Below are 57,143 nucleotides of genomic sequence, written 5' to 3'. Positions count from 1 at the left end.
AAGAGCTGGAAAAGTGCTGGATCTGGGTGGCTACACCCGGCCACGTGGCCAAGGCCGCGGCCGCCGGAGCGCGCAACTTCCAGTACTGCCTCTCGGCGTCGGACTCGCACAACAAGGCGAACATCGGCCGCACCACCGACGAGAGCCTCGCCGCGCTGCCCCAGGCAGTGGAGTACGCGCAGGGGGTCAACGGGCAGATCCAGCTGTGCATCGCGACGTCCTTCACCTGCCCGTTCGAAGGATATGTCCCCGAAGAGCGCATCCTGGCGATCGCCAACGACCCGCGCGCGGAGGGGACCACGGACATCGTCCTCTGCGACACCCTGGGCCAGGCCGTCCCCGCCCAGGTGTCCGGCCTCATTGAGCGCGTCCGGGCGGAGTCCCCGTCACGGCGGATCGTGTACCACGGCCACGACACCTGGGGCCTGGGGGTGGCCAACACCCTGGCCGCGATCCAGGCCGGTGCCGCCATGGTGGACGGTGCGCTCGGCGGCCTGGGCGGCTGCCCCTTCGCCCCGGGCGCCAGCGGCAACACCTCCAGCGAGGACATCCTGTTCGCCACCCGGCCCGGCTGGGTGACCCCGGAAACCTTCGCGGACATCGTTGTCCTCTCCGAGAAGCTGCTCGCCGAACTGGGCGAGCCCAACCGCTCCAAGGCGGCGCAGGGCGCCAGGTCCAAGGCGGAAGCGTTCGATTGGGTCATCCCCTCGGACAGTCCCGCGGCTGCCTGCACCCCTTTAGTCAGCACCCCCGCACCCGGCACTCCGGGAGGCAAGTAGCGATGGGCAGCAGATTCCTCGTCACCACCCCAATCCCGGATCCAGGGATGCAGCTGCTGTCCGACGCCGGCCACGTCACCGTGCTGCCGTCCCCTCCCGACTACGAAACGCTGGCGGCGCTCTGCGCATCGGGGGAGTACGACGTCGTCCTCACCCAGCTGCGCGACGTCGTCGACGCCCCGCTGCTCGCGAAGGCGCGCCTGAAAGGCGTGTCCAACTACGCCGTCGGGTACAACAACATCGACGTTGACGCCGCCACCCGGCACGGCATCATGGTGGGCAACACCCCCGGGGTGCTGACGGACGCGACGGCGGACATCGCCATGCTGCTCATCCTCGGCACCGCCCGCCGCGTGGTGGAAGCGGACCGGCTGGTCCGCGACGGCAACTTCCACGGCTGGGAACCCGAGCTGCTGCTGGGCCGGGACGTCTCCGGGGCGGTGCTGGGCCTGGCCGGGTTCGGCCGGATCGCCCGCGCCACCGCGCGCCGTGCCCTGGGCTTCGGGATGGAAATCCTTTTCGCGCCGCGGCCGCCGGGGCACCGGCACGTCAGCGACGGGGAGCTGGGTGAATTCGCGGGAAAGGTGCGGCAGGTCTCCTGGGGCGAACTCGTGGAACGCAGCGACTTCCTGTCCCTGCACGTGCCGCTCAATGGCCAGACCCGGCATTTGGTGGACCGGGAGGTGCTGGAGCGCATGAAGCCCGATGCCATCCTGATCAACACCGCCCGCGGACCGGTGGTGGACGAGGCCGCGCTGGTCGACGCGCTCCGGGACCGCGTCATCGCCGGCGCCGGGCTGGACGTGTTCGAGGACGAGCCGCGGCTCGCACCCGGGCTCGCCGAACTGCCAAACACGGTGCTGCTGCCGCACGTGGGCAGCGCCACCGTCCCGGTCCGCAGCGAGATGGCCCGCCTCAGCGCGCTGAACGCCGTCGCCATCGCCGAGGGACGCACCCCGCCGCACGCCGTCAACGCCCTGACCATGAGCACCCCGGCCGTCAACACCCTCACCGGCGCATGACCGTCCTGGTCGCTCCTGACAGCTTCAAGGGGACGTACGCGGCGGCCGAAGTGGCGGCCGCCATCGCCGCCGGCATCCGTGCCGCCGGCGGGACGGCGGCAGAACTGCCGGTCGCCGACGGCGGCGAGGGAACGTTCGATGCGCTGTGCCGCAGCCTGCAGGCCACGGCTGTTTCCGTCGCCGCGCAGAACCCCTGGGGTGAGCCGCTCGCGGCGGCCATCGGGCTGTCAGCGGACGGAACCGCCGTCGTCGAGCTTGCCCAGGCCAGCGGCCTGACCGTGCCGAGCAGCCGCCCGCGGGATGCGGTGTCGGCCAGCACGTACGGCACGGGCATGATGGTTGCTGCGGCGGTGGACGCCGGCGCCACCCACATCATGGTGGCGGCAGGCGGGTCCGCCACCACCGACGGGGGAGCCGGCGCCGTCCAGGCCATCATCGACGGCGGCGGCCTACGGGGTGCCCGGATCACCGTCCTGTCCGACGTCACCAGCACGTTCCTGGACGCGCCGCGGATTTTCGGGCCGCAAAAAGGTGCCGGTCCCGCCGAGATCGGGCTGCTGGAGCAGCGGCTGGCGCAACTGGCGGGTGCGTATCCCCGCAACCCGATCGATGTGCCGCGGACGGGGGCGGCCGGCGGCCTGTCCGGCGGATTGTGGGCCCACTTCGGCGCGGAGCTGGTCTCGGGGGCGGACGCCGTCCTGGACGCCGTGCAGTTCGACCGTCACCTGGAAGACGCCGACGCCGTGGTGGTCGGCGAGGGCAGGCTCGATTCGCAGACCGGGGAGGGAAAGATCATCTCGGCCATCCTGGCCAGGGTCCAGCGGTCGGGGCGGAACATTCCGGTGGTGGCCATTGTGGGGTCCGTTGCCGGGGACGTTGGTGCGTACGCCCGGAACTTCGGGGAGATCCTTGTGGCCTCCGACGCCGGCGCCATGTACGCGGCGGGCAAGTCGGTGGCCGGGTATTCCGGGTCCTGAAGTTTTCCGGGCGGGGTTTCCGGCGGGGCGCTGGCTTTCCGTGAGTGCTAGGCCTCGCCGGGGAACCGGCCGCCGATCAGCCGGGTCATGTGCTCGGCGGTTGCAAGCAGCGGCTCCACCCAGGCTTCGCAGGTCTCCAGGGGCATCCGCAGCGTCGGACCGCTGATGGTCACAGCGCCCACCAGCCCTGCCGCGGAGTCAAAGACGGGGGCGGAAAGCCCGGAGGCACCGTCCTCCCGCTCGCCCACCGTGATGGCGAACCCGTCCGTCCGGGTTTGCTTCACCACGCTTTCCAGGTCTTCGGAGCTGGTGATCGTGGACTCGGTGATCGGCTCCAAGGGATCCTTCAGGACCGCATCCATGAGCTCGGGATCCCACGCGAGCAGGACGCGGCCGGCCGAACCGGCGTAGAGCGGCAGCACCTTGCCGAGGTGCATCTCCCGGCGCAGCGCATGCCGGGTGTCCGCCATGGCCACGCACACGCGGTAATGCTGCTCCGCCTTGAAGAAGCAGGCTGTCTCACCGGTGGTGTCCCGCAGGGTCTTCAGGAGGGGGCTGAGAATGTCGATGACTTCCATGCCCCGCGTGGCCGGAGCTGCCCAGTACGCCATCCGCATCCCGATGCGGTACGCGTCCTCCTCCCGGTCCAGGAAGCCCTGGGAGGTGAGGTTGGTGACCAGCCGCTGAACCGTTGAAGTGGGCATTCCGGTGTACTCCCGGATGTCGCTCAGCGAGAGCACCGGCTGGGAAAGGGAGAAGGCATCCAGGATCGACGTGATTTTCCCCAGGACGAGCAGGGGATTGCTGCTGGACTTCGCTGAAGCATCGGCTGCCGACATAGGACTCACGCTAGACGGTGGGGTGACGCCGGTCCAATCCTGCGTGTGGCCGTCCCCGGGTAAATTGAACGGGTGACCTTGACGTTGAAAACCGCCGTCGCTCCTGACGGGGCCGAGCTTGCCTGGGCGGAGGAAGGCCAGGGCGAACCGCTGCTGCTGGCCACCTGACGTTTACGGGGCCCCCCCTCCCATCGATTGCTCCGCAGGTGCCGTTTTGGAGGGTGAAAAGGGCATCTGCGGAGCAGTCGATTGGGATCAGAGGAGCAGCTCCCGGACGGTCAGCTGAAGCCGGATCGTGTCTGACTGGACGTTGTCCGGCCCGCGGTTGCCCCTCCCCCGGCGGTCCGTTTCAGCAACTTCCGCTCCGCCCACTGGAGCGTCGCGGTCTTCGCCGCCCGGGGTGCCGCCCACGTGCCTAGACTTCCAGCCCGACGGCGGTGTCCCCGACAGTGTTCCTGGCGGCAGTGTCCTGCCGGGAGTCAGCCTGCCGGGCCGGGGTTGCCAGTCCGAGGTTTTCGCGCAGCGTGTTTCCGGCGTACTCCGTCGGATAGACACCGCGCTCCTGCAGTGCCGGGACGAGGTGGTTGACGATGTCGTCCAGGCCGGTGGGGATCAGCCACGGGGAGATGTTGAAGCCGTCCACCGCGCCGGTGCGCGCATACTCCGCCAGCCGGTCCGCCACCTCGGTGTAGGAGCCAGTGAAGCTGGAGTCGCCCCGGCTGGTCCGGGCGGACACGAACTGCCGGATGCTGAGGCCCTTGTCCTTGGCCTCGGCACGCCACTGGTCCGCCAGCTGCTTCGCCTTGGCGCCGTGGAAACCGCTGCCCCGGGTCTCGGAGGTCTCCTCCACCACGGGGTCGATGTCCGGCAGCGGGCCGTCCGGATCGAAGCCCTGGAGCTCGCGGCCCCAGAACTGTTCGAGGTAGGCGATGGCCTGCTCGGGCCCGATCTGCAGGCTCCGCACCCAGCGCTTCTTCTCGAGCGCCTCCTGCGGGGTGGCGGCGAGGATGAACTCGCTTGCGGGCATGATCTTGACGTCGTTCGCGCCGCGGCCGGCCTTGACCGTGCGCTCGACGATATTGCGGCGGAAGTCCAGCGCGTCGTCGAGCTTCGGGTGCGCGGAGAAGATGACGTCGGCCTGCCGGGCAGCGAAGTCGCGGCCCTCCGGCGAGTCGCCGGCCTGGAACAGCACCGGCCGGTACTGGGCGCTGCGCGGCAGCCGGGGCACGTAGTCCACCGTGTAGTGCTTGCCCTCGTGGTGCACGGGCCGGGCCGAACCGGGGGCGGCCCAGGCGGGGGCGGCAGGGGTTTCGGCGATGGCGCCGGCCTCCCAGGAGTCCCAGATCCGCTTGGCCGTGTTGACGAACGCTTCGGCGTGGACGTACCGGTCGGCGTGGTCCAGGTAACCGCCGCGGCGGAAGTTCGCGCCGGTCCAGGCGTTGTCCGTGGTGACCACGTTCCAGGCCGCACGGCCACCGGAGAGCAGGTCCAGGCTGGACAGGCGGTGCGCCAGATCAGCGGGGTCGTTGTACGTGGTGTTCTGCGTGGCCACCAGGCCGATGCGGGTGGTGACGGAAGCCAATGCGGCCAGCATGGTCTGCGCGTCCGGCCGGCCGACGACGTCCAGTGCGTGCGGGCGGCCGAGGTGCTCGCGGAGGCGCAGCCCCTCACCGAGGAAGAACGCGGCGAACAGGCCCCGTTCCGCGGTCTGGGCTATGCGGCGGAAGGACTCGAAGTCCGTCTGCGAACCGGATTCCGGCGACTTCCAGACCGTGCCCGAGTTCACGCCCTGGAAGAAGATGCCCAGCTGCAGCTGGCCGGAGGGCACGAAGCCGTTGCCGATGTTTGTGTCTGTCATGGGTCTCTCCCTAGTGATCGGCCGCGGAAGGCGCGGATACGGCGGCATACCGGCTGGACGGGCGCTGCAGGCCCAGCAGGTCCCGGAAGGTGCAACCCGGCTGCTGCGGTGCCAGCACGCCACGGCGCCGGAGGGCCGGAAGCACCAGCTGGGCCAGCTCCTCCAGGTCCACGTCCAGGACGGCGGGGTGGAGGCGTACGCCGTCGGCAGTCTCCAGAATGGAGGCCAGCAGTTCGGTGAGCTCCGCTGCGGTGCCGGCGAAACGGGCCCGGCCGCTCTGCCACGGCGTGTGTGCATCCAGTTCGGCGAGGCGCCCGGCGGCGCTTTGCCCACGGGCGTCAAGGACGACGTCGAGCTCGGCGATAACGGCAGCCGCGGGAGCGGCGGCGCGGGCCTCGGCGATCTCGCCGGCCAGCAGCTCAGGCGTGGGGGCAGAGACGAGTATGGCGTCCGCCGCCCCGGCGGACAGCTGGTCCGCGTCCAGCAGCCCGGCCGGTGCGAGGACCGGCAGCTGGCCCTGCAGCGGACGGGGAATGATGGAGGGCCCCTTGATGGAGTATCCGCTCCCGCCTTCAGAATCGGCGCTGCTTTCAAAATCGATGTAGTGCAGCTTGTCGACGTCGATGTACCGGCCGGTGGCGACGTCGCGGATCACGGCGTCGTCCTCCCAGGAGTCCCAGAGCCGGCGGCCGACCTCGATCGAATCGGCGGCTTCCCGGCCCAGATCGTCAGCCGGGACAACGGATCGTCCGACGGCGGCGGCATCCGCCACCCGGTTCGACGCCGCCACCAGCCACCCGGCGCGGCCGCCGGATACGTAGTCCAGGCTGGCCAGCTGCGTGGAGATGTGGAACGGCTCGGTGTACACCGTGTCCACCTCGGGGACGAGCACGATGGAGCCCGTGACGGGCCCGGCAAAGGCTGCGCGCTGCAGGGCGTTCAGCCGGCCCGGGACATCGCGGCCGTCCGCCGAGTCGGCCGCAGGGGTGAGGGCGCCGTCCGCGAACGTGGCCACGTGGAACCCGGCCGATTCGGCGGCCAGCACCGTGGCGCGGACGCGGGTGCCGTCGAGCAGCTCGGCGGGAGTGTGCCGGGCCTTGCGCCACGCGGCGGGGTGCGCTCCGTCGCCGTCCAGTTCGACGGCGAGAAAACCTTTGGCTGCAGTGCTCACTGTCCGGCCTGCCTTTCGTGGGGGTTCTGTTCGCCCGCTTCGATGGCGACGGCCAGGCGGTTTTCGGCCGGGGGCAGCGGGCAGGTGGCGAGGTCGGTGTAGGCGCACGGCAGGTTCACGGCGCGGTTGAAGTCCAGGACCACGCGGCCGTCCGCGTCCGGTGCGGCCACTGTGAGCGAACGGTTCGCCGCGTAGGTGGTCTTGCCGGACGTTGCATCCGTGAACAGTACGGACAGGGTGCCCGGCGTGTGGCCGTTGAAGGCGGTGAGCGTGAGGTCCTGGCCGTCCAGCGCGAACCGGATCTCGCCGGGTGCTTCGTACACGTGGACGATGCCCTCCACCGCGGCCCCCACGGTAGTGGGCCGGGGCGAATCGAACGGCACGTACACGCCCTCGACGGCGAAGCGCGGGTCCGGCGCGTAGGCCGGCGTTCCGCGGTACCCGTTGAGCAGCGGGTTCTCCGGGTGCCGGGGGCGCACGATGTATTCCCCGCCGCGCTTGGCGAGTTCGACGACGGCGGGACCCGCCGTGAGGTTGATACCCTCACGCTCTGCGATGGGATCGAAGACGACGGCGGCGTCAGTACCAGAGTTCAGCTCCCGGCCGTCCTGCTGCAGGCTTTCGCCGGCCTCCAGAACGACAGTGACGGCGTCGTCCTGCACGCTCCAGGTCCCCGGAACGCCGTCGAACCGGGAAGGTTCCGCACCCAGCCAGTGCAGGTGGGTGACGGCGAGGAAGCCGTGGGGATCGGCGCGGCGGCGCTCATGAGCGGAGTGCCACTGCTCCCATTCGGCGGCGAAGGCGGCGCTAGTCTCAGTGCGCGTAGACGTGGGCATGATCGCTCCTGTGGTTGTCGTGGTCGGTGGTGACGGCGGAGGCGGGGTCCGGTTCGGTGGCGCCGGCAAAACCGGGACGGCCGCCAAAGGGATCCGCGGACTCCCAGAGCGTGGTGGGGGCTGACGCGCGCACGGCCGGGATGACCTCGAGCGCGAACCTCTCCAGAATCTCCAGCTGCTGCTCGAAGGGGAGGGTGGTGGGCAGGGAGATGGACTGCAGATCGTGCCCGTACAGCTCGTGGTAGCTGAGGATCTTGTCGATCACCTGTTCCGGGCTGCCGACGAGCGCGGGGCCCTCCGCCACCGCGTGGTCGATGTCCCGGAACGGCGAGTTGTTGCCCGGGACGTTGCGCGCAGCCGTGAGGCCCTCGTACACCGGGCCGAAGTGGCGCTTGGCCTCCTGCGTGGTGTCCGCAATGAACACGCCGCCGGCGCCGCTGCCCGAGCCCAGGTAGCGGTGCCGCGGATCGTGGCCGTGCCGCTCGTACTCCGCCACATAGTGGTCGATGAGCACCTTGTAGTTTTCCCGGGGCTGGATGGCGTTCGCGGTGAACAGCGGATCGCCCCAGCGCGCAGCCAACGCCGCCGACGTCAGGGTTGTAGCAGACCCGTGCCAAATCCGTGGCGAGCCTGCGTAGGGACGCGGAGTGGTGGTGGTCGGCTCCGTGAGCTCCGGACGGAAGCGGCCGGACCACGTCACCTCCTCCTCGCGCCAGAGCCGGCGCAGCAGGGCGTACTTCTCCCCGAGAAGGTCCCACTGGTCCGCCAGGTCCAGCCCGAAGAGCGGGTACTGCAGCACCTCGTTGCCCTTGCCGATCACGAGCTCCAGGCGCCCGCGGCTGAGCTGGTCGATCGTGGCGTAGTCCTCGGCCACGCGCACCGGGTCCAGCACGGACAGGACGGTGACACCGCTCTGCAGCCGGATCCGGGAGGTGACCGCCGCGATGGCGGCGAGCACGGTGGTGGGGGAGGAGGAGATGAACTCGCCGGCGTGCCGCTCACCCACGGAGAAGCTGTCGTAGCCGAGCTCCTCGGCGCGCCGGGCGGTCTGCACCACCTGGTTGAGCCGGTCGGCCGTGGAGACGATTTCCCCGGTGACCGGGTTCTTCAGGTGCGGAATGATGTCCAGGACCTGGAACTTCACTTTGAGGCCCCCGTCTGCTTCGAATCAGTCTGGGTAGATGCGAAGTTGGCCTCGGTCACGGTCTTGGACTCCGGCAGGGCTTCCTCGGACAGTCCCCAGCGGTCCAGGACCTTGGTGTACGAGCCGTCCTTGATGGCGGAGTTCAGCGCCTCCGTGATCACCGGAGCCAGGCCGTTGCCCTTGAGCGTGGTGGCGGCCACCAGGGTCTCCGACGGCCAGCCTGCGTTGACCTTGCCGACGATCTTGAGGTCGTCGCGGGTGTTTTCCCGGTAGACCGTTGAGGGGTAGGGCGCGATGTTCAGGTCGGTCCGGCCGGAGGACAGCGCCAGGATGGTGTCGGCGTCGGAGGAGTAGTACTGGAGGCTGGCGGGTTCCTTGCCCTTGGCCTCGAGCTCCTTGTTCCAGGCCAGCAGGATCTTCTCCTGGTTGGTGCCCGAGCCCACGGAGATCGTCAGGCCGGAGATGTCGTCCGCACCTTTGATGTCGTAGGACGAGGACTTTTTCGACTCGAAGCCCATGAAGGCGGCGCGGTAGCTGGCGAAGTCGAACAGCTTCACCCGGTCCTTGTTGATGCCCACGTTGGAGAACACGGCCTCGAAGTCGCCGGACTGGGTTTTCAGGGGCCAGTTCTCCCAGGAGGTGACCTGGATGTCGAGCTCCAGGCCCAGCTTGTCCGCCACCAGCTGGGCGATATCAAGCTCGGAGCCGATGGGCGTCTTGTCGTCCGTGGCGTGGAAGGACAGCGGGATGGAGCCGGCTGTGGTGGCCACCGTCAGCTTGCCGTCCTTGCCGATCAGCGCCGGCACCTTGGCGGCCAGCGCGGCGTCCTTTTCGGCGCGGATCCGCTGCTGGTCCGGTGAGGTGTTGTAGACGACGCCGTTCCGGGCCGCCGTCGTCGCCGCACCTGATGCGGCGCCGGCTGAACCGCCGGAGGCGGCGGCGCCGGGATCGGAGCAGGCGGACAGGGCCGCGGAGCTGAGCAGCGTACCGAGAAGAACGACGGCGGGCAGCTGCCGCCGGGAGAAGCGAGACATGCGGTTTTCCTTAGATATTGAAGGCGGGCTCGATCACCTTGGAGAAGAAACTCCGGGTGCGTTCTTCCTGCGGGTTGGTGAAAATGTCCTGGGGTTTGCCTTGTTCGACGATCTGGCCCTGGTCCATGAACACCACGGTGTCCGCCACGTCGCGGGCGAAGCCCATCTCGTGGGTGACGATGATCAGGGTGGTGCCGGACTTGGCCAGTTCGCGGATGACGTCCAGTACCTCGTTGACCAGTTCGGGGTCAAGGGCCGAGGTGGGCTCGTCGAAGAGCAGGATCTTCGGGTCCAGTGCCAGCGCCCGGGCGATGGCGACGCGCTGCTGCTGGCCGCCGGAGAGCTGGCGGGGGTAGGCGCCGGCGCGGTCGCGCAGGCCCACCCGGTCCAGTAGTTCCAGGGCGCGAGCGCGGGCCTCCGCCGGTGACTTTCCCTGCGCGACGACGGGCGCCTCGGTCACGTTCTCCAGCGCCGTGAGGTGCGGGAACAGGTTGAAGTTCTGGAACACCATGCCGATTTCGGTGCGCTGCTTCAGGATGTCCTTCTCGGGCAGTTCGTGCAGCTTGTTGCCCTTGACCCGGTAGCCCACCAGCTGGCCGTCGATGGCGATGAAACCGGCATCCACTTTTTCCAGGTGGTTGATGGTCCGCAGCAGGGTGGACTTTCCGGAACCCGACGGGCCGACGATGACGGCCACGCCGCCGGGCTCCACCGTCAGGGAAACGCCCTTCAGGACTTCGGTGGGTCCAAAGGACTTCCGGACCTTGGTGATTTCCACCAGCCCGCGGGTGGCGGCGGGCGCCTCAAGAGTTGTGCTCATCGGAATCATTTCCTTCCGGTGGTGTTGACCGGGGCGTGGGTGGCGAAGAACTTCCGCGCCTTCTGCAGCGGCGTGAGGGGCAGGGTGCGCACGGCTCCCTTGGAGTAGTGGCGTTCGATGTAGTACTGGAACACGCTGAGCACGGAGGTGATCACCACGTACCAGAGCGTGGCCACGAGCAGCAGCGGCAGGACCTGCTGGGTGCGGTTGTAGATGACCTGGACGGTGTAGAAGAGCTCCGAGTAGGCCAGGACGTAGACGATCGAGGTGCCCTTGACCAGGCCGATGATCTCGTTGAAGGCCGTGGGCAGGATGGCGCGCATGGCCTGGGGCAGCACGATCCGGGTGGACCTGCGCCAGGCGGGAATGCCCAGGGCGGCCGCTGCCTCGAGCTGGCCCTGGTCCACGGACAGGATGCCGCCGCGGATGATCTCGGCGGAGTAGGCGGCCTGGTTCAGCGTCAGGCCCAGCACGGCGGCCGCGAACTGGCTGATCAGGGTGGTGGTCTGCGCCTCGAAGAAGCGGATGTCCGTGAACGGGAGCCCTAAGCTGATCTTTTCGTAGAGGTAGCCCAGGTTGTACCAGAGGAGCATCTGCACCAGCAGCGGCGTGGACCGGAAGATCCACGAGAACGTCCAGGACACGGAGACCAGCAGCGGTGAGGCGGACAGGCGCATGAGGGCGAGGACGAAGCCCAGGATGAAGCCGAGCGCCCCGGAGATGGCGGTGAGCTTGAGGGTCTCCACCAGGCCGTTCACCACGGATTTGGCGGTGAACCACTGGGCCACCACGCCCCATTCCCAGCGCGGGTTCGTGGCCAGGGACCACACGATGGCGGCCACGCCGAGTGCCACCAGCACGGTGCCCACCCAGCGCCACGGGCGGCGGGCGGGAACCAGGCGGTAGTCGGCGTAGTCGACGGCGGCACGCAGCTCGGCCGGGCCGGCTGGCACTGCCGCGGTCTGAATGTCAGCGGCAGCCGGGTTCTCCGGGGCGGCCTGCGTTTCCGGGGCCGGGTTCTCGGCCGGTGCCTCAGTGGGGGACTGGGACGTCCTGGTAGCTGCTGAACTCATGCGCCATCTCGCTTCTTCCGGTTGGTATTTCGGGGGTAGTTGGCTGCAAATCTAGGTGCGCCCGGAAGGTCCGGCAAAGCCGTCTGTTGCATTCGTTCACGCGGCTTAGCGGGGCGTCACAAGACGATTTCTTGCTCTCATTTACGCTCCGTTACGCGGGGTGAACGGCCGTGACAGGGCCCTCGACCGGCGGTTTGTCCAGACCCTAGATTGAGGGCTCCAAGCCCTTTTCAACCCGCCCTTTCTCACCAGGAGTATCCGATGCCAGCGCAGCACCCATCCGTGGTCTTCATCGGCGGTGGCCCGCGCACGGCCGGAATCCTCGAACGGCTCGCTGCCAACAGGCCCGGTCTCGCGGACGGCCCGGTGCACATCCACATCGTGGAGCCGTACGAACCCGGCTCCGGCAGGATCTGGCGCTTTGACCAGGAGCCGGGCCTCATGATGAATTCCACCGCGGCGGATGTCACGATGTTCACCGACGCCTCGGTGCTGTGCGAGGGGCCTCCCATCGACGGGCCGGGACTTGCCGCGTGGGCTGCCGGCGTCCGGGATGGTTCCATCACCGACGTGCCCGCCATCCCGCCGCACCTGCAGGAGCAGCTGCGCTCGCTGACGGGCAGTTCCTTTGCTACGCGGCAGCTCCAGAGTAAGTACCTCGAGTGGTTCTTCCGCCGCGCCGTCCGCGCCCTGGGCAGCGACGTCCGCGTCACCGTCCACCGCGACACCGCGGTCAGCGTCGAACCACTCAGCGTCGAACCACTCAGCGTCGAACCCCTAAGCGGCGAACAACAGGGCGACGACGGCGGGTACAGCGTGCGGCTGGCCGGCGGCGGCACGCTGCAGGCCGACGTCGTGATTACCGCCCTGGGGCACACTGACGCGGAGCCGGAGGCCCGCTCGGCCGCCTGGACCGGGTTCGCGGCGCGGAACGGCGGGTTCCACGCGGCACCCAGCTACACCACCGACGTCGACTATTCCCCTCTCGCCCCGGGCCAGGACGTCATTGTCTCCGGCATGGGCCTGGCCTTCGTTGACCTGCTGGTGCTGCTCACCGAAGGCCGCGGCGGCCGTTTTGAAGAGACGGCCGACGGCGGGCTGCGCTACCTCCCGTCCGGGGCCGAGCCCAGGCTCTGGGCCGGGTCACGCCGCGGCGTGCCGTTCCACTCCAAGATCTCCGTGGCCCTGCGCGGTGAGCCGGCGGGGGCACCCCTGTTCTTCACCGCGGATGCGGTGGGCGCGCTCCTGGCGGCGCACGCCGAACTCGATTTCCGCAGCCACCTCTGGCCCCTGATCGCCAAGGACGCCGGCTTCGGCTACTACCGGGAGCTGTTCACCGGCAGCCCGGAGCGGGTGGCGCTGGGCTGGGACGAGTTTGCAGGAAAGTTTGCCGCCCTGGACTGGTACAGCAGCGCCCGCCGCGAGCTCGTCGCCGCGGCCGTTCCGGATCCCGGGCTGCACCTGGACCTCGAACAGCTCGACAAGCCGTTCGGCGGCCAACTCTTTGAGGGTCATGCTGACGTCCAGGAAGCAGTGGCCGGCTACATCGAGCATGACCTCGAACTGCGGACGGGACCGGACCACCCGGAAACGCTGGCCCTGTTCATGGCCCTGCTGAAGGTGTACATGGAGCTGGGCAGGATCGTCCCGCCCGAACGCCTGAACGCGCGCTCGCAGGAGGAAGTGCACGGCTGGTGGCACGGGTTCTTCAGCTTCGTGGATTCCGGCCCGCCGCCGCGCCGGCTACGCGAAATGCTGGCCGTCCACCGCGCCGGGCTGCTCAACTTCCTGGGACCGGGACTTGCGGTTGCGGCCGACGACGCCACCGGCGAGTTCGTGGCGACGTCCGCGCATTCACCGGTGAGCCTGCGGACGAAGGCCTTGATCGAGGCCCGGCTCCCCGGCCCCGCCGTGGCCCGTTCCGCCAACCCGCTGCTCCGCTCGCTGCACGGCACGGGCCTGGGCGCTGAGCAGCACCTGCTGACGGCCGACGGCGGCCACTCCACCGGCCGGCTCCTGATCACCTCCGGCCACCGGATCGTGGGCCGCAGTGGCGGCACCCGGAGTCGCCTGTTCGGCATCGGCCCCGGGACCTCGGGCTGGGGAGCGGGCGCGTTTGCCCGGCCCGGAACCAACGCGGCGCCGTTCCGGGAGAACGACGCCCTGGCCCGGAAAATACTTGAAGCTGTGTCCGGCGCCGGCCGGCCCCGCACCGCTGCCGCCGTTGGAAAGGCCTGAAAGATGCAACTCGAAGCAACCCCCTCCACCCTCACCGTCCTCGAACTGCCCATGCACGACCCCCGGGTCCGGCCGCTCCTGGACGAGCTCGCCGTCGAGTACGACACCCGCTACGGCGACCTGTTCGGCCGGGGCGCGGCCGCGGAGGAACTGAACAGGTACCCGGCCGAGGAATTCGAGGCGCCGGGCGGCGCCCTGCTGATCATCCAGGTGAACGACGAGTCCGTGGCCGGCGGAGCCTACCGCCGCTACGACGCGGAAACCGCCGAGTTCAAGCGGATCTGGACGCACTCGGCGCACCGGCGGCGGGGGTTGGCCCGGCGGGTGCTCGAGGAATTGGAGCGGCTGGCCGCGGAGCGCGGGTACCGCAGCGTCTACCTCACCACGGGCCCCCGCCAGCCGGAGGCCAAGTACCTGTACCTGAACACCGGCTACACGGCTCAGTTCGACCTCGCCGCCGACCCCGAGACCATCGGGCCGCTGGCGTTCACGAAGGACCTGGCCGTCCTGGCAGGGGACCCGGCCTAGGACCTGGGGGAGGCGCCCAGGTTTACGGGGTCCTCGTCGGTCAGGTACGCGAACTCGGAGTGCGCGGCGATGTCGATGCCGCGCAGTTCGTCCTCCTCGTGGATGCGCAGGCCCATGGCCATGTCCACCACCTTGGCGATCACCCAGGTCAGGCCGAAGGAATAGGCCAGCACGGCCACGGTCGCGATGGACTGGATACCCAGTTGACGCAGCCCGCCGCCGTACAGCAGGCCGCTGACGCCGTTGGGCGCGCTGCTCGTGGCGAAGATGCCGATCAGGAGCGTGCCGATGATGCCGCCCACCAAGTGCACGCCCACCACGTCGAGGGAGTCGTCGAAGCCGAGGCGGAACTTCCATTCGATCGCCAGCGAGCAGACCGCACCGGCGATGGCGCCGATGGCCACGGCGCCCAGCGGGCTGACCGCACCGCAGGCGGGCGTGATGGCCACGAGCGCGGAGACCAGCCCCGAAGCCGCGCCCATGCTGGTGGTGGCCCCGTGCCGGATCCGTTCAACGACGGCCCACGCGAGCAGGCCGGCGGCTGCCGCCACGGCCGTGTTGAGGAACACCACCGACGCCGCGTGGCCGGCGGCCAGCGCGGATCCCGCGTTGAACCCGAACCAGCCCACCCACAAGAGGCCCGCGCCCACCAGCACCAGGGGGCGGCTGTGGGGCTTGGAATGTTCCATCTTCGGCCAGCCGGAGCTGCGGCCCAGGACCAGCGCCAGGGCGAGGGCGGCGGCACCGGCGTTCATGTGAACGGCTGTGCCGCCGGCGAAGTCGATTGCCTTGATGCCGTTGGCGATCCAGCCGCCCGTCACCGAGCCGTCCGCGGAGTTGAACGCGAAGACCCAGTGCGCGATGGGGAAGTAGACCAGCGTGGCCCACACGCCGGCGAACACCATCCAGGCGCCGAACTTCATCCGCCCGGCGGCCGCACCGGCAACCAGGGCGGTGGTGACGCAGGCGAAGAACAGCTGGAAGGACACGAACAGCGCCGCCGGCAGGGCGGCATCGGGATTATCCTTCAGCATCGGCTCGAGCCCTGCGTACTGTGTAACGTCCCCGATCAGGCCCAGGCCGTTCACGGAATTGCCAAAGGCCATCGAGTATCCAAACAATGCCCACAGCACGGCCACGAGGCTGGCCCCGCCGAAGCACATCATCATCATGTTCAGGATCCGCCGCGATCCCACCATGCCCCCGTAGAAGAGGGCCAGGGCGGGAATCATCATGCACACCAGTGCGGAACTTGCGAGGATCCAGGCAACATCTCCAGCGTTCATTTCGAACTCCACTCAAGAAATCGGTGGTGGCATTTTGAGACCCGGAAGAATGCCGTTTGTCCCCACAACATAGGACTCCGGAAACCGCCGTAGGTTTCGGGAATGTAAATTGCTTGTTACCGCAATTTCTCGTCACAACGGCGACGGCGGACCCCGTCAGGGGCCCGCCGTCGCCGGGTTTGCAGTGAACCGGAAAGCTCTCCTAATGCGTGGTGCCGTGGGTGGTGTTCCCTGAGGTATCCATGTCGCCGAGCAAGCCGGGCACGGCTCCGGCCACGCCGAGGGATCCGATGGCGATTGCCCCCACCACGGCCAGTGCACGGAGGTGGGCAGACGCCGTCGTCCGCCCTTCCGGTTCGCCGTCAGCCTTGCGCCGGGCGCGGAGCAGGACGACGGCGATTACCAGGGTGCCGAGCTCGAGGAGGGACGCGGCCACATCGGCCAGGCCAAAGGGCTCGGGCACGCCGGAGTTGGGGCCGAAGGGCAGCCCCGCCGTCCGGGACCACAGCCACAGGCCCAGCGGAACCACGGAGGCCGCGGCCACGGCAACCAGGACGCTCTGGCCGGGCCGCCCCAGCAGCAGGACGCCGCCGGCCACCTCCGCCATGGCCAGGGCGAGGAAGAACGCGCTGGCCACCACCCAGTGGTTGAGGTGGTCCGGTATGACTGCGAGGTGGATGGCGGCGCAGCCAAACAGTGCCACCGCCGCCAGCGTCAGCCTGAGGTCCGTGGCGCCGGCCAGGGAACGGCCGGACCGCGCACGGCGGGCAATGCGCCCGGGCGGCGCCTCCTTCGCCCGGCGGCTGACGTCCAGCCGCCCGCCCCGGATCGCCACCGTCCAGCCGGTCACCACGAGGTTCGTGATCAGCAGCAGGCCGGTGCCATAGCCAAAAGCGGCCAGCTGGAGTCCCAGCGAGGACTGGTCGAGCTGCTCCGCCGACTGTGCGGAGTTCGCATGGTGCAGCGCGCCCATCAGGTTGTGCTGGAGGGCGTAGTCCCAGGCTTCACTGGCGGCCAGCGTGAGGGCTCCGGCCAGGGTGCCGGCCGCGGCAACCAGCAGGGCCGTGGTGAAGAATGCCTTCCTGCCGGCCAGCACGGGCCCGAACCACCGCATCGACAGCGTCACGGCCGCGATGACAGCCAGCATGAACAGCGGAAGCAGCACGGTTGACTCCCGGAGCCAGCTTACAAACGGCTCCTGCGTGCGTTCGATGGCTCCCACGGCGCCCCTGAGCGACACCACCCAGAAGCCGTCGGCGTAGGCCATCATCGCCGCAAACGGGATGACCGTCAGCCAGGGGACCGCGGGGCGGGCCGGCGCCTGGGCGCCGGTCCCGCTGACCATTCCGGCCGGCACCGCTGTCATGGCGTGATTTCCCAGCCGAACATCATGGCGTGGTCCTCATGCGCCAGGTTGTGGCAGTGGGCCACGTACGGTCCCACGAAGTCACGGAAGCCGCGGTAGATGATGGTCGACTCGCCCGGATCCAGGGCCACCAGGTCCTCGCGGGACACATCATCGGGATGGCCCTTGTCGCCGCCGCGGGTGACGTCCCTGCCGTTGCGCATGACCACCCGGTGTTCCTCCATGTGCAGGTGGAACGGATGGACCCATCCGCCGCCGCCGTTGCGGATTTCCCACAGGTTGTAGCTGCCCTTCTTCTGCTGGGCGAGCGGCGAGCGGCCTGCGCGGTTCTTGAGGCTGGTGGCAACGGTGTTCGGGGTGAACGGCTTGCCGTTGATGAGCCACTCCGTTTCGCCGCCGCCTGAGCCGCGCTCCACCTCGAAGATCAGCCGGTTGTCCAGCATGGTCTGCCAGTTGCTCGGCAGCGGCGGGAGCTCCCGCATCATCCCGGTCGGGATGACGCTGTCATCGGGAGCGTCATCGCCGATCACGAACTTGAGCAGCGGAACTTTGTAGGCGGGGTCGGGCGAGAACCGGGACGAATTGCTCCACATCCGGCCGTTGGGCATCTTCATCACGTCGGTGAGGTAGATGACGTCGCCCTTGGTGGTGGGGGTGCCGTCCTGGTACCTGGTGAAGTCGATCACCACTTCGCGTCGCTTGGCCGGCCACAGCTCGAAGGAATCGCGCTTGATCGGGAACGGCAGCAGGCCGCCGTCGGACGCGATCTGGGTGAACTGCATGCACTGCTGGCCATCCGGGATGCGGTACTGCCCCTCGAGTTCGTCGCCCTGGTAGCCGAGCGAGACCGAGGTTTTCGGCCCCTTCGTGGAGCTCATCAGCTTGAACTCGTAGATCCGGGCGATGGACGCATCCAGGAACCGGAAGCGGTACTTGCGGCGCTTTACCTCCATGACCGGGTAGGCGGTGCCGTTCACGGTGAAGATATCGCCTACGAAACCGTGGTTGGGGAAGTGCTTGTAGAAGGTCTTGCCCCACCACTCGGGGTGCTTGGCCGGGTTCTTGGCAGCCGGGAACTCCTTTTGGACGTCGTGGATGTCCTTGTGCATGGTCACGCCGTCGTCGAGACGGGTGTCGTAGAAGGCCAGCGGGACGTCGTAGTCCACGTCGAAGGATCCGTCCGGGTTGTCCTTGCGTACACCGGGCAGCCGCAGTCCCTGGCGCTCGTCGCCCATGTCCATGCCGTTCTTCGGGTCATAGATCGGGTACAGGCCCACCATGCCCTTGTAGACGTTGGAGCCGGTGTGGTCCATCCGGTGGTCGTGGAACCAGAAGAAGCTCTGCTTCTCCCGGTCGTCGCCGCCGGCGGGCCAGTTCAGGTACAGGTTGTCGCAGAAGGTCTTTGGCAGGTACCCCTCGTACTTGGGCCCGCTGGTCATGGAGTAGTGCGGGTTGCCGTCGCTCTCCGGCGCCGTGTGGCCGTTGTGCAGGTGGGTCAGGAAGGACCAGTCGGGCGAACCGAAGTCCTGGCGGTCCAGGTTCAGCGGGTTCTCATCCAGGTGGTTCTCGAACCGCACCAGCGCCGGCTTGCCGTATTCGGCGTTGATCATCGGGCCGGGGAAGGTCCCGTTGAAACCGTAGATGGTGCTCATGGGGAGGGTCCGCTTGGTTCCGGCCGGGTAGGTCTTGCGGTTCGCATCGAAGGAAACCGTCGGGCGGCCCTTCGCGTCGATGGGCAGCACCTGCGAGGTGGTGAACGCGTGCTGCCGCAGCAGGATGTCGATCTTGTAGACGAGCGGGTCCGGATAGCCCAGCTTGGAGGGCCAGATCTGGTGCTGCTCATTCTTGAAGGAACTCTGCTGGCCCTGCCCCGGGCCGGGCGGGTCGCTCCACTCGGTGTAGCCCTTGGTGAAGGCGTCGCCCACGGCCGGCGTGGGCGCCAGGGCCTTGGGAATGGGCAACTGGTCCGTGAACGGCGACAGGATCAGCGGGCTCGTGGGAAAAGCCTCGATGTAGAACAACAGATCACCGAGGGCAGTGGACGAAGCGGCGAACGCGCCGTCGGGCGAAAGGAGCCCCTTCTGCGCGAGCAGCGGACCTGCCCAGCCCTGGGCGGCGACGACGGCGGCGCCTGCACCCCCGGCCGCGCTGAGCCGCAGGAGATTGCGGCGGGACACACCGTTCGTAGACACTGTGTTCGTCGACTCTGTGCCTGTCGACTCTGTGTTCGCCGACACTGTGCTCGTCAACACTTCGTTTGTGGTTGCGGTTTCTTCTGACATGGTTATGCGCCTCCTTCGGGGCAAGAAAGAATGGCCTGTTGGCCCCGGTATTCGAGCTTTATCAGGGTCTTTCCCCGGCGGTTTCTGCACCGGGAAATCCTGGCCTTGCGGAAGCCGGCTGCGCTTGTCGTTGCCCCGCGCAACTACAGTGAAGGCAGGGGGTTGGGAAAACATTGGACGAACGCCGTGCATACCCCCTCAACGGGATGGGTATAGGGGGTGGCCTTTCCAAGGCCGGTGCCAGGCGAAGAAGCCGTGCTGGTTAAACGATCGACCCAGAAGATCGTGCTAGAACAGCGGGGCCAGACCGTTCCAGCCGGCGCTGATGCGCACCCGGGAGCCGAATTGCCCCGTCCCGAGCCCGGGATAGAGCCACAGGACGCCGGCGGCGTCCCGTGCCAGCAGGTCAGGGTTGCGGTCGCCGGTGAAATCACCGGGACTTACGACGGCGGTCATGGCGTTCCAGCCGGCGCCCACCCGGACGCGGGGAAGCCAGCCGCCCGCGCCGCTGCCGCGGTACAGCCACAGGACGCCGGTGGCCGACTCCCGCGCCAGGACGTCGGCGGCGCCGTCACCGTTCATGTCGCCCGGACCCACCAGGGCGTTGAAGGCGTTCCAGCCCGAGCCCACGCGGATCCGGGGCAGGAACGCGCCGGTGCCGTTGCCGCGGTACAGCCAGAGGAAACCGGTGGCAGTCTCACGGGCCAGGATGTCCACGCGCTGGTCGCCGCTGAAGTCACCGGGGCCGATGATCGCGCTGAAGCTGTTCCAGCCGGTGCCGAGCCGGATCCGGGGGAGGAACCCGCCGGTGCCGTTGCCGCGGTACATCCACAGGTAGCCCGTGGCGGCCTCCCTGGCAAAGACGTCCTGCGGGCCGTCGCCGTTGAAGTCGCCGGGCGTTTCAAGGGCGCTGAACCCGTTCCAGCCGGTGCCGACGCGCACGCCGGGCAGCCGGCCCCCGCGGCCGTTCCCCGGGTACAGCCGCAGCTCGGCCGTGGCCGTCACCCGGGCCAGGATGTCGGTGTTCCAGTCACCGTTGAAGTCGGCGGTCGAGCGGGACAGGGCGGACGCCGGGACAGGGAGGGGATTGAAGGCGTAGGGGTCGCAGGTCAGGTCGTAGTCCCGGACGTCGTCGTACCACTGGGAAAGGTATACCCGGCCGCCGGAGAAGCTGGCGGTTTGGCAGAGGTTCTGGGCTTCGCCGGGGAAGTCCAGCCGGCCGGCGGTGGCCCACACCGGAACGCCGGACAGCCGCCAGGAACCGGTGATGCCGGCCCAGCCCGAGGCGAACGAGTACAGGCCATAGGAGTAGCCGGCGTCGCGCAGGCCGCGCATGAGGCCTTCGACGATGTACCGGTTTTCGCGCTGCTGCGCTGCGCTCGCCGTGGGCCACGGCTGGGCGGGGCGGGGTTCGACGTCGATCCACACCACGCGCGGGGCAAACCGGACCCGCGCCAGGCTGGCAACCGCGAAACGTGCTTCCGCGTAGCCGACGTTGGAGAGCTGCCCCGCCCGGGTAGCTGCGGACCACGGTCCCTGGGTGCGGTAGGTGGCGAGTTGGGCGGCGGTGGGGAAGGCGGCCATCGTATAGGCCTGGGCCGGCTTGCGGTTGCCGGCTGCCCAGGTGACCTGGCTGGCCAGGCACGGGTTTTCCGTGAAGGGCAGTCCCTTCGTCAGGCCAATCACCACGAACTGGGACGACGCCGGCGGCAACGGGAGGCCAAAGCCGCCCACCGCCGTCGGGCATTGGGGCCAGGAGATGTCGTGGCCGTTGAGCGATACGGCGCGCGCGGGGGTGGCGCCGGGCAGGTAACTGAAGAGCAGGGCGAGCAGGATCAGGAGGCCCGTCAGCATGTGCCGTGCGGAAAATCCGCCCCCCGAATGATGAACTTTGCCGTCCATCGCCAGCGCTCCTTTGCTCCCATTATTTTACGTCCGGCCGCGTCCATCCGTGTTGCGCCCTATTCGTGTTCGGGGCTGTGCATCGCGCACAATTACCCCATGGCAAAAAGCAATGCCCGGCTGCCCCGGCTTGAGGATGTGGCGGAGCGCGCGGGAGTCTCGCACCAGACTGTGTCCCGGGTGATCAACAACCATCCCAACGTCAGCAAGGCCACGCGCGAGCGGGTCGAGGCCGCCATTGCCGAGCTGGGCTACCGGCGCAACACGGCTGCCCGGAGCCTGGTCACGCGGAAGTCGCAGACCATTGGCGTGCTGGGCAGCGAGCTGTCGCAGTACGGTCCCGCCAACACGCTGCTGGGGGTTGAGCAGGCCGCGCGCGATGCCGGCTATTTCGTGAGCATTGCCGCCCTCCGGTCGGTGAGCCGGGAGGCGATCTTCGACGCCATCCGGCACTTCCTGGACCAGTCGGTGGACGGCATTGTGGTGATCGTGCCGCATTCCGAGACTCTCCTGGCCCTGGCCGAGCTGAACCCCGGCGTTCCGGTGGTGGCCGTCGGGTCCCTGGGCAGTGAGGCGGTGAGCGGCGCCATGGTGGACCAGAAGCGCGGGGCCGAGCTCGCCGTCGGGCATCTGATTGAGCAGGGCCACCGCCGGATCGGCCACATAGCCGGCCCGCAGGACTGGATCGACGCGGTGGCGCGTGCGGAGGGCTGGAGCGCCGCGCTGCGCGAGGCAGGGCTGGACGACAGCCTGGTGGTCGAGGGGGACTGGAGCGCCGGCAGTGGCTACGAGATCGGCCGGAAGCTGGCCGCCGAACGGACCGCCACCGCGCTGTTCGTGGGCAACGACCAGATGTCCCTGGGCCTGCTCCGTGCCTTCAACGAGGCCGGCGTCCGGGTCCCCGAGGACGTTTCCGTGGTGGGCTTCGACGACCAGCCGGAGTCCGGCTACTTCACGCCGCCGCTCACCACGGTCCGCCAGGACTTCGAGGAGCTGGGCCGGCGCTGCATGGATCTGATGCTGAGCGCCATTGAGAACGGCGACACGGTGAGCACCACGGTGGTGGAACCGGAGCTGGTGGTCCGCCGGAGCACGTCCGCCCCGGCCTAAGGTCACACAGCAGCTGGCCCCTAAGGTCACACAGCAGCTGGCCGCGGGCACCTTCCGGTGTCCGCGGCCAGCTGGTCCTTCATCGCCCGGCGATTACCGCCGGACCGTTGTTGGCGTGCCTGCGACAAACCTGGCCAGAACCACTGTGTCAATGTTCGGCGCGTAGGCGGTCGCGTTGCCCAGCACCAACGCACCGTCGCCGGTGGCAAGGCTCAGCGGGATGGTCTTGTCCCAGTAGCTGTTCCACGCATAGTTGTGGCGCATGGCACCGCGGACCGTCGATCCGCCGTCTTCGGTGACGTCAACGAAGCGGCTGATCACCTGCGGGTTGTAGTTGATCGCGGCCGACTTGTCCGCGTTCGCGGCTGCGAGCACCAGCTGGTATTCACCGGCCCCGAAGCCCGCCGGGCGGGGAACAGTCAGGGTGTTGCCTGCCCCGTTTCCGATATATCCGACGTCCCGGACCACGCCGGACGCGTCAGCGGAACCGTTGGAGCCGGCTCCCGCCGTCTGCACGGCTGCGGCACCGGCACGCGGCAGGGCCTCCGCCTCGGAGCGGAAGACGTTGGCTGCATCTGAATCGGCGTTCTTCTGATCGGCGCCGCGCAGGGTGCTGACGCTGCCGACGAGTGCCCCGGATGGCGCGCTGACGGTCAGTTCGTTGATCCCCTGCGGCAGGAAGACCCTGACCGTCGAGTCCCAGGTGCCTGAGCGGGCGGCCGCAGGAAGCGCAACCGGGCGGCCGTTGACGGCCAGCTTCAGGGCAGAAGCACCGCTGGTTGTGAAGTGCGCAGTGACGTCGTAGTAGCCGGTCTCGGCCGTGGAGGCGAAGAACGTGGCGGAGGCCTGGCCTGAAAGGTCGGCAGAGCCGGAGGTTCCGGGCTTGGCGTACGAGAGCTGGGCCCCGCCGGCCAGCCGGGCGTCCGTGGCCGGGTAGGCGGCCTTCTCGCCGTCGGTGATGTCGCGGAGGTCGAAGCGGTCCAGGGTGATATCGGCACCGGGCAGGATCGTCCCGCCATCCTTGCTCGCCCGCAGCGACAGCGTGTGCGTGCCGGCGGTCAGGGAAACCGTCGCATCAGTCGTGCCGCGGTAGGTCCAGGACAGGCCAGCCGAATACTTGATCAGCTGGTTGAAGGTCCCGTCGACCAGCAGGGCGTGCTGGCCGGGCCGCTGGTTGGCGCCCGCGAGGATGGAGAGCCGGTACGTTCCTGTGCGGGGAACGGTCACCTCCCAGGCGGCAGCAGAGCTGGCCTTGTTAAACGAGCCCACGTCCCGGCCCGCAGAGGCCATGAAGGACCATTCGCGGGAGGGGTCCTGGTTGTACACGGTAGCGTCGGTCAGGTTGGTGTTTTCCGCTTCGGTGCTGTTGACCAGGTCGCCGGCGACCGGCTGCGGGTCGGCGAGGGCAGGGGTGATTTCGAGCTGGTAGGCGGAATAGCGGTCGCTGTTGGGGACCGTGACGGAGACCTTGCCGTCTTTGACTTTCGCGTGGGCGGAGACAACCACCGGGGGCTGAAGCGAGGCGCCTTCCGCGCCGTTGAGCCGGTTGGCTCTGACCTGAACGTCCACGGAATTGCCAAAGACGGCCTTGTCGATGCCGCCTACGGACACATTGACGTCGCTGGAGCCGCCACCCAGGAGAACTGTCGCCTTCTTCTTTGCCGGGTCGACGGCGGCGATCCCCTGGAGCGTGTCCGGTACGTTCAGCTGGGGCGGGGTGACCTTTGCGGTCTTCGAGCCGGCGAGGTCGCCGTACCACTTGAACATCCACCAGCCGCCGTTGCCGCCGTTGTTGCGTGACGAATTATCAGAGAGGTTTCCCGCGTAGTTCCAGTAAGCGGTCTGTGCGTCCACCTTCTGGTCCTCGAACATGGACATCCACTGGACCAGCTGCCCGGGAACGCCCATGTCGCGGAGCATGCCGTATTCGGTGATGTTCACCGGGATGTCCGGGATGCCCTGATCGCGGAGGATCTGCTTGTACTCGGCAAAGTGGCCGCGGAAGGTGCCGAGGTTGTTGGTCCCCAGCTCGTGCCAGATGAAGACATCGGGCAGTTCGTTCCTGCCCTTTGCATAGGCCAGGAAATCGGCGCTGCGGTCCTGGTGCCACCAGGCGTCCCCAGGGCCGCCGATCTTCGGCTTCGGCAGGCCGTGGGCGGCGTAGACGTCCCCGATGGCTTGGTAGGCGGCGCTCCAGTCGGCGAGGAACTGATCCTTCTGCGCCTGCCAGTTGGGGTACCAGTTGCCGGCATCGGGTTCGTTGAATGGGATGAAGATGTAATTCCCGGGGTGTTCGGACTGCGTCGCGATCTTTTCTGCAACCGAGCGGACGATTGGCAGGTAGTCCCATTCGCCGTCGTTGTTGGCGTCCCCGGGACGTTTCCCGCCGTTGTAGGCCCAGTCCGGGTATTCGTCCTGGATGTACACATAGAGGTCCTTTCCGCCTGCCGCGAAGAAGGAGCGTTCAACGTCCAGCGCATCCCCGTTGGGATGCTGCGCGCCCTGGGGCGGCTTCTGGGAGGTGTTGGTGATGCGGACGCCGTTCAGGACCGCCTGGCTTGGCACGCCGTCGTCGCCCAGTCCGTAAAGGGTGCCGGTGGCACCGCCGCGGAAGTCGCCCGTGGACTGCGCCAGGTCAACGGACAGCGTTTCGGCGGGCGCCGCTGCCACTGGCTGGGCGGCGAGGCCGCAGACTGTAAGGGAGAGGGCGGCCGCCGTCGCCGCTGCCGGGCCGGCCAACGGGAACCGCCGCCGTCTTGGATTGCTGCTCAATTCGTACTCCTTCGTACCGGGCTTCAGCCGGTCTCAGTTCATAGAACATTGCCTGGAAGGCGCGTGGCCAAGACATCCCGCGGGTAAGGAACCGCATCCCGCAGAGAGGGGCTGTTAGCGCCAACAACTAGGAGCCTACTGTGGTTGACATCACTTTTGAAGACGTTATCATGAAAACGTCTTCAAAAATCTAGCTACCCTTTCTGCGGGTGAGGAGAACATTTTGTCCAGCCCTGTTCTGTCCTTCGGGCACGATGCCCTGACGGTTGAAATCTGTCAGGACCCAGCCGGCGCACCCTATCTTGCGGCGATGGCATTCGACGGCAACAAACTTCAGATGCAGCCCGGCCAGCCGCTGGTGGAGATTCTCACGGTTGAGGAGGGCCGCTACCATCCGTCGGAGCGCCTTGGCCTGACGACGGTGGGCCGGCGCCTGCGGCATGTAGCACATGAGGTGCAGCAAACGGCAGGCGGTGTGGCCGCGCGCCTGGAGATGGCGGACGCCGAATCCGGTGTGGAAGTTGAGCTGCGGCTGTCATCCCCGGCCGGCTCCGCGGCCCTGAACGCCGTGGCAACGGTCACCAACGCCGGTGTCCGGCGGCAGACACTGCTGGCCGTCACCACTTTGAGCACCAGGATCGGCAACGCCGCGGCGGAGAGCTTCGATGTGGCGTCCGGTGCCAATGACTGGCTTGGTGAGAACAGGTGGCGCATCGAGCCTCTGCGTGCCGCCGCGCCTGATTTGGCATTGGCGGTTCACGGCGGACAGGAGTCCCGCAGCGGCCTTGTGGCCCGTTCCAAAGGAACCTGGTCCACCGGCCGCGACCTGCCCTTTGGTGTACTGGCCAATGACGAGGACGGCTTTGCGGTCGCCTGGCAGGTGGAACACAACGGCGGCTGGAGGTGGGAGGTGACCGAGGGGCCCGGGGGCGTGGCCCTTGGGCTGAGCGGACCCACAGACACGGACCACCAGTGGCAGCAGATTCTGAACCCCGGCGAAACGTTCACCACGGTTCCGGTCACCATCGCACTGGGGCCGGACCTTCAGGGCGCGGTGGCAAACATGACCCGCTACCGCCGCTCCGCCCGCCGTCCGCATCCGGACAACCTGAAACTCCACGTTGTCTATAACGACTACATGAACACGCTCATGGGGGATCCGACGACGGACCGGCTGCTGCCGCTGATCGACGGCGCTGCCGAGGCCGGTGCGGAGGTGTTCTGCATCGACGCCGGCTGGTACGACGACGGGGGCGACTGGTGGGACAGCGTGGGGGAGTGGTCGCCGTCCGCCCGGCGGTTCCCCGGCGGTCTCGGCGCGGTCATTGACCGCATCCGGGAACGCGGCATGATCCCCGGCCTGTGGCTGGAACCCGAGGTGATCGGCGTCCGCAGCCCCATGGCGGCCATGCTGCCGGATGCGGCGTATCTCAGCCGGGACGGCGTCCGGGTCCGGGAAGCGGGTCGCTACCACCTCGACCTCAGCCACCCGGCCGCCATAAGGCACGTCAATGCCGTGGTGGACCGCCTGGTCGAGGAGTTCGGCATCGGATTCTTCAAGATCGACTACAACATCAACCCCGGCCCCGGCACGGACCGGGACGCCCACAGCGCAGGGGAAGGGCTGCTCCGCCACAACCGCGCACACCTTGGCTGGCTCGAGTCCGTCCTGGACCGCCACCCGGACCTGATCATTGAGAACTGCGGCTCCGGTGCGATGAGGATGGACTTCGCGCTCCTCTCACGCCTGCAGCTGCAGTCCACATCCGACCAGCAGGACCCCCTCAAGTATCCGCCCATCGCTGCCGCGGCGCCGATGCTGGTTCTGCCGGAACAGGCCGGGAACTGGGCCTATCCCAACGAGGCCATGGACGAGGAATCGATCGCCTTCAACATGGCCACGGGAATCCTGGGCCGGCTCTATCTTTCCGGCCACCTGAACCTGCTGTCCGAGGCCCAGCGCTACGTTGTCCACGAAGCCATGGAGGTCCACAAGGGACTGCGCGCCGTGATTGCCGGAAGCACGCCGTCCTGGCCCCTGGGGCTGCCCCACTGGGAAGACGCCGCGGTGGCGTTGGCGTTGGACTCCGGCAACGAAAGCTACGTCACCGTGTGGCGGCGCCCCGGGGCGCCCGAATTGCTGGACCTGCGCTTTCCCGCCCTGGCAGGCAAGGCCGTCTCGGTCCAGACCGTATTCCCGACAGGCCTGACCGAATGGAAGACGGAGTGGAATCCGGCAGCCGGGCTTCTGCACGTGCACTCCGCATCCCCTGCCCCCTCTGCCCGGACATTCAGGCTCACCGTGGAACGGTAGCGGTCCGGGCCGCAATTTCTTATCCATCCCCCAATAACCCACACTTTCAAGTAAGTAAGGAGCAGTTCAATGAAGAATTTCCTCAAAGCCACGGCGGTGCTGGCCGCCGGGCTTATCGCCCTGAGCGGCTGCAGCGATCCGGGCAGCGCCTCCACCAACACGGCACCGGCCGCGTGGCCCGACGTGAGCACCAAGCTCGACGGCGTCAACCTCACCATCTGGGCAGCACAGAATTCCAACAGTGTGCCCAAGAGCGTCGTCAGTGCCTTCGAAGCCAAGACCGGGGCCAAGGTCAACGTGGTCACCATCCCGGACCCCTACGAACAGGGCGTCCAGACCAAAATCGCCACCGGGGACAAACCCGACCTGGCTTTCTGGCAGCCCACAGCATCGATGCTGACCGCGATCAATGCCAAGACCAACCTGCAGTCCATCGACGGGGCCCCGTGGCTGGAGAAGCTCAAGCCCGCAGTCAAGGACATCACCGGAATCCTCGACAACACCAGGTACGCCTCGCTGATCACGAGCCCCGCCGTTGAGGGCGTCTATTACAACAAGGACGTCTTCGCCAAGGCCGGCATCACCACGGCACCCAAGAACTGGGACGACTTCCTCGCGGCCGCGCGGACCATCAAGAAAGCCGGCACCGTGCCGTTCTTTGAAATGGGCGGCGACAAGTGGGCCACCCAGTGGTGGGTCCAGGTCCAGCTCGCCGACGCGGCCAAGGCAGGCCTGTGGGACAAAGTGAACCAGAACCAGGAAAAGTTCACCGACCCGACCATCCTGACCGCGGTGCAGAATTACAAGGGCCTGATCGATGAGGGCCTGTTCAACCCGAACATCAAGACCGCCACCTTCGCCGACCAGGCCGATGCGCTCCTCTCCGGCAAGGCCGCCATGGCAGTGCAGGTCAACTCCTTCTTCGGCCAGCTTCAGGCCAAGGCGGACACAGCTGAACTGAACAAGAAGATCGGGTTCTTCCCCATCTCTCCCGCCGGCAATGTCGCAACCGTGATCCCGGACCAGTCCAACGCGCTGATCGCCTTCAAGACCGGCGACTCCACACGGGAAGCCGCCGCGCGCCAGCTGCTGGGCTTTTGGATGGGGGAGGGCTACCAGGACTTCGTCTCCGCCCAGAAGACCGTTTCCCTTGAAACGGACGCCAAGGACTCCACCGACGTGCCGCAGGCGCTCCTTGACGCAGCCGCATCACTGTCCGACTCCGTCGGATCCATGCAGTCCCTGGCAGTGGCCAACCCTGACCTCTACCTGAACCTCGCCGACATGATCCAGGGCACCAAGACCCCCCAGCAGGTCACCCAGGAAACCCAGACCCAATTCGCCCAGCTCGCCAAGGCGCAGGGCGCCGCGGGCTTCTGACCGTCCAGACTCCTGGCGGGCGCCGGGCTAACCCGGCGCCCGCCTGAAAGGCTCCATGATGGCGCTCCATACCACCGCCCGGCCCGCCGGCAAGCGACAGGCACCGCCGGCAGTTCCGGCCCCGGCCGGCCGGGGACACCGCGAAAAATCCGCCCACCCGTTGTGGTTTCTCCTGCCCGCGTTCGCAGTGCTCTTCGTCTTCTTCTTTCTTCCGACGCTCTTCAACTTCATCTATGCCTTCACCGACTGGTCCAGTTTCAAATCAGCGATCAACTTCGCCGGCGTCAGCAACTTCGTCGATCTGCTGGGCAGCGGCACCCTGGTCAATTCGCTGTGGATCACGCTCTTGTATGCGGCCATGGTGGCCGTTTTCCAGAACGTGTTCGGGCTGGGGCTGGCCGTGCTGCTGGAGCGGGACACCAGGATCAACCGCTTCTCCCGGGTGATGTTCTTCATTCCCGTGATCATGTCCGCGCTGGCTGTCGGCTACATCTTCCGCGCCCTGCTCAAGCCCGAAGGTGCCCTCAACGGGATCCTTTCAGCCGTGTTCCAGCAGGACGTCAGCATCGCCTGGCTGGGCTCCACGAGCTGGACGATCGTGGTCGTCGCCCTGATCCACGCGTGGAAATGGATGGGGCTGTCCATGCTGATCTACCTCGCAGGGCTCAAGACCATCAGCGGCGACGTACTGGAAGCGGCGCGCCTGGACGGCTCCACCCCGTGGCAGACCTTCTGGCGAATCAGGTTCCCGCTCATTGCCCCTGCGGTCACCTTCAACGTAGCCACTGCCTTGCTGGGCTCGATGAACGGCTTTGACATCGTCCAGGCAACCACCGAGGGCGGCCCGGCCAAAAGTACCGAGCTGCTCAACATCTTCATCTTCCGGACCTTCGGGCAGGGCCTCTTCGCCCAGTCCACGGCGATGAGCCTGGTGCTCTTCGTGACCGTGGCCGTCCTTGCCTTTCCGGTGGTCCGGATGCTCCGCAAACGTGAGGAAGTCCTGTGAGCGCTCCTACTGTTCTTCGTCCGGCCAACCGCGGCGGCCGCATCAGGCAGCGCCGCCGTCCGGCGGAGTATATCCAGCCCGCCGCAGCGCTGCTCTCGGTCCTGGTCCTCCTCGGCATTCCGCTGTGGATGGTTGTTGTGACCGCTGGCAAGACTCAGGCCGAGGCGCTGAATCCAAACCTGCAGCTGCCCACGGAGTGGCACCTGATGGAGAATTTCGGGCAGGTCTTCAGCCAGGGGAAGATGCCCACGGCGCTCCTGGGGAGCGTTGCGATCATGGTGCCCACGGTCGCCGTCGTCCTTTTCCTCGGCTCCCTGGCCGCCTGGATCCTCGCCCGCCGGAAATCGCGGCTGAACTCGGTGCTGTATGCCCTGGCCATCAGCGGCATCATCCTTCCGCCGGCCGTCGTGACCATCGTCCTGCTCCTCCGGCAGCTCGGGCTCGCCGGATCCGGCGCCGGGATGATCGGCGTGTACGTCGGAATGTACCTGTCCACGGTCATCTTCTTCGTCACGGGTTTCGTCCGGACCATCCCCCTGGAACTGGAGGAAGCCGCCCGGATGGACGGTGCCGGCCCGGTCAAGGTCTTCCTCACCATCATCCTGCCGCTGCTGGTTCCGGTGCTGTCGACGGCGACCATCCTGATCTGCCTCTACGTTTGGAACGACGTTTTCTACGCGCTGTTCGTCATCGGCGGCCGCATCGATACACTGCCGCTCAACCTCTACCAGGTGGCCAGCTCCGGGCTGTATCTGCAGAACTGGCACCTGATCTTTGCCTACATCGTCCTGATGAGCCTTCCGCTGCTTATCGTCTTCATCGTGGCGCAGCGCAAAATCATTGCGGGTGTGACCAGCGGGGCCGTGAAGTAAGACCGGCCGGAAGGCCTTAACCCTAAGCTGGTGGTAGCGCCGGAGACCTGACGGTGCAGCTGCCATTGGAACAACCATGAAACGGAACCTCAAGCTCATGTCGATCCCTTCCGAGGTGCGGCCGCCCTCCATTGGCGACGTGGCCCGCGTGGCCGGAGTTTCCGTGCCCACTGTGTCCCGTGTCCTGACCGGAAAGCAGCGGGTCAGCTCCGACAAGACCAAACGGGTCCACGATGCGATCGCCCAGCTGGGCTACCGTCCGAACAGCGCTGCCCGCGCCCTGGTATCCGGCCGGGGATCCATCATCGGGGTCATCGCAGGAAACACGTCCAGGTACGGTTACGCCTCAGCCATCCAGGGTGTTGAGGAGGCTGCCCGCGCCGCCGGCTACACCGTGGTCATCACCGTGGTGGAAAGCACCGAGGAAACCGAGGTGCAGCGGGCCGTTGACTTGCTGCTGGGCCAGCAGGTCGCAGGAATCGTGGTTCTCAAGTTCGACCCGCCCGGCATCGCCGCCCTGCGTGCGCTGCCGGCAGGAATTCCGGTAGCGGTCATGTCGGGAACCCGGGAAACGCGGCGCTCACAGGCCGTTTTCGAGGAAGCCAAGGCAGCCGCCGCTGCCACGCAGTATCTCCTGGACCTCGGCCACGAGACGGTGCACCACGTGGCCGTGCCGCCGTCACGGCGCGAAGACGGGCGAACGCAGGGCTGGCGAAAGGCGCTCAAGGACGCCGGGGCGCGGGTTCCGCCCGTGATGCAGGCGACCTGGGAGCCCGAAAGCGCCCACACCCTTGGCAAGGCGATTGCCAACAGGCAGGACATCACCGCGCTGTTCTGCGGCAATGACGACCTCGCCATTGGCCTCATCAGCGGGCTGGCCGCCCAAGGCAAGGCAGTTCCGCGGGACTTCAGCGTGGTCGGCTTCGACGACCATCCACTGGCGCGCTTTTGGCTGCCGCCCCTGACTACGGTCAGCCAGGACTTCGTCCGGCTCGGCCACGACGTGTTCAGGCTGCTGCAGGAGCAGATGGCGGGTGCCGCCGTCCACAGGCTGGAGCGGCGGATGCCCGAGCTGATTATCCGGCAGACGGCCGGCGCGCCCCGGGGCGGCAGGCAGGCCCGTGCTGCGGCAGATCCCGCTAGCGCCGCTTCGGGGACATAGCGGCAAGGATTTCCGGCAAGGCAAAAAGGCACTTGACGCATTGTATTGTTAGCGCTCACAATAGTTTCAGCCCGCGAAACAGACGGGCGGTTTATCTGGAGGATTCATGGACGTCACAGCAGACGGCAGCGAAAACTATGTCATCGGGGTGGATTACGGCACCCTGTCCGGCCGGGCCGTGGTTGTGCGGGTCCGCGACGGCAAGGAACTCGGCAGCGGCGTGTTCGACTACCCGCACGCGGTGGTCACGGAAGCGCTTCCGGCGGATGCCGGGGGCGACGGCGTAACCCGGCTTCCCGGGGAATGGGCGCTGCAGGTGCCGAATGACTACCGCGACGTGCTCCGGCACGCTGTTCCCGCCGCGATCGCTGACGCCGGGATCGACCCGGCAGCCGTCGTCGGAATTGCCACGGACTTCACCGCCTGCACCATGGTTCCCGTCAAGGCTGACGGCACCCCGCTGAACGAGGTGCCGGGCTTCGCGAACCGTCCGCACGCGTATGTGAAGCTGTGGCGCCACCACGCCGCGCAGGGCCAGGCGGACCGGATCAACGCGCTGGCCGCGGAGCTGGGCGAGTCCTGGCTGCCGCGGTACGGCGGGCTGATCTCCTCGGAGTGGGAGTTCGCCAAGGGGCTGCAGCTGCTGGAGGAGGATCCCGAGGCCTACGCCGAAATGGACCACTGGGTGGAGGCCGCCGACTGGATCGTCTGGCAGCTCTGCGGGAACTATGTCCGCAACGCCTGCACCGCCGGGTACAAGGGCATCTACCAGGACGGGCACTACCCGTCCGATGACTTCCTCGCCGCCCTGAACCCGCAGTTCAAGGACTTCGTCAGCACCAAGCTGGACCACACCATCGGCCGGCTGGGTGACGCCGCCGGCTACCTCACCGCCGAGGCCGCCGCCTGGACCGGGCTGCCGGAAGGCATCGCCGTCGCCGTCGGGAACGTGGACGCGCACGTCACCGCGCCGGCAGCCAAGGCCGTGGAGCCGGGGCAGCTCGTGGCCATCATGGGCACCTCCACCTGCCACGTCATGAACGGCGCCGAGCTCCGTGAGGTGCCGGGCATGTGCGGTGTGGTGGACGGCGGCATCGTGGACGGGCTCTGGGGCTACGAGGCCGGACAGTCCGGCGTGGGCGACATCTTCGGCTGGTTCACCAAGTACGGCGTCCCGCCGGAATACCACCAGGCCGCGGCTGAGGCCGGGCAGGGCATCCACGAGTACCTGACGGACCTGGCCTCAGGGCAGGCGATCGGAGCGCACGGCCTGATCGCGCTGGACTGGCACTCGGGCAACCGCTCCGTGCTGGTGGACCACGAGCTCTCCGGTGTGGTGGTGGGCCAGACCCTGGCCACCCGTCCGGAGGACATCTACCGGGCGCTGCTTGAGGCCACGGCCTTCGGCACCCGCACCATCGTGGAGGCCTTCCGGGATTCCGGCGTTCCGGTGAAGGAATTCATCGTGGCCGGCGGCCTGCTCAAGAACAAACTCCTCATGCAGATTTACTCGGACGTGACCGGGCTGCAGCTCTCCACCATCGGCTCCACCCAGGGCCCGGCTCTCGGCTCGGCCATCCACGCTGCCGTTGCCGCCGGCAAATACCCGGACATCAGGGCCGCCGCGGACGCCATGGGCTCCGCCCCGGGCGCCGTGTACACCCCCATCCCGGACAACGTCGCCGCGTACGACGAACTCTTCCGCGAGTACCGGACCCTGCACGACTACTTCGGCCGCGGAACCAACGAGGTCATGCACCGGCTCAAGGCCATCCAGCGGAACGCCGCCGGTGCCGTGAAACCCGAGGTGCCCGGCTCCCCGTCCCTGAACGACCCGTCCCTGCTTACCGAGGAGGTCTCCGCATGAGCGCCCTGCTGGAAACCATTGCCCGTGTCCGCCGCGAGGTCTGCGACCTGCACGCCGAGCTGACCCGGTACGGCCTCGTGGTCTGGACCGCGGGCAACGTGTCCGGACGGATCCCGGGCTACGACCTCATGGTCATCAAGCCCTCCGGCCTCTCCTACGATGCCCTGACCCCCGAAACCATGGTGGTCACCGACCTGTACGGCACGCCGGTCAGCAGCCTGAGCGCCGACGCCGACGGCGTCCCGGCCCGGTGGGAGAACCCGGACCTCTCGCCGTCGTCGGACACGGCCGCGCACGCCTACGTCTACCGGAACATGCCCGACGTCGGCGGAGTGGTCCACACCCACTCCACCTACGCCACGGCCTGGGCCGCGCGGGGCGAGGAGATCCCGTGCGTGCTGACCATGATGGGCGACGAGTTCGGCGGTCCGATCCCCATTGGCCCGTTCGCGCTGATCGGCGACGATTCGATCGGCCGCGGCATCGTGGAGACCCTGCGCGGATCCAACTCCCCGGCGGTGCTGATGCAGAACCACGGCCCGTTCACCATCGGCAAGGACGCCCGCTCCGCCGTCAAGGCCGCCGTGATGTGCGAGGAAGTGGCGCGCACAGTCCACATCTCGCGCCAGCTCGGCGAACCGCTGCCCATCGACCAGGGGCAGATCGAGTCGCTGTACGACCGCTACCAAAACGTCTACGGACGCTAAGCGCCCGCACCCCGCACACACCCAAAACTTTCCAAGGAGACACCAATGACCAGCGCCAACAACACCTCCCTCGAGCACTATGAGGTCTGGTTCCTCACCGGCAGCCAGCACCTCTACGGCGAGGACGTCCTGAAGCAGGTCGCTGCCCAGTCGCAGGAAATCGCGGCAGCCCTGAACGAGTCCTCCGCGGTGCCGGTCAAGCTCGTCTGGAAGCCCGTGCTGACGGATTCGGACGCGATCCGCCGCACCGCGCTGGAAGCCAACTCGGACGACTCGGTGATCGGCGTGACGGCGTGGATGCACACGTTCTCCCCGGCCAAGATGTGGATCCAGGGCCTGGACCTGCTCCGCAAGCCGCTCCTGCACCTGCACACCCAGGCCAACGTGGAACTGCCCTGGGCGGACATCGACTTCGACTTCATGAACCTCAACCAGGCCGCGCACGGCGACCGCGAGTTCGGCTACATCCAGGCCCGGCTGGGCGTGCCGCGCAAGACGGTCGTTGGGCACGTGTCCAACCCCGAGGTGGCCCGCCAGGTGGGCGTCTGGCAGCGCGCCTCCGCCGGCTGGGCCGCCGTCCGCAACCTGAAGCTGACCCGCTTCGGGGACAACATGCGCAACGTCGCGGTCACCGAAGGCGACAAGACCGAGGCGGAGCTGCGCTTCGGCGTCTCGGTCAACACCTGGTCCGTCAACGAACTCGCCGACGCTGTCCACGGTGCCGCGGAGTCCGACGTCGACACCCTGGTCGCGGAGTACGAGCGGCTCTACGACGTGGCTGAGGAGCTCAAAGCGGGCGGAGCCCGGCACGAGTCCCTCCGCTACAGCGCCCGCATCGAGCTCGGGCTGCGCAGCTTCCTCGAAGCCAACGGCTCCGCCGCGTTCACCACCTCCTTCGAGGACCTCGGCGAACTGCGCCAGCTGCCGGGCATGGCTGTGCAGCGGCTCATGGCCGACGGCTACGGCTTCGGCGCCGAGGGCGACTGGAAGACTGCCATCCTGATCCGCGCCGCCAAAGTCATGGGCGCCGGGCTGCCCGGCGGTGCCTCCCTCATGGAGGACTACACCTACCACCTCACCCCCGGCCAGGAGAAGATTCTCGGGGCGCACATGCTCGAGGTCTGCCCCTCGCTGACCGCCGGCAAGCCGCGCGTCGAGATCCACCCGCTGGGCATCGGCGGCAAGGAAGACCCGGTCCGCATGGTCTTCGACACCGACGCCGGCCCCGGCGTCGTCGTCGCCCTGTCCGACATGCGCGACCGCTTCCGCCTCGTGGCAAACACCGTAAACGTCGTCGACCTCGACCAGCCGCTGCCCAACCTGCCGGTCGCGCGCGCCCTCTGGGAACCGAAGCCCGACTTCGCCACCTCCGCCGCCGCCTGGCTGACCGCCGGGGCCGCGCACCACACCGTCCTCTCCACCCAGGTGGGCGTGGACGTGTTCGAGGACTTCGCCGAGATCGCCCAGACCGAGCTGCTCACCATCGACGAAGGAACCACCCTCAAGCAGTTCAAGAAGGAACTGGCCTGGAACGCCGCTTACTACCGGCTGGCAGGCCGGCTGTGACCCAAAACAGGGCTGTGACCGAATACAGAATCCGTGCGGGGGAGTACACCGCCACCATCACCGCCCAGGCCGGGGCGCTGCGGGACCTGCGTTACCGGGGACGGGACCTCATTGTCCCGTTCCCGGAAGGCGGGCCCATCCCCGACTACCGGGGCATCATCGCGGCGCCGTGGCCCAACCGGATCGCCGACGGCCGGTACACGTTCGACGGCGTTGAGTACGAGGTGCCGGTCAACGAGCCCGAACGCGGCTGCGCCCTGCACGGACTGGCGTTCCCGCTGGACTGGACTTTGGAGTCCCAGGACGAGTCGTCGGTGACGCTTTCCTGCTCCCCGCAGCCGACGGCGGGATACCCGCATGCGCTGCGCGTCGCCGTCGAATACCGGCTGGCGGACGACGGCCTGCACAGCACGGTCACAGCCGAGAATGTTGGCCGCACCGCCGCGCCCTACGGGGTCTGCCCGCACCCCTACCTCCTGGCAGGCCCGGCGCCCCTCGACGAATGGATCCTCGAAATCCCCGCCGGGGAATTCCTCGAGGTCACCCCGGACCGGCTGCTGCCAAAGGAAACGCGCACCGTGGAAGGCCACGAGTTCGATTTCCGCGCACCGCGCCCCATCGGGGCCACGGAGATCGACCACGCCTTCACGGACATTGCGTTCGACGGCGGCGGGCACGCCAGCGTGCTGGTCCGGGATCCCGGCGGGACCGGCGTCGGAATGACCTGGGACGGCACCTGCGGGTGGCTGCAGATCCACACCGCCGACAAACAGCCCCCGGCCCCCAACCGCCTGGGCCTCGCCGTGGAACCCATGACCTGCCCGCCAGATGCCTTCAACAGCGGCGTGGACCTGTTCCGGCTGGAACCGGGCGCCACGCACCAGGCATCCTGGAGCATCTTCGCCGTATGACCACCTCAACGCGGTGAGCACAAACACCGCGCCACGTCCTCCCGTGATGGAGGACGTGGCGCGCCTCGCCGGGGTGTCCCATCAGACGGTTTCCCGTGTCCTGAACACGCATCCGAACGTCAGTGCCCGGACCCGCAAACGGGTGGAACGCGCCATCGCCGAGCTGGGGTACCGCCGCAATACGGCGGCCCGCAGCCTCGTCACCCGGCGTTCCCAGGCGATCGGGGTCCTGGGCGCCGGCACTTCGCAGTACGGTCCGGCCAACACGCTGCTTGGCGTGCAGCAGGCAGCCCGGAACGAGGGCTACGCCGTCAGCATGGCCAGCCTCAGCGAGGTGACCACCGCCGGGATCCACGATGCGCTCGAACACTTCCTGCTGCAGTCCGTGGACGGGATCGTAGTGATCGTCCCGCACGAGACCATGCTGAAATCGCTGCACACCATCGCGGTGTCAGTCCCGCTGGTTGCCGTGGGCTTCGGGGCTGATGAACACCTCACTGTCGCGGCCGTGAACCAGCGTGTTGGCGCGGCCCTTGCCGTGCAGCACCTGGTCAACCTCGGCCACACCTCCATCGCCCACGTTTCCGGCCCCCAGGACTGGATCGACGCCGCGGCCCGGACCGAGGGCTGGCGCCGCACCCTCGAGCAGGCCGGCCTGCCGGAGGGCGTGCTGATCCGGGGCGACTGGAGCGCCGAAAGCGGCTACCGGGCCGGGCTGGAGCTCGCCGCCGCAGGCAACGTCACGGCCCTGTTCGCGGCGAATGACCAGATGGCCCTGGGCGCGCTGCGGGCCTTCAGCGAAGCCGGGCTGCGCGTCCCGGAGGACATCAGCGTGGTGGGCTTCGACGACCAGCCGGAGGCCGGGTATTTCGTTCCGCCGCTGACCACCGTGAACCAGGGCTTCATGGAACTGGGCGCGCGTTGCATCCGGATGCTCCTGTCCGACATGGCCCACGGCCCCTCGGGCGCTGCCTCGGTCCTGAACCCCAAGCTGGTGGTGCGGAGCTCGACGGCCGCTCCTGGATAGGTGCGGCTGACCCGCGTGATTCAGGCTTCGTCGACTCAGCCTGCGTCGCAGAGCAGGTGGTACCAGCTGTCCGCCAGCACTTCGAGGGCGTGCTCGCGGTTCGGTTCCAGCTTGCGCCGTGTCCAGAGCGTGGCGACGTAATCGAGTTGGGTGAAGGCGAGCGTGCCGCGGATGTGGTGCGTCTCCTCCGGGAAGCGGCCGGCCAGCTTCATGCCACGGACCATGTCCGAGATGACTTCCTCGTGCCACCCCTCCACCATGGTCCGCACCTCGGGGTCGAGGACGGCGGCCTCATCCAGTACGTCGAGGTAGGGGCGGAAGGCCGGCCACAGTGCCGCCCGCGACTCCAGCCACGCGAGGACCCCGGACAGCTCGCCCGCACGGACCACCTCAACCAGCTCGACGGCGGTGGAGCCACTGCCGGGGCCGTCGGCGCGCTCGAGCACGGCGTTGACCCGCGCCATGAAGTCCTTCATCAGGTCGGCCCGCGTGGGGTAGTACGCGTAGAAGGTGACCCGGGTGGTGCCGGCCGCCGCAGCGATCTCTTCGATTTTGGTTGCGGCGTAGCCCTTTTCGGTGAACAGCTCGAGCGCCCGTTCCACGATTGTGTCGCGGGTGAGCTGCTTCTGGGCTTCTCGCAGCGACGGCATGACGCAATCCTAACGTGGCGTGAGGCATCCGTGCGCGGGCGGCGCAAAAGCTGCGCGACGGCAAGGGGGCTAACACGCTGTCAGGAAAGGGCGGCCCCGCCAGAAAGGCCGGCACCGGCCAGCCGCCGCAGCTTCGGGATGGGGATCCGGTAGTTGATCGCCGCGGCGGTCCCGTCCGTGCCGCCCGTGGAGTGCGCGCCGCCAGGGGAGTACCTGTCCGCCCAATGCAGGAGCATGGACCCTTCCCCCTCACCCCGTTCGCAGGAATCGGGGTCTCCGGCCACGGGCGTGAAGCCGACCGCCTTGAGGGCCAGGCCGAAGCACTCGGTCCAGAAGTACGGCTGGAAATCGAGCCCGGGCGCTGCGTCCCCCCTGAGCAGGCCGACGGCGGCGCTCTTCGCCTGGTCGATGGCGCTGGTCCACAGCGGCACCCGGCCCACCCCGCGCCGGGTGGGAAAGAACGCCACGTCGCCGGCGGCCACGATGTCCGTCCGGACCCGCCCCCGGGAGTCAACGCGAAGCGACCCGTCGGCCAGGAGCCCCGAGCCGGCCAACCACTCGATATTGGGCTCGTCGCCGACCGCGGTGACCACGACCTCCGCCTCCAGTTCGGTGCCGTCGTCGAGGATTACACGCGTCACCGCACCGGACCTGACCAGGCGGGCTTTCCCGCCGCTGACGATCCGCAGTCCGCGCCTGAGTGCGGCGGAGGTGAAAATGCGGGACAGGTAGCCGCCGAGCTGGCGGGAGAGGGGCGCTCCGTCGGCGACGAGCGTGACCTCGCAGCCCGACTGCAGGCAGCCCGAGGCCACTTCCATCCCGAGCGGCCCGCCGCCGATCACCACGACGGACGGGCGCGACGCCACGCGCTGCCTCAGCGTAATGGCGTCCTCGATGGTGCGCAGGGTGAGCTCGGCGGCGTCGCCGCCGTCGCAGGGCCCCGCACCGAGCCGCCGGGCCCTCGAGCCGGACGCGATGACCAGGCCGTCGTACGGCAGCTCCCCGCCGTCGTCGAGCCTCACCACCCGGGCGTCGACGTTGAGCCCTGCGGCGCTGACGCCGAGCAGCTCGGTCGCCTCGTGTGTCGGCGCGGGCAGCTCGTGGGCGCTCAGCCCGTTGCCGCCGTTCCGGTTGCCGCCATTCCCGTCAGCACCATTCCCGCCGACACCATGGAGCAGCGCCTTGGACAGCGCAGGGCGGCTGTAGGGGGAGTGGCGCTCGGCGCCGACAACCGTCAGCTCGCCGTCGAAACCGGCAGCGCGCAGCGAGTCGCAGGCCGTCAGGCCAGCGATGCCGTTGCCGACGACGACGATGCGCCGCATGGACACAGTGCCTGCCGTCACGGCGCCACCAGTTTCAGCGCGGCGACGGGGCAGACCCGAACCGCCGCGTTCGCGGCGCCCAGATCCGTCCCTGCAACCTCGGGGGAGTCGATCACGAGTTCACCGCCGTCGTCGAGGTGCATGAGCGCGGGCGCGGCTTCCTCGCAGAGGCCGTGGCCCTCGCAGCGGGGACGGTCCAGTTCGATCCTCATGCCGCCACCACCTTGGTCACGCGGAGCAGTTCGAAACTGCGCGTGATGTTGCTCGGTTCCCTGACTTCGTTCCCAAGTTCCAGCGCCTTCACCCGGCGGGCGAGTGCGTCGATGATCGCGTGGGCTTCGAGCTTCGCCAGGCCTTGGCCAGCGCAGCCGTGCGGTCCGTAGCCGAAGGAAAGGTGGTCCGCGGGGTTGCGGCTCACGTCGAAGGCATCCGGGTTTTCGTAGTGGCGCGGGTCGCGGTTGCCGGCGCCAAACAGAATGCCCAGAGGCGCACCCGCCGGAACGGTCACGCCGTCGATCTCAACCTCGCGGGTGGCTGTGCGGCCCCAGATGTGCACGGGAGCCCAGTAGCGCAGCACCTCGGCGAAGGCCGCGGGGACCAGCTCCGGGTTGTTCCGGACGAGCTCAAGCTGCTCCGGGTGTCGGCCGAACAGCGCAATGATATTCCCGATGGAAGCGATGGTCGTGTCCACGCCGGCGCCGAGGTACTGGTGGATGATGTGCCCGGCCGAGCCTGCGGGGATGTCACCACGGTCCTCGGCCTCGAAGATCCCCCGGCCGATCGATCCCGGAGCCAGGTCTTCGGCGCTGACCGAAGAGCACCAGGCGTACAGCTCGCCGGCGATCGGGAAACTCTCCTGCGTGCGCTGGTTCAGGGGGCCGATGACCTGCATCGCGGCCTGCCCCCAGCGCAGCATGTTGTCCTTCACGCGCCCGCTGAAGCCAATGAGGTCGGCGACGATCTCGAGCGGGAAGGCGCGCGCCAGGGAGTCGACGGCGTCGAAGCTGCCGCCGGCGACCAGTTCGGCGACCAGCTTGTCCGCCTTCTCGTCGATCGTGACCTTCAGGCCGCGGAGTGCGCGCGGGGTGAGATTCTGTGACAACGTCGCGCGGAGCTGCGTGTGCACTGGCGGGTCGGAGGCAAGCGAGGTGCCCTGCAGCGCCTCGTTGACCATGGGATTGAAGCCAAGGCCGGCGGACGAGAAGGTTGCCGGATCGCCGAGGACGTCCCGGATGACGTCGTAGCGCGTCAGCACGTACACGCCGTTCTTGGGCAGGTGGACGACGCCGGCCTGCCCGCGGAGTGCGGCATACGTGGGGTAGGGGTCGACGAGGATGTCGTCATCCCAGATGTCGATGTCTGATTCGATGGGTGCAGTCACAATGTTCTCCTTGCGGGTGGTGGAGTGGCGGGCGGTAGATAGTTGGCCGGGCCGGGGCCGCGGGTCCTAGACGGCTGCCTCTGCGTTGGCCGCAGTGGTCTCCGAAGTCTCAGCGATGGCAGCGGGTGTGGGCGCCGAGGAACGTGCGGAGATGAAGAGGGTGAGAAGAGCGGAGAGGGTTGCCGCGATGCCCGCGGCGAGATATACGGTCTGGAAACCCTGGCCGAGGGAGGTTCCCGCTGCGCCCTGGATCTGCTGCTGCGCGGAGGTGAGTGCGCTGACCATGCCGTTGACGGCCTGGGCGGGTGCACCGGTGGCCGCTGCCTGGCCGGTGAACTGCGCGACGACGGCATCCCAGCCGGAGAGGTAACCGAGGGGCGGAACGTTCGACAGCCCGGCGACGGCTTCGGCGGGCAGCCCTGCCCCGCGGAGGATCCCGGCGAGGGGCTGGGCGAAGGCTGTGGCTCCGACGCCGAAAGCGATGGCTGAACCGATGACAGGGCCCAGGGCGAAACCGAGGTCGCGCAGGAGGTTGGTGGTGGCGGAGGCCATGCCGATGTGCTGTGGCGGCACGGTGTTGATGGCGACGGCCGTAATGGAGCCAACCGTGAGCGCGAACCCGATGCCCAACAGCAGGAGCGGCAGAATGAACGCCGTCCAGGGAGTTCCGCCGAACGCCTCCGGCGTGCCCAGGGAGAACGTCGAGAGCCAGTAGGCGGAGACGGCCATGGAGGCGAAGCCGACGGTGAGCACCCAGCGGGGAGCCACGTGGTGGATGAGCCAGCCGACCACCGGGATGAAAGCGAAGGCCGGGCCCTGGATGAAGACGAACAGCACACCGACCTTCCAGGCCTCGGCGAGGGCGAGTCCCCCGACGGCGACACTGGTGCTGTAGCAGACGGCGAGGAAGGCGAACATGCCGGTGACTGCCACGACGCCGGTGATCGAGTAGGCGCTGTTCCTGAACAGCGAAAGGTGGATCAGTGGCTGCCTGGTGCGTGTTTCGATGACCACGAAGGCTGCCAGGAGGATGGCGCCTGCAACGTAACTGGCGATCACTCCAGCGCTGCCGAAGCCGGCGTCGACGGCCTGGACGGTGGCGAAGAGGACGGCGATGAGGGCGAGGGCGAGGGTGGCCTGGCCAGGCAGGTCGAGTCTGCGCTTCTCGACGCCTGCGGAATCCTTCGCCCGCACCGCGACGATAATGACCGCGACGGCGATCGCGGCGGCAATGTAGTAGGCCACGCGCCAGCCGCTAAAGACGTTGGGAGTGCCGGCTGCGGGACCCGGCAAGGTGAAGGCTTGCGCCGTGACCCCGGCCAGGATGGGGGAGATCACCGCACCCAGCGACAGGAACCCTGCCCAGGTGGCGACAACCTTTGCCCGGGCACGGTGGTCCGGGGTGATGGCCGCGATCATGGACAGCGAAATGGGGAAGAGGATGCCCGCCCCGATCCCGCCGACCGCCTGCGCTGCGATCATCAGTTCGGTGCTCGACGCCAGCGCCGCGAGGACGGAGCCGGCGACGCTGATCACAGCGCCCGCGTAGAGCAGCTTCTTCCGGCCGAACAGGTCGCCCAGAAGGCCCCAGCTGAGCTCAAACACCACGATGCCCATCATGAACATGCCCGCGATCCAGGTCAGGCCTGCGCCCGAGGTGCGGAATTCCACGGCAAAGGTGCCGTTGAGCGCGCCGGGCAGTGCATTCGTGATCTGGGCCAGGGCGACCGCACTGTAAGCGGTAATGAAGGTGGCCCGCACGGAGCCGCGGCTCGGCAGCGGGATGGTCTGACTCATCGATGAAACTCCTTTGTTTCCGTTCAACCGTTGTGGTCTCTCGAAACAGTGTGGAGTTATCTCTTACGCAGTGTCAAGGAAAATAATTGATAGAAAATTTCTTGACGTGATGTAAAGAAATATGGGATGGTGAGTCCACCGCATGGGAGTGACAGCACGGTCGAGCTCCGCGTCCCCCATCCAGAACCGACCTTCAAGGGAGAAGCCCCGTGAGTCACCCCGCACCCGTCGAAACCGGCGAGGCAGTCCAAGCCCCGGCCGGGCAAACCGTCAACACGGTCCTGGGGCCAATCCCTGCCTCCGAACTGGGCATCGTCGCGGTCCATGAGGCCTTGTTGTCCGTGCTCCCCGGCGCCCAGTACGCCCCCGAAATCTCCATGGACCGGGCGGAGATTTTCGAAGTCCTCGCCGCCAAGCTGGCGGACTTCCGGGCCCACGGCGGGCAGACGATCGTGGACAGCACCGGCATGTTCCACGGCCGCGACCTCAAGCTCTACGAGGCACTGTCCCGCTCCACCGGCGTCCACATCGTTGCCTCCACAGGCCTGGGTCCGGAGGAAGAACTCGGCGGATACTTCCTCACGCCGCAGACCAACCCGCCTACCCCGTGGCCGGCCGAAAAGTTTGCCGACCTCTTCGGCAAGGAGGCCAGTGAGGGGATGGTGGTTCCCAGGGTCGAGCGCCGCGCCGCCGCCGGCATGGTCGCCACCATCGCCGACCGCGCCGGCATGACCCCGACAGAGGAGAGCCTCTTCCGCGGCTCCGCCCGCGCCGCCAGGAGCACCGGCGTCCCGGTCTCCATCCGCTTCGGCGCCGATGCCCTTCATGATCTGGACATCGTCCTGGACGAGCAGATCGGGGCCGACAGGGTGCTCGTCGGCGACCTGGACCGCACGGACGCAGCGGGGGCCGCCCTCAAGGTGGCGGACCTCGGAGCCTTCGTGGGCATCGACCACGTGGGCCTGAACGACCACGCGGACTACCTCACTGACAACGACCGTGCCGGCCTCGTGCTCGAACTCGTCGGAGCCGGCCATGCCGGCAGGATCATCCTTTCGGGAAACTCGATCGGCGTGGCCAAGGGCCTGCCTGAGTACCACCTGCCCTACAGCCACGTCCTGTCCACATTCGTGCCGTTCCTTAAGGCCCGCGGCCTGGGCGAAGAAGACTCCCGGCGCATCCTCGTGGAGAACCCGCGCAACCTATTGGCCGTGCGCTAGGCGGGTCGCGGCCCACCCACAACAAACTTTTGAACCCCTGAGGTGAACCAATGAGCAGGATTCCTTAATGAGCAAGGTCAACACAGTGCTGGGAACCATCCCGGCCGAAGAACTGGAAATCGTGGCGGTCCACGAACACATCGGCTACGGCATGCCCGGGTCCGAACTGGACACCAGGTGGTGGAAGTCGCCGGAGCAGGCCTACGGGGAAACAGTGCCCAAGCTGCGGAAGTTTCGCGAATACGGCGGCGGCACCTTCGTGGACGCCACCGGCATCTGCAACGGCCGCGACGTTGACTACTACAAGTCCCTGTCCCGGAAAACGGGCGTGCACATCGTGGCCTGCACCGGCTTCGTCGGCGGCGACACAGCCCTGCCGCACTTCTCCCGCGCCCCCGTGGACTACCTCGCAAAGGTGTTCATCCACGAGATCACAGTCGGCATCGGCAACACGGGTGCCAAGGCCGGCGTCATCAAGGTGGGCGTTAGCCGGGGCGGACGGATGACGGAGCTGGACAAGCGCATCTACCGTGCCGCGGCCCGCGCCGCCGTCGTCACCGGTGCACCCATCCTGACCCACCTGGCCATCGACCCCGAACCGGCGGTGAACATCTTTAACGAAGAGGGCCTGCCGCTGGACCGAGTGCTCTTCGGCCACGCCGACGACGGCCTGAACGCTCCGGTCACCCCGCACGACTGGATCTACGAGCAGGGCGGCCGCATCGGCTTCGACACCTTCGGCTACGACCTGGAACTGCCGGATCCGCCGTTCTGGGGCCGCAAGCGCGCCGAACGCATGGGGCACTTCGTCAACCTCGTGAACAAGGGCTATGCGGACAAGCTCCTCGTCTCGGCCGACGCCAACTGCAGCCCGCTGGGCTGGCCGGGCGTGAAAGGCCACACCATCAACTACATCTTCGAGGACATGATCCCCGACATGCGTGCAGCCGGTATCGACGACGCCACCCTCAAGCTCCTGCTCGAAGACAACCCCGCCGACTTCCTGTCCCTTGGCTGAATCCCGGACAGGCCGCCACAAGAAAGAGATGAATCCATGAAGGCTTCGGAAATCAAGAACCTCAAAATTGCCATCGTCGGTGCGGGCTACGGCGGCGCGGCAGCCGCAAAGGCACTGAGCCTGCTCGGCGCGGATGTCACCGTCTACGAACAGGCCACCCGAATGCGCGAGGTCGGCGCCGGCATCGGCCTGCGTCCGGCCACCATGGCCCGGTTCCGCCAGTGGGGAATCTTCGACGCGATCGCCAGGGTGAGCTCACCGAGCGACTACTTCGAAATCCTCACCGCCACCGGTGAACCCATACTGAAGGACACCTGGCCCGAGTCCGGCGACGACAAGCAGACCTACCTCATCCACCGCGGCGACTTCATCGAGGCACTGCTCGGCGTGCTCCCCGAAGGCATGGTGCATCTCGGCCACAAGCTGGAGACCATCGAGGACGGCGGGCCCCGCACCGTCCTCACCTTCACTAACGGCACGACGGTCGAAGCCGACCTGGTGGTGGGCGCCGACGGCATCAGGTCCGTGGTGCGTGAGCAGCTCTTCAGCGCCACAGGCCCCGTGTTCTCCGGCGAGCACGCCTACCGCGTGGTGATCCCGGCCGACGACGCCCACGGCATGGTGGTGGACAGCAACCTGCGGATGTATATCGGCAAGGGCACCAAGGTGTACCTGCTGCCGCTGCGCCACCGCAACCAGATGTCCTTCGACATCACCGCCCTGAATCCGGACGGCACCTGGGCGCCGACGGTCACGAAGGAAGAACTCCTGAAGACGGTGGAGGGCTTCGACGAGCGGATCGTTGAGATCGCCCGCGGCCTCGACATGGACGCGGTCAATATCCGCGCCGTCTACGACATCGACCCCGTTGACACGTGGCACACGGACTCCGCGGTCCTGATGGGCGACGCCGCCCACTCCATGCTGCACCACCAGGGCCAGGGGGCGAACTCCGCCATCGAGGATGCCGGCGCCCTCGCGGATGCATTGGCCCAGGCGGGCTCCGTCAAGGAAGCACTGGCCCTGTTCCAGGCAACCCGCAAGCCGGTGACGGACGAGCTGCAGCGCATCTCCCGCCAGGGCTGGTCCGAGGAAGAGGTCAACGACGTGTTCCCCGGCCAAAAACCCGCAGCTCAAAAGCCCGCCGCGGCAAAGGCCTGAACGCCATGACCATCCATCCCGAAATCGCCAAGATTCTCAGCACCCTGCCGGCGCCCGACGGTTCTCCACTGGACCCCGAGGCCATGCGTGCGGGCGAAGCAGCCCAGGTTCCCCCGGCCGAACAGCGGGAGCCGCTTCACGCCGTCGTCGACGTTACTGCAGTGACGCCCACCGGCGAGATTCCGGTGCGGATCTACACCCCGACCGGCGCGGAGACGCACGGCCTGCTGGTGTACTTCCACGGCGGCGCCTTCTTCCTGGGCAGCCTGGACACCCATGATCACGTGGCGCGGGCACTGGCCAAGGAAACCGGCCACAAAGTCATCTCCGTCGGCTACCGGCTGGCTCCCGAAGCCGCTTTCCCGGCGGGCCTCGACGACTGCTACGCCGTGGTCCGCTGGGCCGCCGCGCAGGGCGAAAACCTGGGCTGGGACGGTGCGAACCTCGCGATCGCAGGCGACAGCTCGGGCGGCAACTTCGTGGCCGCCGTCGCCGCTAAGGCGCACGACGACGGGTTCAGCCGGATCACCCACCAGGTCCTGTTCTACCCGTCGCTGGACCTGGATTTCGACGCGGACCGCTACGCCTCGCTGCGGGAAAACGCCGAAGGCTACGGGCTGGAGACCGAGGGCCTGGCACCTTTTAATGCCTTCTACCTCGACGGCGGCGCGGACCCCGCGGACCCGCTCGTCTCGCCCATCAAGCGCCAGGACCTCGCCGGCCTGCCGCCTGCCCTGGTCATCACCGCCGAGCACGACCCCCTCCGCGACGAAGGCGAACTGTACGGCCTGCGGCTGGCGGAGGCCGGCGTCGACGCAACCGTCAGCCGGTACAAAGGGTCCAACCACGGCTTCGTTCAGAACTTCTCCTGGATCCCGGAGTTCTACCGGGTATTCGAGGAGACCGGCGAATTCCTGAACGCCAAGGCCGGGTTGGACGGGGGCACAGCGCAATGACGTCTCCAGTCGCCGTCCATCCCATCGTTTCGCCGTGGGGACGGTTCGGCCTCTACAGCTTCTACATCGACGCCCCCGAACCCGCGATCGTGGACACGGGGATCGCGTCCTCGCCCGCCGAAGGAATGGTCCCGGCGCTGGAGGCTATCGGCCGGCGGATCGAGGATGTCCGCTGGATCCTGCTGACCCACGGACACATCGACCACATCGGCGGCGCCCATGCACTCTGGGAGCTCACCGGCCGGCGCGCGCAGGTGGTGATCCACGAGGCCGACGCACCGCTGCTGCGCTCACGCCGCGCCCACGTGGACGAATACCTCACCGGCCGGGGGCAGTATCTGCAGGACCCCGACGGCGGCGCGAAGCTGGCCGCCGCTGCGGACACGGTCATCTCCGGTGAGATGGAACCCGCCCTGCTCGTGAAAGGCGGAGAAACCATCTCCCTGGGCGGCGGCGTCACCGTATCCGTCCACTCCATCCCGGGCCACACTGCCGGGTCGGTCGCCTACGTCATCGACGGCCAGGACGACGTGTTCGTCGGCGACGCCGTGCAGGTGCACGGCGCGGCGAACGGCTTCCCGGGGTTCGTGGATCCGCAGGGCTACCGCGCGAGCCTTGAGTACCTGCGCGACGAGGTCCGTCCGCGGCACCTGTATCTGGGGCATCCGTACCGCGGCGCGGACGGTGAGCCGTTCGGCGTCGAACTCGATGCCGCCCAGGCGGGACGGGCGCTTCAGGAGAGTATCGACGTCGAGACCCGGGTCAGCACCGCCGCCTGCCGCTGCCTGGAAGCCGGCCTGCACGAGACGGAGTCGGCCTATTCGCCGTTCGCCCCGGTTGCCGGGGAGCTTGGCTACGCGGGAGACCCCGGCCTGGAGCCGTCCCCCTTCTTCACCACGCTGCACGGCTACCGCACGCTTTTCAACGCTTCGACCAAAGATGAGGAGACAGTCACTCATGGATGACTTCCAGCTGCTGACCGCCGGCGGCGAGAAAATTGCCGTCCGCAAGGACCTGCGTGTCCCCATGCGCGACGGCGTTGAACTTGCCGCGGACGCCTACCAGGGCCCCGACGACAAGCCGCGCCCGGCGCTGGTCGCGCTGAGCCCTTACGGCAAGGAACTGCAGGCGCTGGCCCTCACCACCCCGCCGCAGCGCCGCCCCAGCCCGATGTGGGACGGCTGCATCGAGGCCGGTGACATCGCCCGGATCGTCAAGGAGGACTACGTCCACGTCATCGGCGACCTGCGCGGCTCCGGCCACTCCGGCGGCGAGCACATCGGCAACTACAACGCCGGCGGCGTTTCACTGGGCCAGGACGCGTACGACTTCATCGAATGGGTTGCCGAACAGCCGTGGTGCGACGGCAACGTGGGCATGGTGGGGATCTCCTACTTCGGCTCCATGCAGGTCCTCGCGGCGGCCGAGCGCCCGCCGCATCTGAAGGCAATCTTCGTCTCCGGCGGCCACTACGACTTCTACGAGACCACCTACCACGGCGGCGTCATGTGGTTCATGCCGCGCGCCGCCCGCGAAGGCCGCGGCGGCGACTCGGGCTGGGCGTTCACCGACGGCGTCAAGTCCCGGATGATCGAGAAGCACTCCCCGGAGGAGCTGAAGAAGCTCGTCAACGAGCGCCTGCAGGACCCGGACGTCGCCGCCTGGCCCAACCTGGTCCACGTCCTGAACTACCCGAAGAACCACGAGGCCTGGTTCGACATCGTGATGAACGAGCTCGACGGCGACTGGTACGAGGAGCGCAACCCCATCACTCTGGCCCCGAACATCGACATCCCGGTGTGGCTGCAGATCGACCAGGGCCGCGGCTGGACCATGGACGGCACCATCGAGCTGTTCAATGAGCTGAAGGGCCCCAAGAAACTGGACATCGGACCCTACCCGCCCATGCAGTCACGCCCGTTCATCGAGGAACACGACAAAATGTTCCGCTGGTACGACTATTGGATCAAGGGCATCGATAACGGCGTGATGGACGAGCCGGCCGTGAGCGTCTTCGTGGAGGGTTCCCGCGAGCTGGTGACCGCGGACCAGTGGCCACCGAAGGACGTGGAGTACAGGAACCTGTACCTGCGCCCGCGCCACAAGCTGTCGACCGAGCCTGAGCTGATGGGCGCGGAGTACGCCGCCCCGGACGGCTTTTACCAGGCGCCGCTGACCGTGACGGACAAGGTGGAGATCATCAGCTGGTCCACGCCTCCCTTCGAGGAGGACACGGAGATGATCGGCACCGGTGCCGCGCACATCTTCGCCGAGATCGACCAGCCGGACACCAACTTCATCCTGCGCCTGTGGGACTACGCCCCCAACGGCAGGCGGCAGCTGATCACCAGCGGCTACCTTAAGGCCTCGCACCGCGAGCTCGACGGGCGGACCACCGAAGGCAACCCGTTCCACCCCCATACGCGTTCCGTGCCGGTGGAACCGGGGCAGATCGAGGAGTACGTGCTGCGGCTCTACCCGTTTGCGAACACGTTCAGGCCGGGCCACGTGCTGACGGTGGAGCTGTCCAACGCCGAGCCGCTGGCCGACGAACACAACTCGCTGCTCCCGCCGGATGCCTTCCACCTGCCGGTGGGCCGGCCCGTCACGCACAAGATCTACCGCGATGCCGCGCACCCGTCCCGGCTCGTCCTGCCGTTCACCACGCCCAGGGTTCCGTAACCAGGGGGCCTTAAACGCTGAGCCCCTCCCCCGGGTGTGAAACCCGGGGGAGGGGCTCGGCTGCATTGCGCTCAGTAGCAGGCAGCGTCAGCGAATCACTTCACGCGTCATGCCGAACGGGACCTGGTCCGAAAGCGCGGCCGTGTAGTTTCCGGGCCGGTGGCGCGTGACCAGGATGCCGTGCGTGCCCGTGAGCATTGCCAGTTCCTGGAGGTCCTTCACGGCGGCCTCGAGATGCTCGTCGAGGGCGTGCCGGTTCGTGACGTGGATGTCGATGGAATCGAGGAGCTCGGTCATGGCGTGTCCTTTCTGCTGGCTGGGTTGCTGGCTGGGGCCGGGTGGCCAGACGGTTTTTCAGGCGGTGCCTGAGTCGCGGCTGCCGGCTGCCACGGGTGTGGCAGATTCGGCCGGTGTTTTGGCTGATTCCGGTGCGGCGGTCTGTGCCGGTGTGTTGGTTTCGGTGGCGGGTGGGGTGGTCTTGAGCCTGAAGCGCTTGGCGATGGAGGATCCGCCGCCGGCGCGGTTTTTGTTGAAGATGTCGAACCCGACGGCGAGCAGGAGTACCAGGCCCTTGATGAGCTGCTGGTAGTCGGTGCCGAGGCCGAGGATGGACATGCCGTTGTTGAGCACGCCCATAATGAGGCCGCCGATCATGGCTCCGGCCACGGTGCCGATGCCGCCCTGGACCGCTGCTCCGCCGATGAAGGCGGCGGCGATGGAGTCGAGCTCGAAGCCGGTGCCGCCGGCGGGCTGGGCGGAGTTCAGGCGGGCCGTGAAGATCAGGCCGGCCAGGGCGGCGAGGACGCCCATGTTCACGAAGAGCCGGAACGTGACCGCCTTGGTCTTGATGCCGGAGAGTTCGGCGGCGTGCAGGTTCCCGCCGATAGCGTAGGTGTGGCGGCCGAAGATGCTGTTGTTCATCAGCGCGGAGTAGGCGATGACCAGGCCCGCGAGGACGATCAGCACGATCGGGGTGCCGCGGTAGCTGGCGAGGAGGAACGTGATGACGAGCATCAGCAGGGCGATGAACGCGGTTTTAGTGGCGAACCAGGCCATGGGTTCGTTCTCGAGGTTGAACTTCCGGCGGATGCGGCGTTCCTTGATGGACTGGAACAGGAGGGCTGCGGTGCCGCCGACGCCGAGGATGACGGTGAGCCATTCGAGCACGGAGGTGCCGCCGGAGATGTCCGGCAGGAACCCGCCGCCGAGGGCGCGGAGCTCGTCCGGGAACGGGGTGATCTGCTGGTTTTTGAGGGTGATCAGGGTCAGGCCGCGGAAGATGAGCATGCCGGCCAGGGTGACGATGAACGCGGGGATGCCGATGTAGGCGATCCAGTACCCCTGCCACGCACCCACGAGGGCGCCGACGAGAAGGCAGGCCGGGATGGCCGCCCACCAGGCCCAGCCCCAGTGGACGATCATGACGCCGGCGACGGCGCCGATGAAGCCGGCGATGGAACCGACGGAGAGGTCGATGTGCCCGGCGATGATGACCATGACCATGCCGATGGCCAGGATCAGGATGTAGCTGTTCTGGACGACGAGGTTCGTGACGTTCTGCGGCTCCAGCAGGATCCCGTCGGTGAGGACCTGGAACAGCAGGACGATCAGGATCAGGGCGACGAAGATGCCGACCTGGCGGAGGCGGCTTGCCAGGAAGCCGAGGGATTCTCGTAGGGCGGACATGTTCGTTATTCCTTCTCTTTGGTCATGTAGTGCATAAGGGTCTCCTGGGAGGCCTCGGCGATGGGGACTTCACCGGTGACGTGGCCTGCGGACAGGGTGTAGATCCGGTCGCAGATGCCCAGGAGCTCGGGGAGTTCGGAGGAGATGACGATGACGGCTTTGCCCTGGGCGGCGAGCTCGGCGATGATCGTGTAGATCTCGAACTTGGCGCCGACGTCGATGCCGCGCGTGGGCTCGTCCAGGATCAGCACGTCGGGGTCGGAGAACATCCATTTGCTCAGGACCACTTTTTGCTGGTTGCCGCCGGAGAGTTTCCCGGTGATGGCCGCAACGGACGGGGCCTTGATGTTCATGCTCTTCCGGTAGCTGTTGGCCACCGTGGTTTCCTGGTTCGCATCCACCCAGCCGCGTTTGGCGAGCTTGGGCAGGGCTGCCATGGAGATGTTGCGCTTGATGTCCTCGATGAGGTTGAGCCCGTAGTGCTTGCGGTCCTCGGTGGCGTAGGCGATGCCGTGCCGGATGGCGTCGGGGACGGTGGAGGTGTTGATTTCCTTGCCGTGCTTGAACACCTTGCCGGAGACGGCGCGGCCGTAGGTGCGGCCGAAGACGCTCATGGCCAGTTCGGTGCGGCCGGCGCCCATAAGTCCGGCGAGTCCCACCACTTCGCCCTTGCGGACGTTGAGGCTGGCGTTGTGGACCACGGTGCGGGTGTGGTCCTGAGGGTGCTGGACCGTCCAGTCCTCGATGCGCAGGACTTCCTCGCCGATCTGCGGTTCGCGCTCGGGGTAGAGGCTGTCCAGGTCGCGGCCCACCATGCCGCGGATGATGCGCTCCTGCGTGATTTCGCCCTGGTCCACGCGCAGGGTTTCGATGGACTTGCCGTCGCGGATGATGGTGACGGCGTCGGCGACCTTGCGGATTTCGTTGAGTTTGTGGCTGATGATGATGCTGGTGACGCCCTGGCCCTTCAGGTGCAGGATCAGGTCCAGCAGATGGTCGGAGTCCTCGTCGTTCAGGGCTGCGGTGGGCTCGTCCAGGATCAGCAGCTTCACTTCCTTGGACAGCGCCTTGGCGATTTCGACGAGCTGCTGCTTGCCGACGCTGATGTGCTGGATGGGGGTAACCGGGTTTTCGCTCAGGCCAACGCGGGCGAGCAGTTTGGCCGCCTCGAGGTTGGTTTTGCGCCAGTCAACCCAGCCGCGGGAGGCCAGTTCGTTGCCCAGGAAGATGTTTTCCGCGATGGACAGGTACGGGCTCAGTGCCAGTTCCTGGTGGATGATCACGATGCCGCGCTTTTCGCTGTCGCTGATGGACGCGAAGTCGCACGGTTCGTTCTCGAAGAGGATGTCCCCCTCGAAGGTGTTGTGGGCGTACACGCCGGAGAGCACCTTCATCAGGGTGGACTTGCCTGCCCCGTTTTCGCCGCAGATCGCGTGGACCTCGCCGCGGTTCACATCCAGGGTTACGTCCTGGAGGGCCTTGACGCCGGGGAAGGTCTTGGTGATCCCGCGCATCTGAAGAATGGGTACGTTCATTGGTTTTTTCCCGCTGATCTGTTCGATGAGCTGATCTGTTCGGTGGATAGTTCGGGTGGATGGGGCGGGGGTGCCTGCCGCTGCAGGCGCCCCCGCAATACTGCTACTTGATGTCGGCGTCGGTGTAGTAACCGGAGTCGATCAGTTCCTGCTTGTAGTTGTCCTTGGTGACGATCACGGACTTCAGCAGGTAGGCCGGGACCACCTTGACCTTGTTGTTGTAGGTCTTGGTGTCGTTGGTCTCGGGCTCCTGGCCCTTCAGGACCGCGTCCACCATCTTCACGGCCTGCTCGCCGAGCTTGCGGGTGTCCTTGAAGATCGTGGAGTACTGCTCGCCGGCGACGATGGACTTCACTGAGCCCTTTTCCGCGTCCTGGCCGGTCACCACCGGCAGGGCGCCCTTGGAGTAGCCGCCGGTGCTGGTCAGGGCGGAGATGATGCCGATGGACAGGCCGTCGTAAGGCGACAGCACGCCGTCGAGCTTCTTGCCCGAACCGTAGGCGGCGGTGAGGATGTCTTCCATCCGCTTCTGGGCGGTTGCGGCCTGCCAGCGGAGGATGGCGGCCTGCTCAAACTTGGTCTGGCCGCTGGGCACCTTGAGGGTGCCGGCGTCCAGGTACGGCTTCAGGGTGTCCATGGCGCCGGTCCAGAAGAAATTGGCGTTGTTGTCGTCCGGGCTGCCCGCGAAGAGCTCCACGTTGAACGGGCCCTTGCCGTCGACCTTCTTGCCGGACGCGTCCACCAGGCCCAGGCCGGTCAGCAGGGACGTGGCCTGCTGGACACCCACCTCATAGTTGTCAAAGGTGGTGTAGAAATCCACGTTCGGGGTGCCGTTGATCAGCCGGTCATAGGCGATGACCTTGACGTTCTGCTCCTTGGCCTTGGCCAGGACATCGGTCAGCGTGGTGCCGTCGATCGCCGCGATGATCAGGGACTTCGCGCCCTTGGTCAGCATGTTCTCGATCTGGGAAACCTGCGTGGGGATATCGTCGTTGGCGTACTGCAGGTCCGTCTTGTAGCCAAGCTTGGCCAGGGACTCTGAGACGTTCTTCCCGTCGGCGATCCAGCGTTCCGACGTCTGAGTCGGCATGGAGATCCCCACCAGGGCCCCGGCAGCATCGGCGCTGCTGGAGCTGGACGCGGTGCCGGGACGGCTTCCGCAGCCCGTGGCCCCCACCGTAACAGCCAGGACGACGGCGACGGCGCCCAGGAGTTTCTTGATTCTCACGTTATTCTCCTTCCGTGGCCCGGTAGGACCACGAATCGGTGCTTGAGCGGACAGCGTATGTACTTTCCGCCGGCGCCGGCCACTTGTGTCCGGCGTACCGAGGCCGTCCCGCAGGGCCGGCGCCGGAGGCTGCTATCACCGGAGTGGAGACTCCGGCTTGCTCCAACATTTCTGTTAGCGCTAACAATTACGGACCATATTATCGCTGACGGTGCTGTGAAGCAAGACACAGATTGGGAACGGCGGCAGATATCTGACGGGAGCGTTTTGTGCTCATCTGAGGATTTGCACCCGGCCCCTAAGTAGGTAGACTGGTCTACCTACTTAGCTGAACCGGAGGAACCGTCGTGGCTCTACCTGAAGGCCCGTCAACAACCAGGCGGCCCGCGCGCGCATCGCTCCTCGAGGCTGCGGCCCGGCTCTTCTATTCCGACGGCGTGGCGGCCACGGGGATCGACTCCATCACCGCGGCGGCAGGGGTTGCCAAGAAGAGCCTGTACAACAACTTCGCGTCCAAGGCGGACCTGGTGGCGGCCTATCTGGCCGCCCGCCATGAGGAATGGCTCGCGCTGTACCGGGAGCGGGTTGCGGCGGCGGCTGCTCCGCAGGACCGTGTCCTGGCTGTGTTCGACGCCTACATCGACCACGCGAATTTCGCCTATGAGCACGGTTTCAGGGGGTGCGGCCTGCTCAATGCTGCCGCGGAGCTGCCGGCGGGCGCTCCCGGAAGGCAGGCCGCGCGGGAACACAAGGAAGAAGTGGAGGGTCTCCTGCTCGCGCACGTGGCGGAACTGCTGCCAGGGCGCGACGGGATGGCGGCCGGGGTGGCCCGGCATCTGGCGTTCCTGCTCGAGGGTTCCATGGCCAGGGCCGGCCTTGAAGGCGAAGACCGTTGCCTGCACGAAGCCCGGGCGATCGCTGCCCGGATGCTCGAGGCGCTGTGAAAGCGGTGTTCGGCCGGTTGAACGGACCGCTCCTGGGCGCTGTTTTTGTCGTGGCCGCCTCCACGCTGTGGGGCACCACCGGAACTGTGGCCACATTCGCGCCGTCCGTGAGCCCACTGGCAATCGGCGCCGCGGCCATGGGGGTGGGCGGACTGCTGCAGGCGCTGTACGCGGTGCAGCCGATCGCGAGCCACTGGGTCAGCCTTCGGGGCCGGTGGCTGCTGGTCTCGCTCGGGGCGGCCGCGGTGGCGGTGTACCCTCTTGCGTTCTACAGCTCCATGCACCTATCCGGCGTTGCGCTTGGAACGGTGGTCTCGATCGGCTCGGCCCCCCTGGCATCGGCGGTCATCGAGCGGCTGGCTGACAGTAAGGAGCTGACCCGGCGTTGGATGCTCGGCGCGCTGATCGGGGTGGCGGGCGCCGGACTCCTGTGTTTTGCCGGTGACAGTGCGCAGCGGCCGGGCGCCCTTGCCGAATCCTGGGCGGTCCCGGTGGGAATCGCGCTGGGCCTCGTGGCCGGCCTGACCTACGCGCTGTACTCGTGGGCGGCCCATCGCCTGATCAGCGTAGGCGTATCGTCCCGGGCCTCCATGGGCGCGGTGTTCGGCCTGGGCGGGGTGCTCCTGATGCCGGTGCTCGCGATGACCGGACGGCCGCTGCTTGAGTCCTGGAGCAATTTCACGGTGGGGGCCTATATGGCGCTTGTCCCGATGTTCGCGGGCTACGTCCTGTTCGGTTGGGGATTGGCGCGCGTCCGGGCGAGTACCGCAACGGGCCTGTCCCTCATGGAAACCGTTGTGGCCGCCGTGTTGGCAGTTGTTGTCGTGGGGGAGCGGCTGCCTGTGCTGGGCTGGCTCGGCGTCGCGATGGTGCTGGCGAGCCTGTTCGTCCTGGCTCCCCGCCGGGTGAGAACTGAGGCCCGTTCAACCGCAGCCCGGTAAAACCCCGGTCCCGGAGGGATGCACGCCACCACAGTGGCGAATAGCTGGCGCGCGGAACGGCGTGCCAGCATGTTACGAGCATGTTTCCAATACATTTCCAACATGTTAACTGCAATGGCAAAATGCGCCCGCTAATTTCTCAAGGGGATTTCCGCAAATGGCTGGCCTGCACGAATCAGCCGACGTATTTTTGTTATGAGAAGGAATGCAGGTGACTGGCATCGCGGAGGCGAAGCTCGAAGCGGAACAGCCCTTACAGTTCAACGGCCAGGCTTTGTGAAAGGAGCGGAAATGACACGCGAGGAAGCCTTCGCAAGATGCACCTCGGACTCGTATGTCGAGTTCTACGGCGGTCGATGGCTCGTCGTGCCGTTCGCCCAGGTGGAGCAGCCGGCGTTCTTCGTTTGCTCGCCGGAGACGCTCCGCAGGAGCTAGCCAGGAATTTCATGAGGTTATTTTCAGAGGGGTATTTATTAGGGACAATAAGGCGCCCTGCCCCTGCATTTCCGTTGATCCGGTGTATTTCCGGAAATTAGCCGGCCCCGGCCAGCCACGTCGGGAACTGCTGCAATATATTGATCCGCAGGCGCCCGATGGGACGTTCAGGCTGCCCGCTGACCTTCCAAACCTGCAATTTCGAACCCGTGTGTGGCGCTAAAGACGCCGATGCTCTCCGGTGAGCAAACGAAGAACTCCGGTTGCTCAACCGGTGCGAACGGAACGACGAGCCACCGGCCGCCGTAAAACTCGACATAGGAGTCCGGGGGGCACCG

The 57,143-nt window shown here is 67.4% G+C and carries 48 protein-coding genes (1 of these 48 running past the window's edge); 25 read left to right on the top strand and 23 right to left on the bottom strand.

All coding sequences use genetic code 11. From position 1 onward, the window contains the following. The 3 genes in view from ACFQ50_RS12990 to ACFQ50_RS12980 are tightly spaced (at most 2 nt apart) and all read left to right on the top strand, a layout consistent with a single transcriptional unit that may run on beyond the window. Positions 1-779 carry the 3' portion of a hydroxymethylglutaryl-CoA lyase gene (locus ACFQ50_RS12990; RefSeq protein WP_377995956.1) on the top strand. The gene continues 265 nt to the left of window position 1, outside the view, so only the last 779 of its 1,044 coding nucleotides appear in the window; its start codon lies beyond the left edge, outside the window; it ends in the stop codon at positions 777-779. A 2-nt stretch (positions 780-781) separates the two neighbouring features. Beyond that, positions 782-1,801 (top strand): 2-hydroxyacid dehydrogenase, encoded by a 1,020-nt coding sequence (locus ACFQ50_RS12985; RefSeq protein ID WP_377995955.1) that lies wholly within the window; start codon positions 782-784, stop codon positions 1,799-1,801. Continuing rightward, positions 1,798-2,778, top strand: a complete 981-nt coding sequence (locus ACFQ50_RS12980) for a glycerate kinase (protein ID WP_377995954.1) — start codon at positions 1,798-1,800, stop codon at positions 2,776-2,778. The genes ACFQ50_RS12985 and ACFQ50_RS12980 overlap by 4 nt, the downstream gene beginning before the upstream one ends. A 47-nt stretch (positions 2,779-2,825) precedes the next feature. Here ACFQ50_RS12980 and ACFQ50_RS12975 read toward each other — a convergent pair whose 3' ends face one another. The 9 genes from ACFQ50_RS12975 to ACFQ50_RS12935 all read right to left on the bottom strand — a co-directional run bounded on the left by ACFQ50_RS12975 (position 2,826) and on the right by ACFQ50_RS12935 (position 11,553). Next, positions 2,826-3,617 (bottom strand): IclR family transcriptional regulator, encoded by a 792-nt coding sequence (locus ACFQ50_RS12975; RefSeq protein ID WP_377995953.1) that lies wholly within the window; start codon positions 3,615-3,617, stop codon positions 2,826-2,828. Positions 3,618-3,872: 255 nt separating this feature from the next. Continuing rightward, a complete protein-coding gene (locus tag ACFQ50_RS12970) occupies positions 3,873-4,028 on the bottom strand; it encodes a hypothetical protein (protein WP_377995952.1) in 156 nt (51 codons plus the stop codon). Between the two features lie 4 nt (positions 4,029-4,032). Continuing rightward, on the bottom strand, positions 4,033-5,475 hold the full coding sequence (locus tag ACFQ50_RS12965) for an NtaA/DmoA family FMN-dependent monooxygenase (protein WP_377995951.1): 1,443 nt from the start codon (positions 5,473-5,475) through the stop codon (positions 4,033-4,035). Positions 5,476-5,485: 10 nt separating this feature from the next. Next, positions 5,486-6,646 carry an LLM class flavin-dependent oxidoreductase gene (locus tag ACFQ50_RS12960; protein ID WP_377995950.1) on the bottom strand — a complete coding sequence of 387 codons (1,161 nt, stop codon included), beginning with the start codon at positions 6,644-6,646 and terminating at the stop codon, positions 5,486-5,488. Next, on the bottom strand, positions 6,643-7,482 hold the full coding sequence (locus ACFQ50_RS12955) for a DUF1684 domain-containing protein (protein WP_377995949.1): 840 nt from the start codon (positions 7,480-7,482) through the stop codon (positions 6,643-6,645). Before ACFQ50_RS12955 ends, ACFQ50_RS12960 begins: the two co-directional genes overlap by 4 nt. Continuing rightward, positions 7,460-8,626 carry an LLM class flavin-dependent oxidoreductase gene (locus tag ACFQ50_RS12950; RefSeq protein WP_377995948.1) on the bottom strand — a complete coding sequence of 389 codons (1,167 nt, stop codon included), beginning with the start codon at positions 8,624-8,626 and terminating at the stop codon, positions 7,460-7,462. The genes ACFQ50_RS12955 and ACFQ50_RS12950 overlap by 23 nt, the downstream gene beginning before the upstream one ends. Next, positions 8,623-9,660 carry an ABC transporter substrate-binding protein gene (locus tag ACFQ50_RS12945; RefSeq protein WP_377995947.1) on the bottom strand — a complete coding sequence of 346 codons (1,038 nt, stop codon included), beginning with the start codon at positions 9,658-9,660 and terminating at the stop codon, positions 8,623-8,625. Before ACFQ50_RS12945 ends, ACFQ50_RS12950 begins: the two co-directional genes overlap by 4 nt. A gap of 10 nt (positions 9,661-9,670) precedes the next feature. After that, a complete protein-coding gene (locus ACFQ50_RS12940; protein WP_377995946.1) occupies positions 9,671-10,480 on the bottom strand; it encodes an amino acid ABC transporter ATP-binding protein in 810 nt (269 codons plus the stop codon). 5 nt (positions 10,481-10,485) lie between these two features. Beyond that, a complete protein-coding gene (locus ACFQ50_RS12935; protein ID WP_377995945.1) occupies positions 10,486-11,553 on the bottom strand; it encodes an ABC transporter permease subunit in 1,068 nt (355 codons plus the stop codon). 261 nt (positions 11,554-11,814) lie between these two features. Here ACFQ50_RS12935 and ACFQ50_RS12930 point away from each other — a divergent pair, with 261 nt between their 5' ends. Further along, complete coding sequence (locus tag ACFQ50_RS12930) at positions 11,815-13,791, top strand: FAD/NAD(P)-binding protein (protein ID WP_377995944.1); 1,977 nt, start codon at positions 11,815-11,817, stop codon at positions 13,789-13,791. A gap of 3 nt (positions 13,792-13,794) precedes the next feature. After that, the gene (locus tag ACFQ50_RS12925; RefSeq protein ID WP_377995943.1) at positions 13,795-14,319 is read left to right on the top strand and encodes a GNAT family N-acetyltransferase; all 525 of its coding nucleotides are present in this window, start codon (positions 13,795-13,797) and stop codon (positions 14,317-14,319) included. On the opposite strand, the gene ACFQ50_RS12920 is transcribed toward ACFQ50_RS12925, so the two are convergent. The 4 genes from ACFQ50_RS12920 to ACFQ50_RS12905 all read right to left on the bottom strand — a co-directional run bounded on the left by ACFQ50_RS12920 (position 14,316) and on the right by ACFQ50_RS12905 (position 21,155). Beyond that, entirely contained in the window at positions 14,316-15,605 is a 1,290-nt protein-coding gene (locus ACFQ50_RS12920; protein ID WP_377995942.1) for an ammonium transporter, read from the bottom strand. The two genes, ACFQ50_RS12925 and ACFQ50_RS12920, sit on opposite strands and share 4 nt — an antisense overlap. A gap of 202 nt (positions 15,606-15,807) precedes the next feature. Further along, complete coding sequence (locus ACFQ50_RS12915; RefSeq protein WP_377995941.1) at positions 15,808-16,971, bottom strand: hypothetical protein; 1,164 nt, start codon at positions 16,969-16,971, stop codon at positions 15,808-15,810. After that, the gene (locus tag ACFQ50_RS12910) at positions 16,968-19,163 is read right to left on the bottom strand and encodes a multicopper oxidase family protein (RefSeq protein WP_377995940.1); all 2,196 of its coding nucleotides are present in this window, start codon (positions 19,161-19,163) and stop codon (positions 16,968-16,970) included. The genes ACFQ50_RS12915 and ACFQ50_RS12910 overlap by 4 nt, the downstream gene beginning before the upstream one ends. Positions 19,164-19,541: 378 nt before the next feature. Beyond that, the gene (locus ACFQ50_RS12905) at positions 19,542-21,155 is read right to left on the bottom strand and encodes an FG-GAP-like repeat-containing protein (protein ID WP_377995939.1); all 1,614 of its coding nucleotides are present in this window, start codon (positions 21,153-21,155) and stop codon (positions 19,542-19,544) included. Positions 21,156-21,254: 99 nt separating this feature from the next. On the opposite strand from ACFQ50_RS12905, the gene ACFQ50_RS12900 reads away from it, so the two are divergent. Beyond that, complete coding sequence (locus ACFQ50_RS12900) at positions 21,255-22,265, top strand: LacI family DNA-binding transcriptional regulator (protein ID WP_377995938.1); 1,011 nt, start codon at positions 21,255-21,257, stop codon at positions 22,263-22,265. Positions 22,266-22,358: 93 nt separating this feature from the next. Here ACFQ50_RS12900 and ACFQ50_RS12895 read toward each other — a convergent pair whose 3' ends face one another. Further along, positions 22,359-25,037 carry a CBM35 domain-containing protein gene (locus ACFQ50_RS12895; RefSeq protein ID WP_377995937.1) on the bottom strand — a complete coding sequence of 893 codons (2,679 nt, stop codon included), beginning with the start codon at positions 25,035-25,037 and terminating at the stop codon, positions 22,359-22,361. Between the two features lie 223 nt (positions 25,038-25,260). Between ACFQ50_RS12895 and ACFQ50_RS12890 the strand changes: the two genes are divergently transcribed. The 10 genes from ACFQ50_RS12890 to ACFQ50_RS12845 all read left to right on the top strand — a co-directional run bounded on the left by ACFQ50_RS12890 (position 25,261) and on the right by ACFQ50_RS12845 (position 37,849). After that, complete coding sequence (locus tag ACFQ50_RS12890; protein WP_377995936.1) at positions 25,261-27,351, top strand: glycoside hydrolase family 36 protein; 2,091 nt, start codon at positions 25,261-25,263, stop codon at positions 27,349-27,351. Between the two features lie 69 nt (positions 27,352-27,420). Beyond that, positions 27,421-28,731, top strand: coding sequence for an ABC transporter substrate-binding protein (locus ACFQ50_RS12885; protein ID WP_377995935.1), 1,311 nt, complete (start codon positions 27,421-27,423; stop codon positions 28,729-28,731). 58 nt (positions 28,732-28,789) lie between these two features. Then, entirely contained in the window at positions 28,790-29,737 is a 948-nt protein-coding gene (locus ACFQ50_RS12880; protein WP_377995934.1) for a carbohydrate ABC transporter permease, read from the top strand. After that, positions 29,734-30,609 carry a carbohydrate ABC transporter permease gene (locus ACFQ50_RS12875; RefSeq protein ID WP_377995933.1) on the top strand — a complete coding sequence of 292 codons (876 nt, stop codon included), beginning with the start codon at positions 29,734-29,736 and terminating at the stop codon, positions 30,607-30,609. The genes ACFQ50_RS12880 and ACFQ50_RS12875 overlap by 4 nt, the downstream gene beginning before the upstream one ends. 76 nt (positions 30,610-30,685) lie before the next feature. Then, the gene (locus tag ACFQ50_RS12870; protein WP_377995932.1) at positions 30,686-31,771 is read left to right on the top strand and encodes a LacI family DNA-binding transcriptional regulator; all 1,086 of its coding nucleotides are present in this window, start codon (positions 30,686-30,688) and stop codon (positions 31,769-31,771) included. Between the two features lie 106 nt (positions 31,772-31,877). Then, entirely contained in the window at positions 31,878-33,638 is a 1,761-nt protein-coding gene (araB, locus tag ACFQ50_RS12865; protein WP_377995931.1) for a ribulokinase, read from the top strand. Then, positions 33,635-34,345, top strand: coding sequence for an L-ribulose-5-phosphate 4-epimerase (locus tag ACFQ50_RS12860; protein ID WP_377995930.1), 711 nt, complete (start codon positions 33,635-33,637; stop codon positions 34,343-34,345). Before araB ends, ACFQ50_RS12860 begins: the two co-directional genes overlap by 4 nt. A gap of 45 nt (positions 34,346-34,390) precedes the next feature. Then, a complete protein-coding gene (araA, locus tag ACFQ50_RS12855; RefSeq protein ID WP_377995929.1) occupies positions 34,391-35,911 on the top strand; it encodes an L-arabinose isomerase in 1,521 nt (506 codons plus the stop codon). 14 nt (positions 35,912-35,925) lie between these two features. Continuing rightward, positions 35,926-36,822 (top strand): aldose 1-epimerase family protein, encoded by an 897-nt coding sequence (locus ACFQ50_RS12850; RefSeq protein WP_377995928.1) that lies wholly within the window; start codon positions 35,926-35,928, stop codon positions 36,820-36,822. 13 nt (positions 36,823-36,835) lie between these two features. Then, on the top strand, positions 36,836-37,849 hold the full coding sequence (locus tag ACFQ50_RS12845; RefSeq protein WP_377995927.1) for a LacI family DNA-binding transcriptional regulator: 1,014 nt from the start codon (positions 36,836-36,838) through the stop codon (positions 37,847-37,849). Between the two features lie 35 nt (positions 37,850-37,884). Here the strand turns inward: ACFQ50_RS12845 and ACFQ50_RS12840 are convergent, their stop codons facing one another. From ACFQ50_RS12840 to ACFQ50_RS12820, 5 genes are all read right to left on the bottom strand, one after another. Continuing rightward, a complete protein-coding gene (locus tag ACFQ50_RS12840; protein WP_377995926.1) occupies positions 37,885-38,499 on the bottom strand; it encodes a TetR/AcrR family transcriptional regulator in 615 nt (204 codons plus the stop codon). 80 nt (positions 38,500-38,579) lie between these two features. Continuing rightward, complete coding sequence (locus tag ACFQ50_RS12835) at positions 38,580-39,842, bottom strand: NAD(P)/FAD-dependent oxidoreductase (protein ID WP_377995925.1); 1,263 nt, start codon at positions 39,840-39,842, stop codon at positions 38,580-38,582. Next, entirely contained in the window at positions 39,839-40,033 is a 195-nt protein-coding gene (locus ACFQ50_RS12830) for a ferredoxin (RefSeq protein ID WP_377995924.1), read from the bottom strand. Before ACFQ50_RS12830 ends, ACFQ50_RS12835 begins: the two co-directional genes overlap by 4 nt. Next, positions 40,030-41,202, bottom strand: a complete 1,173-nt coding sequence (locus ACFQ50_RS12825) for a cytochrome P450 (RefSeq protein ID WP_377995923.1) — start codon at positions 41,200-41,202, stop codon at positions 40,030-40,032. Before ACFQ50_RS12825 ends, ACFQ50_RS12830 begins: the two co-directional genes overlap by 4 nt. A 66-nt stretch (positions 41,203-41,268) precedes the next feature. Beyond that, positions 41,269-42,999 (bottom strand): MFS transporter, encoded by a 1,731-nt coding sequence (locus ACFQ50_RS12820; protein ID WP_377995922.1) that lies wholly within the window; start codon positions 42,997-42,999, stop codon positions 41,269-41,271. 209 nt (positions 43,000-43,208) lie between these two features. Between ACFQ50_RS12820 and ACFQ50_RS12815 the strand changes: the two genes are divergently transcribed. The 6 genes from ACFQ50_RS12815 (at position 43,209) to ACFQ50_RS12790 (ending at position 50,036) form a co-directional block, all read left to right on the top strand. Next, positions 43,209-44,219, top strand: coding sequence for a phosphotriesterase (locus tag ACFQ50_RS12815; protein WP_377995921.1), 1,011 nt, complete (start codon positions 43,209-43,211; stop codon positions 44,217-44,219). Positions 44,220-44,286: 67 nt separating this feature from the next. Further along, positions 44,287-45,237 carry a phosphotriesterase gene (locus tag ACFQ50_RS12810; RefSeq protein ID WP_377995920.1) on the top strand — a complete coding sequence of 317 codons (951 nt, stop codon included), beginning with the start codon at positions 44,287-44,289 and terminating at the stop codon, positions 45,235-45,237. Between the two features lie 36 nt (positions 45,238-45,273). Beyond that, positions 45,274-46,398 carry an FAD-dependent oxidoreductase gene (locus ACFQ50_RS12805; protein WP_377995919.1) on the top strand — a complete coding sequence of 375 codons (1,125 nt, stop codon included), beginning with the start codon at positions 45,274-45,276 and terminating at the stop codon, positions 46,396-46,398. A gap of 5 nt (positions 46,399-46,403) precedes the next feature. Continuing rightward, a complete protein-coding gene (locus ACFQ50_RS12800; protein ID WP_377995918.1) occupies positions 46,404-47,354 on the top strand; it encodes an alpha/beta hydrolase in 951 nt (316 codons plus the stop codon). After that, entirely contained in the window at positions 47,351-48,319 is a 969-nt protein-coding gene (locus tag ACFQ50_RS12795; protein ID WP_377995917.1) for an MBL fold metallo-hydrolase, read from the top strand. Before ACFQ50_RS12800 ends, ACFQ50_RS12795 begins: the two co-directional genes overlap by 4 nt. Further along, complete coding sequence (locus ACFQ50_RS12790) at positions 48,312-50,036, top strand: CocE/NonD family hydrolase (protein ID WP_377995916.1); 1,725 nt, start codon at positions 48,312-48,314, stop codon at positions 50,034-50,036. Before ACFQ50_RS12795 ends, ACFQ50_RS12790 begins: the two co-directional genes overlap by 8 nt. A gap of 87 nt (positions 50,037-50,123) precedes the next feature. On the opposite strand, the gene ACFQ50_RS12785 is transcribed toward ACFQ50_RS12790, so the two are convergent. The 4 genes from ACFQ50_RS12785 to chvE all read right to left on the bottom strand — a co-directional run bounded on the left by ACFQ50_RS12785 (position 50,124) and on the right by chvE (position 54,485). Continuing rightward, positions 50,124-50,333 (bottom strand): hypothetical protein, encoded by a 210-nt coding sequence (locus ACFQ50_RS12785; protein WP_377995915.1) that lies wholly within the window; start codon positions 50,331-50,333, stop codon positions 50,124-50,126. 57 nt (positions 50,334-50,390) lie between these two features. Continuing rightward, the gene (gene mmsB, locus ACFQ50_RS12780; RefSeq protein WP_377995914.1) at positions 50,391-51,722 is read right to left on the bottom strand and encodes a multiple monosaccharide ABC transporter permease; all 1,332 of its coding nucleotides are present in this window, start codon (positions 51,720-51,722) and stop codon (positions 50,391-50,393) included. Positions 51,723-51,727: 5 nt separating this feature from the next. Then, positions 51,728-53,257 (bottom strand): multiple monosaccharide ABC transporter ATP-binding protein, encoded by a 1,530-nt coding sequence (mmsA, locus tag ACFQ50_RS12775; protein ID WP_377995913.1) that lies wholly within the window; start codon positions 53,255-53,257, stop codon positions 51,728-51,730. Positions 53,258-53,360: 103 nt separating this feature from the next. Beyond that, positions 53,361-54,485, bottom strand: coding sequence for a multiple monosaccharide ABC transporter substrate-binding protein (gene chvE, locus ACFQ50_RS12770; RefSeq protein WP_377995912.1), 1,125 nt, complete (start codon positions 54,483-54,485; stop codon positions 53,361-53,363). Positions 54,486-54,832: 347 nt separating this feature from the next. On the opposite strand from chvE, the gene ACFQ50_RS12765 reads away from it, so the two are divergent. The 3 genes from ACFQ50_RS12765 to ACFQ50_RS12755 all read left to right on the top strand — a co-directional run bounded on the left by ACFQ50_RS12765 (position 54,833) and on the right by ACFQ50_RS12755 (position 56,805). Continuing rightward, the gene (locus tag ACFQ50_RS12765) at positions 54,833-55,429 is read left to right on the top strand and encodes a TetR/AcrR family transcriptional regulator (RefSeq protein WP_377995911.1); all 597 of its coding nucleotides are present in this window, start codon (positions 54,833-54,835) and stop codon (positions 55,427-55,429) included. A 17-nt stretch (positions 55,430-55,446) separates the two neighbouring features. After that, positions 55,447-56,370, top strand: a complete 924-nt coding sequence (locus tag ACFQ50_RS12760) for a DMT family transporter (protein ID WP_377995910.1) — start codon at positions 55,447-55,449, stop codon at positions 56,368-56,370. A gap of 291 nt (positions 56,371-56,661) precedes the next feature. Beyond that, positions 56,662-56,805: a hypothetical protein gene (locus tag ACFQ50_RS12755; RefSeq protein WP_377995909.1), complete on the top strand. Its 144-nt coding sequence runs from the start codon at positions 56,662-56,664 to the stop codon at positions 56,803-56,805. Positions 56,806-57,143: the final 338 nt, after the last annotated feature.

This window comes from Arthrobacter sp. NPDC056493 (assembly GCF_042795115.1).
In the GTDB taxonomy this organism is placed as follows: domain Bacteria; phylum Actinomycetota; class Actinomycetes; order Actinomycetales; family Micrococcaceae; genus Arthrobacter.
The sequence above is the reverse complement of the archived record's forward strand: the minus strand, read 5'-3'. Positions and strand labels throughout refer to the sequence as shown.

What these genes read in the sequence shown, in the direction of transcription:
- ACFQ50_RS12985 (WP_377995955.1), top strand. Translation starts at nt 782, where the DNA reads ATGGGCAGCAGATTCCTCGTCACCACCCCAATCCCGGATCCAGGGATG.
- ACFQ50_RS12980 (WP_377995954.1), top strand. Translation starts at nt 1,798, where the DNA reads ATGACCGTCCTGGTCGCTCCTGACAGCTTCAAGGGGACGTACGCGGCG.
- ACFQ50_RS12975 (WP_377995953.1), bottom strand. Translation starts at nt 3,617, where the DNA reads ATGTCGGCAGCCGATGCTTCAGCGAAGTCCAGCAGCAATCCCCTGCTC.
- ACFQ50_RS12965 (WP_377995951.1), bottom strand. Translation starts at nt 5,475, where the DNA reads ATGACAGACACAAACATCGGCAACGGCTTCGTGCCCTCCGGCCAGCTG.
- ACFQ50_RS12955 (WP_377995949.1), bottom strand. Translation starts at nt 7,482, where the DNA reads ATGCCCACGTCTACGCGCACTGAGACTAGCGCCGCCTTCGCCGCCGAA.
- ACFQ50_RS12945 (WP_377995947.1), bottom strand. Translation starts at nt 9,660, where the DNA reads ATGTCTCGCTTCTCCCGGCGGCAGCTGCCCGCCGTCGTTCTTCTCGGT.
- ACFQ50_RS12940 (WP_377995946.1), bottom strand. Translation starts at nt 10,480, where the DNA reads ATGAGCACAACTCTTGAGGCGCCCGCCGCCACCCGCGGGCTGGTGGAA.
- ACFQ50_RS12935 (WP_377995945.1), bottom strand. Translation starts at nt 11,553, where the DNA reads ATGAGTTCAGCAGCTACCAGGACGTCCCAGTCCCCCACTGAGGCACCG.
- ACFQ50_RS12930 (WP_377995944.1), top strand. Translation starts at nt 11,815, where the DNA reads ATGCCAGCGCAGCACCCATCCGTGGTCTTCATCGGCGGTGGCCCGCGC.
- ACFQ50_RS12925 (WP_377995943.1), top strand. Translation starts at nt 13,795, where the DNA reads ATGCAACTCGAAGCAACCCCCTCCACCCTCACCGTCCTCGAACTGCCC.
- ACFQ50_RS12920 (WP_377995942.1), bottom strand. Translation starts at nt 15,605, where the DNA reads ATGAACGCTGGAGATGTTGCCTGGATCCTCGCAAGTTCCGCACTGGTG.
- ACFQ50_RS12915 (WP_377995941.1), bottom strand. Translation starts at nt 16,971, where the DNA reads ATGACAGCGGTGCCGGCCGGAATGGTCAGCGGGACCGGCGCCCAGGCG.
- ACFQ50_RS12905 (WP_377995939.1), bottom strand. Translation starts at nt 21,155, where the DNA reads ATGGACGGCAAAGTTCATCATTCGGGGGGCGGATTTTCCGCACGGCAC.
- ACFQ50_RS12900 (WP_377995938.1), top strand. Translation starts at nt 21,255, where the DNA reads ATGGCAAAAAGCAATGCCCGGCTGCCCCGGCTTGAGGATGTGGCGGAG.
- ACFQ50_RS12885 (WP_377995935.1), top strand. Translation starts at nt 27,421, where the DNA reads ATGAAGAATTTCCTCAAAGCCACGGCGGTGCTGGCCGCCGGGCTTATC.
- ACFQ50_RS12880 (WP_377995934.1), top strand. Translation starts at nt 28,790, where the DNA reads ATGGCGCTCCATACCACCGCCCGGCCCGCCGGCAAGCGACAGGCACCG.
- ACFQ50_RS12870 (WP_377995932.1), top strand. Translation starts at nt 30,686, where the DNA reads ATGAAACGGAACCTCAAGCTCATGTCGATCCCTTCCGAGGTGCGGCCG.
- araB (WP_377995931.1), top strand. Translation starts at nt 31,878, where the DNA reads ATGGACGTCACAGCAGACGGCAGCGAAAACTATGTCATCGGGGTGGAT.
- ACFQ50_RS12860 (WP_377995930.1), top strand. Translation starts at nt 33,635, where the DNA reads ATGAGCGCCCTGCTGGAAACCATTGCCCGTGTCCGCCGCGAGGTCTGC.
- araA (WP_377995929.1), top strand. Translation starts at nt 34,391, where the DNA reads ATGACCAGCGCCAACAACACCTCCCTCGAGCACTATGAGGTCTGGTTC.
- ACFQ50_RS12840 (WP_377995926.1), bottom strand. Translation starts at nt 38,499, where the DNA reads ATGCCGTCGCTGCGAGAAGCCCAGAAGCAGCTCACCCGCGACACAATC.
- ACFQ50_RS12830 (WP_377995924.1), bottom strand. Translation starts at nt 40,033, where the DNA reads ATGAGGATCGAACTGGACCGTCCCCGCTGCGAGGGCCACGGCCTCTGC.
- ACFQ50_RS12820 (WP_377995922.1), bottom strand. Translation starts at nt 42,999, where the DNA reads ATGAGTCAGACCATCCCGCTGCCGAGCCGCGGCTCCGTGCGGGCCACC.
- ACFQ50_RS12810 (WP_377995920.1), top strand. Translation starts at nt 44,287, where the DNA reads ATGAGCAAGGTCAACACAGTGCTGGGAACCATCCCGGCCGAAGAACTG.
- ACFQ50_RS12805 (WP_377995919.1), top strand. Translation starts at nt 45,274, where the DNA reads ATGAAGGCTTCGGAAATCAAGAACCTCAAAATTGCCATCGTCGGTGCG.
- ACFQ50_RS12800 (WP_377995918.1), top strand. Translation starts at nt 46,404, where the DNA reads ATGACCATCCATCCCGAAATCGCCAAGATTCTCAGCACCCTGCCGGCG.
- ACFQ50_RS12795 (WP_377995917.1), top strand. Translation starts at nt 47,351, where the DNA reads ATGACGTCTCCAGTCGCCGTCCATCCCATCGTTTCGCCGTGGGGACGG.
- ACFQ50_RS12790 (WP_377995916.1), top strand. Translation starts at nt 48,312, where the DNA reads ATGGATGACTTCCAGCTGCTGACCGCCGGCGGCGAGAAAATTGCCGTC.
- ACFQ50_RS12785 (WP_377995915.1), bottom strand. Translation starts at nt 50,333, where the DNA reads ATGACCGAGCTCCTCGATTCCATCGACATCCACGTCACGAACCGGCAC.
- mmsB (WP_377995914.1), bottom strand. Translation starts at nt 51,722, where the DNA reads ATGTCCGCCCTACGAGAATCCCTCGGCTTCCTGGCAAGCCGCCTCCGC.
- mmsA (WP_377995913.1), bottom strand. Translation starts at nt 53,257, where the DNA reads ATGAACGTACCCATTCTTCAGATGCGCGGGATCACCAAGACCTTCCCC.
- ACFQ50_RS12755 (WP_377995909.1), top strand. Translation starts at nt 56,662, where the DNA reads ATGACACGCGAGGAAGCCTTCGCAAGATGCACCTCGGACTCGTATGTC.